Genomic DNA, 57,059 nt, shown 5'->3' on the forward strand with positions numbered 1-57,059 from the left:
GCTACGACAGATGTCCGAAGGCCTTCCTCTCAGCAATCGCCCTGGCGGCAACCGTCATCTACTGGCTTTGAAATTCAATGAGTCCAGAGCCTAGACCTAACCTGTAATCGGTGACTTTGATTTGATTGGCTGGTATTGAAAATCCCAGTTTGTATTAGTGCTTCCGTAAGAAAGTAGAGGGTGAACTTGTGGCTTCGAAAAGGGACTTGATCCAGAAACTTCTCAAAGGCATCGAAAGTGGCGATGCGGCAGCCGCGGATGTCGTAAACGAGGCAAAGTATATCCAACACAACCCCCAAACCCACGAAGGCAGCGAGGGGCTTGCGGCGCTGTTCGCGCGGCTATCGAAGACCAACCCGCGGGTCACTTTCGTACGAGTCTTCGAGGATGGTGACTACGCCTTTGCGCACAATGAATATGATTTCTCAAGCCTGAGGGTTGCCTTCGAGGTATTCAGGTTTGAAGACGACAAAGCCGTCGAACACTGGGATAACATCCAACCAGCAAAGGGTCCCAACCCATCGGGTCGCGGTATGTTGGACGGTGCTTCGGAGATTACCGATCTGGACAAAACCGCTGCCAATCGGGATTTGGTTCGCCATTTTGCAGAACGGGTTCTTGTCAAACGGCAATTTGGGCTTCTTGGTACTTATATCGATGTTGGGCTGGTTCAGCACAATCCAGACCTCGCCGACGGTATCGCCGCATATCGCTCATACCTCGAAGCAACAGAGAACGGTGCCTCTCGCATCCAATACCACAAGGTTCACCGGGTACTTGCCGAAGGCAATTTCGTGCTTTGTATGAGTGAAGGTTACAGGTGCGGTATTCATACCAGTTTCTACAATCTCTTCCGCGTCGCGGGCGGCAAGATCGTTGAGCATTGGGACACGATAGAAGCCATTGCACCACGCAGCGAATGGAAGAACGAAAACGGCAAGTTTTAAGTGTGAGATGCTGCAATCATCCTGCCACGAACGGACGTCCCGTTTTGATGTGATCCGACAGATCGGTGTTGTCATACTTTATCCCGTACAGTAGCGTCCTGAGCCATGGTCATCCGACGACATTCACTTGTGCTGCTGGTCGGCTTTCTGGTCATCCTGGCCGGGTTTGGTGGCGTTGCTCACGCGCTGTCAAATGGCTGCGTCGGCCTTCACTGCGAGGACCATATGCGATCGGCTGAACACGCTGCCGTGGCAATGAACAGCGACGATATGTCAACCTCAAGCAGCCGCCATGACCCGGATAATTCAGGAACCGGAGAGTGTAACCCCTCTCTCTGCCAAGCGGTTGTAATACTCTCCCAGAACAGTGAGGTCGCGCGGGATCAACGTGATGCTGACCCAAAGTTCCGGATAGGCACCCAAGCCAAACTGAGTGAACCAGATAGCCCCTACAGGCCCCCCGACCTTTGAAGCAGCGTAATTCTCAGCGCAGGTAAGCAGGCAGCACGTGCGGCTGTTCGCGATCTGCCGCTGCACTACCAGCTTTCACAAAGTCAGGATTAATCCATGAAAAAAAGTCAATTGCTGATCGGCGTAGGCGCTGTAGCTGCCATTGCCGCTTTCATAACTCTTCGCCCCAACTCAATCGAGGAAACCCAACCGCAAGAGGCACTTGAAGGCGACGCCATGGTCGCAATCCAGATGCCGCCTATCGAAGGCAATGCTGTAATCGGCCAGCGTATCTTTGATGTCTCCTGCGTGTCTTGCCACGGCGTCAATGCGGTCGGATCAGAGGGCGCAGGCCCCCCTCTGATCCACAAGATCTACGAACCCAGCCACCACGCAGACGAAGCCTTTCAGAGGGCGGTTTCCCAAGGGGTAAAAAGCCATCATTGGCAGTTCGGAGATATGCCCCCCGTCGAAGGCCTGACGCGAGGTGACGTAGCAATGGTGATCGCGTACATTCGTGAAATCCAGCGTGCCAACGGAATAAATTGAGAGTCGCCCCATGAAAAAGATCACAACGCTCGCACTTATGGCTGCGCTTCCCAGTGGTGTGCTGGCGCATTCAAAGGTCGAAGAAACGACACCTGCCAACGGGGAAACAGTGACCGCTGTACCTGCGGAAATTGGTCTCAACTTCTCCAAGGACATCCGGTTGACACGGATTGAGATGGCGCATGAAGAGCACTCGGCAATTCGCCTGGATCTGGGCGACCAGAAAAGCTTTGGTCAGGTGTTCAAGATCCCATTGCCGAGCAATGGAACCGGCACCTACGTCATTGAATGGCGTGGTTTAGGTGAGGACGGTCATGCGATGCAGGGCGAGTTTTCCTTTACCGTGGAATGAACATGCCGGATATCTGGGGAATTGCTGCAATCCTCGCAAAGCTGATGCTCTATATCGGCTTTGCGGGGTCCACCGGGCTTGTGGTTGTTATGTGCCTCTATTCCGGCCTGGTGGCCCCGATGTACCTTGCGATGAAACGCCAGGCTATGGCCTTGGCGTGGATCGCACTTGCCGCGACATTATTTGGTTTCATGCTTCGTGGCGCCGCCCTGACCGGCGGGGCGGACGGTCTGGTCGACCCCGAGATGCTTGGGTTACTTTGGCAGACATCCGTGGGTGACGTACTTGTTTTCCGACTCTTAGGCGCAGCTTTGGTCCTTGTCGGATTGCCTGTTCCCCGCGTTGGTCGCTTGATCGCGTTGGCAGGTGGCGCATTGGCTCTGTGGTCATTTGCGCAAATCGGACACGTGCCGCAACTGGAAAGTTCAGGTGTCCGACTCCTGCTTCTACTACATCTGCTCTGCGTTGCTTTCTGGGTGGGTGTTTTTAGCCCCCTACGGGCTATGGCTCTTATGCCTGAATACCTGAATAGTGCTGCCGTGTTAGGGCACAGGTTTGGGCGAGCCGCTGCACTGGCTGTACCAGCTTTGATCGTCGCAGGTCTCTGGATGGCCTGGTTGCTTGTCGGCAATTTCCAAGAGCTCTTCTTCACTGGCTATGGGCAGGCTCTCTTGTTCAAGGTGTTTCTTGTTGGGCTGCTGTTAATCCTTGCAGCAGCGAACAAGCTCCGATTTGTTCCGGCCATGCAAAACGGAGATGCTCAGGCAGCGCGGTATCTCGCCCGATCCATTGAAATTGAGGCAATGATCGTTCTGGTGGTGCTGGCAACGACAGCAACACTCACAACCGCCCTGGTGCTTCCGAGTTGAGGTGAATAGACGCCCAAATGCACTGGCGGGTTGTTGTGCCGCGTCAGGTCGGATTACGAGATCCGCCCGGCGTTCAAGACCCGTTCAGTTTGCTGAAACCGGCGAGCTTTCAACAGCATCACCCTGATCCTGTTGCTTCCCGCGTTGTGGATCAAACATCGGCATCCGCAACAGAGTTGTCTCTCGCTGAACCTGTGTGAAGAACGGCTCAGGTTTGACTTTGCAGCCAATTGGAAAACACCCGGGCGGGCTCGGTCGCGACGGCCCGATGCGACCGGAAAAGGAAATAGCCATACTGCGGGAGTTCAGCATCTGACAATCGGTACAGCTTGGAATCGTCCAGTTCGTCTTTAACAAGATCATCCATCAGGGCGATCCCCTGGCCATTGATCACGGCTTGCACCCGAACATTTGGGTCGGGAATGATCAACGCGTCTCGTCGTGTCTGCGGAGGGAGCGCTGCGGCGTTCAGCCATTCCGACCAGGCATTGCTGTCATCGCGGTCCCGAAGCAACGTGAAACCCGAAATCGCTTTTCTCATCCCCAGCGCTGCCACATGACGTGCTGCGTCCGCATTGCCGACCGGAAAGGATCGAAGGGGCATGAAAGGTGTTACGACACCGTCATCCCAATCCCCGTTACCCCAACGGATCGCTAAATCGATGTCCTGCATTTCATGGATGGAAAACTGGATCATCGGCTGGATGCGCAGTTGCACGCCTTGGTGTTGCTGCATGAACGTCATCAATCGTGGTGAAAGCCAGCGAGCGGCAAAATAAGTCGAAACCCCTACTGTCAGGGTTTGGGACGACATCTCCTTGAGTGCGTGAAGATCCGTCTCGATCTCTTCGTATCGTGTCTGACAGGCCGCCAGCACCTGTGCCCCTTCAGCGGTCAATGTGACGCCGCGTGTGGTGCGCCGGAATAAGGGCACACCCAGATCGGTTTCTAGCGTCTTTATCTGATAACTGATCGCGCCTTTGGTCATGTTCAGCGCATCAGCTGCCATCGAGAAGCTTGGATGGCGGGCGATCTCTGCAAAGAGCCTGAGCAGATCATGGTGGTGAAAACGGGTGCGCATATCTCAGATGTATAAATTTCTTGAACGCAAAGGAAAGAAAATTTCGATTTTTCAATCTGTGAGCCTGTGGTCACTGGTTCCTGAGTGTATGAAACGGAGGAATGACGTTGGTCAAATTGAACGCAGCACCGATTTCTGCCTCACCAGTTATGCACCGGGGCAGGGCACGCCGTGGCCGCTTTTCACGTCACAATGCGCCGCTTGAAACCATACCTTTTACGGGGCGCAGAATTCCGGCCTACGAGATATTGGATGATGCCGCGCTGACCCGGATCGAAGATCAGGCGGACTGGATACTGGACGAGATCGGCGTCGAGCTCCGCGGTGACCGAGAGGCGTTGGACCTGTTCGCCCAGACGGGTGCCAGGGTTGATGGGGAACGGGTGTGCTTTGAACCGGGACATGTGCGGGACCTTTGCGCCACAGCCCCCGAATCCTTCAAACTGCACGGGCGCGACCCGGTAAACACTGTGACGCTTGGCGGTGACAATGTGGTGCTGATGCCCGGTTACGGCTCGCCCTTCGTGAGCGACCTGGCGCGTGGTCGACGCTATGCCACGCTGGACGATTTCCGTAACTTCGTAAAGCTCACCTTCAACGCGCGCGCCTTGCATCATTCTGGTGGGACAATTGTTGAGCCGACAGATGTGCCCGTGAACAAACGGCATCTGGATATGATGTTGGCGCATCTGACACTGTCAACCAAACCCTTCATGGGATCTGTCACTGCGCCCGAGCGCGCCAAGGACAGTATCGAGATGGCAAGATTGGTGTTCGGACGTGACTTTATGGAAGACCATGCGGTGATGCAGGCCAATATCAACGTCAATTCTCCGCTGATTTATGATGACACGATGTCGGGTGCTCTGCGGATCTATGCCGAGGCGAACCAATGCGTCTGCGTCTCTCCGGCAATCTTCGCCGGGGCGATGGGGCCGCTTTCACCCGCCGCCGTGGCCGCCCAGACTTTGGCCGAGGCGATGGTCGGGATCGCTCTGGCGCAACTGGTCCGGCCCGGTTGCCCGGTAGTATTCGGAAGCTTTCACTCTACCATGAACTTGCGCAGTGGCGCTTTGACCTTCGGTTCACCCGAGGCAAACATGACCACGATGGCATTGACCCAACTGGGCCGCAGACTGGGCGTGCCCGTTCGCTCTGGAGGAGGGCAGATCACCGCCTCGAATGCGCCTGATGGTCAGGCCATGCAGGACAGCGCCGGTGCCATGTGGTCCACGCTTTTGTCCGGTGCACATCAAGTGTGGCATTCGGCAGGCTGGCTCGAAGGCGGGCTGGTCATGTCATACGAAAAGTTTGTGATGGACCTCGATCATTGCGGCGCGATGCTGAAGCTGTTGCAGGGTTTTGACACCGAAGACGAAGCCTTTGGTCGGGATGCTTATCTCGAGACCGGACCGGGAAGGAACTTTTTGTCGACCGGCCACACCTTGCGCCACTACACTTCCGCCAATTTTGAGCCCCAGATCCCCGACGCCGGGCCATACGAGACCTGGGTCGAGAGCGGATCACGTACAGCAGATCAACGTGCCTCGCAGAGGTGGCGGCAGATGCTGACCGACTATCAACAACCCGCAATCAATCCCGGTGCTCTGTCTGCGCTTACAGACTTCGTGTCTGAACGCAAAGCGGCGATGCCGGACGCATGGCATTAGAAAAGGACCTCAGATGACCGACGAACTCAGCCGCACTTCTGCGCTTGCCTCCCGTCACACCGTTTTGGGCTCAGGGCTCGAAGATTGGAATGGGATGGGCACGGCCTGGACCTATGACACCGATCCGAACGACGAACATGACGCCGTGCGCGAACGGGCGGGCATGTTCGACATGTCTCCGCTGAAGAAGGTGATGGTGCGCGGTCCGGATGCGCAGGCCGCTCTGGATCATCTGACAACACGCGATTTGTCCAGGGTCACTCCGGGCAAGGCGGCATATCTATGCGTGCTGACGGAGTCAGGAGGGATCGCAGACGATGCCATCGTATCGAACAACGGTGGCGATGAATGGATGATCGTGCACGGGTCGGGTAACACGATGGCACTGCTCGACGCATCGGCCGAAGGCCGTGATGTCGAGGTGCAGTTTACCGATGACCTGCACGACCTGTCGGTACAGGGACCGGCAGCACTGGATATCCTCAATGCCCATACGGAAATCGACCTTGGAGCGCTGGCCTATTTCGAACACGCACCCGGCACGATTTTTGGCCATGCCTGCCGCATCTCACGAACCGGCTATTCCGGTGAGCGCGGTTACGAGATCTTTGCCGATGGCAGCGTCATTACCGATATCTGGGACAAATTAGTTGATGCCAACGTAATGCCCTGTTCTTTCACCGCGCTCGACAAGGTGCGGATCGAGGCAGGCCTGCTGTTCTACGGATACGATATGACCGAGGACAATACCCCGTGGGAGGTCGGTCTGGGCTTTACCGTCAGCAAATCCAAGGGAGATTTCCGCGGTAAAGCAGCGGTCATGGCTGCGAAAGGTGGCGAAAAGGTCAACAACGTCTGCCTCGACATCGATCACCCGGACATGGTCGAAGGCGGTGAAACCCTTTCGGTAAATGGTGAAGAGGTCGGTGTAATCAACAGTCCTTGCTATTCGCACCGCATAGGCAAGTCGTTGGCTTTGGCTCATGTGCAATCGGGTCTGCCCTTGGGTACGTCTTTGTCGGTAACCGGTGACGGCCTGGACACGGCTGCGACGATCATTGCCAGCCCCGTTTATGACCCGCAGAAGTCACGACCGCATAGCTGAAGCAGTGGCGCTGGGCGCGAAGGGGCAACCATTTTGATCGCCTTTCGCGGCCCGGTGGCAACCTTCGATCAAAGGCTGCCTTATTCATTCACGAAATGCAGCCTGTCGAATTCGGCGCGCCAAGCCGAAACTTCGGGCAGAATGGGCTCACGATGCAGGCCCCGCTTGATCAGCGACGCCAACCGCTCGGCATCACCTGACGTCATGCCCCAACGGACCAGTTCGGGCGTTCCGAACCGAAGACCGTTCATATCACCGTTCAGGGGTTCTACAGGCAACCCGATACCGCAAGCGAGGAATCCACTTTTACGCAGCTGTTTGGAAGCCGACTGCCCGCCGCCGAAAGGAGCCGCCAAAACCGCGAATTGATGCGAATTGGTAAAGCCATTTGTGCCCGCAAACACAGGGACACCCTGCGCATCCAACGCTTCAGCCAGCGCTTTTGACATTGCAATCATCTCTTTCGCGTAGTCCGAGCCAAAGCTTTTCCAATCTAGCATCGTAACCGCCAGCGCAGCTGTTTTGGCAGCGTCGAAATTGGCTGTCATGCCGGGAAACGCAATTGCATCCAGCGCCTGGGCGATTTCCGCATCATTCGAAACAACCAGTCCTCCGGCCGGTCCGCCGAGGCTTTTGTAGGTGCTCATGGTCATGAAATGTGCACCTTCTTTCAATGGGTTGGACCACGCGCGCCCTGCAATGATGCCGCATTGATGGGCGGCGTCGAACATGACTTTGGCACCGACTTCATCCGCAATGGCGCGCACCTCGGCCACTGGGTGTTCAAAAAGGTTCAGACTGCCGCCAATCGTGATCAACTTGGGTCTCTCAGCTTTTACCAGATCACGCAGCCGGTCAAGATCGACGGTGTAGCCGTCCGGGTTAATGGGGGCTTCTATGGTTCGCAAACCGAAAAGCCCTGCGCATCCAGCCAAATGGTGGGTCACGTGTCCGCCAATCGATGCGGGCGGGGCAATGATAGTGTCGCCCGGCTTACAGGTCGCCATGAAGCCATAAAGGTTGGCGATCGCACCCGAGGGCACCCGAACCTCAGCAAATTTTGCGTCGAAGACGTCGGCACAAAGCTCGGCAGCGATGACTTCGATTTCTTCGATTGCCTCCAGCCCCATTTCGTATTTGTCGCCGGGATAACCCAACGAAGGCCGCGACCCGATTCCCGATGACAAAAGCGCTTCGGCCTTGGGATTCATCACGTTTGTTGCCGGATTGAGGTTAAAGCACTCCTCTTCGTGAATCCGGCGGTTCTCTTCCGCCAGATGTTTTATACGGGAGAGCAAATCCTTCGGCGATGTCGATGCGGTCTTTGTTGCGATGTCCTGAACCAGGGTTTCGCTGGTGGCGGGCACCCAATCTCTTTGTACAAGTGTCATCTGACATCCTCCTGTTTCTTGCACTCTGGCGACTGCCGCGTGACACCGCAAAGCAGAATTGCTGTTTCTTAGCGTAAAAAACTAAGGATAATGCAATGAGCGTCGCCCCGAGACGCCCCAAAAGGTCTTCCGTTGAATGCCATGCGCGCCTTTGAGGCTGCAGCCCGCCACATCAGCTTTGTGGCAACATCCTAAGAGTTGAACGTTGCACCGGGCGCAATCTCTCAACATGTACAGCCCCTGGAAGGTCGGGCTGGGTCACCGCTGTTTCGTCGCAACGCCCAAGGTATCGAACTCGCGCCCTAAGGGCAGTCTCTGGTGTCGGATTTCACTGCGGCTTTTGATCAATTGGCCGATGCCGTCCGTGCGCAACACAATCTCAGACCTAGGTTCAGGCCTCGTTCATTTTCAAAGCCAAAAATGACAGTTGCGGCGAGAGCGACGGCGGAGAGGAGGACTTTTGGGCATCTGTCATCTAATGATTTTGAATCCTGACCCCAGTCCGGCGGCGTGAAGAAATGTTGCGCCTATATTGCCCGTTTGGTGCGGACGTGAGACAAATGGCAGGTTTGTCCGCATTGGGTGTGCTCAAAGCGATCCACAGTTCGACCCAAGCCCTGCGTGGGCATGGCGTATGCACCCCGGTTAATACCGTTGGAGCTGTGGGCGCCTCAAAAATGAAGATGTCCTGCAACTGGTCGTCAGGAGGTCTTCGACCGCACATAGGCGGACGGAGACATGCCGACCTCCACGGCGAACATCCGCGTGAAATGCGGGGCATGTTCGTAACCGAGTTCATAGGCAATGCCGGTGATGGACAACCCGCCATCCCTCAAAAGTTCCTTGGCCCGTTCGATGCGCACCGATTTCACAATGTCCCGATAGCTTGCGCCATCTGTGTTCAATCGATGCTGAAGCGTGCGAACGGCCATATCGAGCGACCGCGCCGTCTCATCAATGCCTGTCAGCCCTTGGGAGAGGTTTCTTCGCAAAATCGAACGGATCTGCGTCGCCAAAGTGACCGGTCGGCTTTGGACCCTCTCACGAACAATATCCTCGAACGTGACCGTTGCGGGTGTTCTTTTTTTCTGCCGCACGTTTAGCAGATCTTCGTCAAAAGTGAGACGAATGGCGTTTCCGGACGTTCCGACCCGGCACCCGAACCAGTTCTCGAGCAGGCCAATGTCGCGTCCGGAGAGATCGGATAAATTCAAGTCGATTTTATCCGGTCTCCAGGCCGGGCCCAGATAGGCACGGCAGTAGCTGACCAGAGCTGCGGCGCCACCGATCGCCAACTCGCCATAACCGGGGGTGGCGGCCGCCGCGAACGTGTATGAGAACTCGGCCACTCCCTTGCGCGATTTGAGTGTGAGTTTGTCATGAGTTCCGTGCAGGTGAATAGATGTTCTGCCGCGCAACAACCCCTCTCTGAGGGTGGGTGCGGAAAGAACCCAGGTTCCCCAAAGCCCGTAGTCACCGATCTCGATGGCGTCGACCCACGGACCCAGCACCCAGCGCTCTCCGGCTTCTCTTGCAATCTCATTGAAGAAGCGAACCAAGGCGGGTTGGGGAATATAACCCTCTCTCGCATAAAGAAGATCACCGGTTAGACCAGATGCGTGGAAAATCCGTTTCAGGGCTTTGTCGCCCATTTCGCTTTGAACCAGCTCGGGCATCGGTCCCAGCGAGAGGGCGGAAATCATGGATATCGGGCGGCTGGGCGGCAAACCTTCTCCTTTACTGCAATGCGACGACACCTTTGCGTAAAATGGTAAGCATCCTGATCGGGATTGTGCAACGTTTCGATGCAGTGATGTCAACGGGGTCTACCCTCAACGGCAGCCAGACTACTGCGAGTGAAACGATGCAAAAATCCCGGTTCTTCCCAATTCTGACCGTCCTGTCGGTGGCTGTCGCCGGGAGAGCCTATGCGGGTTCCGTCCCAGTAACAGCTGAGAATTTCGCACAGGCTGAAACGGCGTGGAATTTTGCGAACTGGGCTCGGGGCGGCGCAGACAAGGGGATTTGGCACCTCAGAGAAGTGACCCCAGTCGGGCCGGACGCGCCGACCGTCCGCATGAACTGGGACACGCTTTATTCCGTTCAGATCGTGAATGTTACCGATGACGGCGCATTCACGATCGCGCTGCCGGAATCCGATCTCTATGTCTCGGCGCAGGTGATGGATGAGAATGGGTTTTCGCCCTATTATCTGGTCGATTCCGGGAACCATGAAGTGTCGGTCCAGACCGATTATGCTCTGATCATTTTCCGTACCGAACTGAAAGATCGCACCGACGCGGCATCACTTGATCATCTTCATGACGTTCAGAATCAAATCTCCGTATCGGGCAGCATGGAAGACAACACCTACGTGCCACCGGATTTCGATCAGGCGCAATTGGAAACGCTTCGCGCCGAATACAAGGTGGAATTCCTGAATGCCGGGATCGATTACACCTATGCCAAAGGCCCAGGAGAGGTCGATCAGCATGTGCTCGACCTGTCACATGCGGCGGGGTGGGGCGGTTATCCGCCTGAGCTTGGCGTGTCGAACGCCTACTCCAGTTCGGGCGCGCTTTCGGGCGATGAATGTCTGGCGGTCACATTTGACGACCCGAAGAACCGGTTTTTTACGTCATTCACGCTTTATGATGTCGACGGATATCTGATGGATGGAGCGACCCACATCAACTCGAACATGTGGGAGCCGAACGCCGATGGCACGATCACGCTGCATTTCAATTGCCGGGGTGACAAGATCAACGCGCTTTCGTCTGGCGGAGAGCCGTTCAACTACAGCATTCGCAACTATGGTGTCAGCCAGATGGTTCTGGACGGTGCGTTTCGCCCTGTCGAGCCGCAGCCGGTCGAAAACTGACGTTAATCCTGTGTCGTAACTTCGTAGTTTTCAGAGGTTCAAATGAAGTACTTGCTTTTTTCTTTTGTTTTTTGCGCTGCTGCCAGTACCGCCACTGCACAGACCACTTCTGAGTACAGCGCCAATGTCCCTGACAGCGTCACGGTGCCAGACAGTTTCGAAACACGTCTCGGGACATTGGAATATTTCGATGGGTTGCCAACGGAGGAAACGGCTGCGCTGGCCTATGACACGATGGATCTGGTGCGCGGGATCACGGCTTTTACGGACGGTATGCCGGCAGCGTCCACATATGCAATGTGCCGTGGGCTTGCCGAAGCCGGAGTGGATACGACCAGCTTTGGCATCTTTCAGGATCTCTACAATGCCCGGTCTCTGCTGCTGACCCCCAATACGACCACGATTTACGTTCTGGGCTGCACCGATCTGTCTGACGGTCCGCTCGTGCTCGACTTGCCTTCAGGCATTCTTGGCCTCGTCGACGATGCCTATATGCGCTATGTCGGCGATGTGGGGAATGCCGGGCCGGACAAGGGTAAGGGCGGAAAATACCTGATCGTTCCGACAGATTACGAAGGTGATCTGCCCGATGAGGGGTATTTCATCCTCAGAACCCCCAGTTACATGAACTGGCTCGCTCTTCGCGCCTTTCCCGGAGAGGGTGGACCCGAAGCCGAGGCAAAGCGTGTAGAAGAACAGTTGCGCATCTACCCCTGGGACGTACGCGACAACCCGCCAGAGACCGGTTTCGTCGATTTGACGGATATGCAACTCAACACGATACACGCGAACGACTTCTCCTTCTTCGAAGAAATGAAAGCCGTGGTGGATTTCGAGGCGGAAGGTGCCTTGCCCGAGGAGCTTCTGGGCGCCTTGTTCACATTGGGAATTCGCAAGGATGAGCCGTTCGAACCGGATGAGCGCCTCCGGCAGACACTGACCGAAGCGGTTGCCATCGGAACCGCCGCGGCACGCTCGTTGAACTTTGCGCCAAGATCACGCGCACCGTTCCTTTATGATACCGGATACTGGAAGACACCGTTTGTCGGCGGTAGCTATGAGTTCAGGGCAGGTGACGTGAAGCTCCTCGATCCGCGCACCTTGTTCCACTACTCTGCCACGGGAATCACACCAGCGATGGTGGCCAAGAATGTCGGTGTTGGGTCGCAATATGCGGTCATCAACCGCGATAGTATTGGCAACTATCTGGATGGATCTAGGACCTACTCGATCACGATCCCTCCGAACGTTCCGGTGAACAACTACTGGTCTTTTGTCGTCTATAGCACCCAAACTCGTTCGCTTCTTGAAACGGATCAGAAGCTGGCCGGCGTTGACAGCACGCTGTCAACGGTCGAAGCCAACGAAGATGGCAGCTACACAATCTGGTTCGCCCCGGAAGCGCCGGAGGGAAAGGAAGGCAATTGGATTCAGACCATGCCGGGATATGCGTGGTCGACCATGTTGCGGATGTATGGGCCACTTGATCCGTGGTTCGACGGAACCTGGCGCCCGGGAGAGATCGAATTGATCGAGTAAGCCGGTTCCTTCCGAGTCATGCTCGGGTGCGAGAGGTCTTTGGCACTACGGGTCTACAATTTCAGGCAATTTTTCTTGGTGGCAACAATTTCACAAAAGAAGCTTCGCTCGGCCGTTTGTCGGCGGATATCGGGTACGCCAAAGGTGTACCGATGAGAGGGGATTCCGCGCAACCTTGGGAGGGCCAATTGCCATCCTTTCTGGTGACTGCCCTGCGCAATCCCCTCTCGGGCAATCTGGACCGGATCCCAATCATGAAGAACTGAATCGACGCAGACATTAACTCCTCCGAGCATGCCTTCTTCTGTGTCCCGGGTAATCGAAGTTCCGATGCAGCGGGTCAGCGTCGCGTGATCAAGATCCGCGCCTCGTTCCGCCATGATTTCTTCCAGATCGCGATATGAAATACTGTAGCGTAGATAGAAGAAGACTGCATGTAAGATCACATCCTTTGCGAAGTGCGTACCTTTGAACGAAACCAAATTCACTGCACTCCCAAGTTGAAAATCGGGTGGCCGATGTCACATGGGTTTCAATTCAAACAGAGAGCTCAGGAAATTTGCTACAGAACCTTCATCAGGTCTCCGTTCCAGACAAGCGCTGATCAATTGGTCTAGGCGTTCAATTTATCCAGTAGTTCAGCGTGAAGTTCAGGCGTCGCGGCAGAAACGACGGCACCATCCGAGGCGAGCGTCAGGGTATTTCCCAACCAGTCGGTCATCACACCCCCGGCAGCTTCGATCAGCGGAGACAATGCGAGGTAGTCATAGGGCTGCAAGTCATAGTCCACCACAGCATCCACGTGACCCGCAGCCAGCAGCGCATGCGGATAGCAGTCATAACCAAACCGACGCGTCTTTCCGGTGTGTAACAGGCGATTCAACTGCTCTGGCCGTTCCGCAATCAGTTTCTCCCCCTCGTTGATGTAGATAATGCAGTCATCCAGATTGCGTTGTCCTGAAACGCGGATCGGTCTTCCGTTGCACGTGGCCGCTCTGCCTGCGCCACCCGAGTACACTTCGTTCAACATGGGCATGGAAATGGTCCCGGCAATTGCCTGGCCATTTGAGACGTAGGCAAGCAGCAGACCAAACAAGGGATTGCCGGATATGAAAGAGCGGGTGCCGTCGATCGGGTCTATGACCCAAAGGTTCTTGGTTGTGCCGCTGTCAACGCCGCTTTCTTCGCCAAAGATTCCGTCATCCGGGTATTTGGCTGCAATCGCCTTTTTCAGTTCGCTTTCGATCAGACGATCAGTGATGGTAACCGGGCTTTCGTCTGACTTGAAACTCACATGGTTCGGCTGACGGAAAGCCTCACGTGCTATACCAGCCGCGAACTTTGCGAAACTCTCGCTGTCGGAAACAATCTGATGAATGCGATCCACGAGCAGATTTTCAGTTATATCTTTGTTCATCTTCTTTCCTTGAAAACCCATCGCAAGGATTGTTGCATTTTATCGTTCAACCTGACCTCGGGTCGTCAGACCAAAACATTGGCCCCGGTTTGGTCGAATAGTGATGTCTGCCCGGGAAGCGCTTTGCTGTCCGTAACCAGCGTCCCGATTCGTGTTGCTTCGCAAATTCGTACCCGGCTGGTCTGACCAAGCTTTGTGCGATCGCACAAGAATACGTTATCTGCCGCTTGTTCCAGCATCGCATTGGCAACTTCGGCCTCCTTCAGAGCATAGGAGAAGGCACCTTCCTGCGCATGAATCGCAACCGGAGAGACGACTGCCAGATCGACATTGAAGCGCCGGATTTCTGACAGTGTCAGTTCGCCATACGTAGCAGGTACGTCAGATACGATTTGCCCGCCCAGCAAAATAACCTCGGCATTGGTTCCCGCGGCCTTGATGATCTGAGCTATCTCGACCGAGTTTGTGACCAGCATGAAGTTCGACAACTGCGCAATTGCATGTCCGAACGCTGTTGTCGTTGTGCCTGCATCCACCAGAATGGACATTCCCGGCTTGACCAGAGCGGCTGCCTTTCGGGCAATCTTTTGCTTGGCGCCCGCCTGGGCATCCCGGCGTTTTTCAAATGGCGCTTCTCTGCGCTGAGCGGGCAATACCGCGCCGCCGTGTACGCGCTCGATCAGGCCGGTTTCTTCCAGTTCGAGAAGATCGCGCCTCACGGTTTCGCGGGATACACCAAGAAGATCCGGTAGATCATTTGCGCTGACGCGCTGGCTGGATTCCAACAGCGCAAGTATTCGTTGATGTCGTTCCTTAGACCACATTTCCCTGAATTCCCTTTTAGGACTCGGGTTTGCGCGACAACAGCGCGACAGATGTTTTCATCAACCCAAGCGAAATGGCGACCACTGCCATAACACAGCTTGAAAAAGCGGCGGCCTGAGATGTCAGTCCGGCATCATCCAACCGCATGATTGTCACTGCCGCCACATCGAGTTTGGGTGTGGTCAGAAACACAACCGCTGACAAAGTGACCATTGATCGCATGAAGAGGAAAAAGAAGACGGATGCCAGCATAGGCGCCACAAATGGCACGACAATTGTCGCGGCCGTTCTTGCCATTCCGGCCCCCAGCGAGCAGGCTGCTTCCTCAAGTGCTGCCGGGAATTGACGGAACCCTGTCATCACCGTCAGAAATGCCTGAGTGTGATAGTGATAGAAGTTGACGACGGCGATCAGAGCTGCCGTGCCATATAGCAGATACAGTGGCGTTGACGTCGAGTTGAACGTCAGAATGTAGGACAGGCCAAGAACAATCCCGGGTACTGCCGCGGGCATTGCTGCAAGTACCTGTATCGCCTGTGCGGGCTGTGGCGGCAATTTCCGCAATCCAAGCGCCAGGACGAAAATCAGAAACGTACCGCCTGCCGCTGCACCCAGTGAGATGAGGATCGTGATCCACAGCGACGAATAACCACCGGCCAGCGTGATACCGAAATGCTTGAACGTCAGATCGAAATTATAGGGCCAAAGCTTCACGAAGCTCGCGTAAATCACAATACCGATGACTGAGACGATCATCGCCATAATGAGGAAGCAAACCAGCGCCATGGGAATGTCGCGGCGCGGGCTGAAAACCGGGACAAACCTTTGGATATTGGTGCTGTTCTGATTTCGTTGGCGCTTCATCGCCTGACGTTCGATGACATACGAAACCACTGTCGGCAGCAAAAGCATGATGCCAACAACAGCGCCGAGGTTGAAGTTGCGTAACCCGATCACCTGTTTATAGATTTCGGTTGCCAGAACCGAGTAATCCCCACCGATTACCGCGGCATTCCCGAAATCCGTGATGGTGATGATGAATACGACGAAGGCGCTGTTCAGCAGGGCAAATATGGTTGCCGGCAAGGTAAGGTCCCTGAATTGACGACCGGGTTTGGCGCCCATCACTTCGGCCGCTTCGTAGATTCTTGCATCCAGCAGAACCAGAGACGCACCAATGATCATGACCGCTTGCGGCAGCGCATAGAGGGTGTTCGAAATGAGAAGGCCCCAAAATCCATAAATATCCAGCTCAATACCCAGTGCACGGCTGACCAGCCCGTTGCGGCCCAGCAAGAAAATCAGCCCTAATGCCTGAACCAAAGAAGGCGCGAGAAGAGGCAGAACGATCACGACGCGGATCACCCATTTGCCTGGAAATGCACACCGGTGAAGGCCATGCGCTATGATGAAACCAAGAAACACGCTGACGACCGTTGTTGCCAATCCCATCGTCATGGAATGCCGCGTGGCGCGCCAGAAACCGCTGGATTGCAGAACTTCTGAATAATTTTGGAATCCATAGGTCCCGTCCGGCGTCGTGATCGAGCGCAGGAAAACGATGATCATCGGATAGAGGAAAAACAGAGCCAGCCCGAACAAAGGCACCGCTATGCAGACCGCTGCTACCAGTTTGTCACCGTCAAACTTCCGGTCGGGTTTTGCCGGGGTGGCAGGCATGTCAGCGCAAGTCATGCCGCATCACCCTGCACATCATTCGCAACCCAGGTCATTGCCGACGGGTCAATTTCGAGGTCCACGCTCTGCCCTTCGGCCAAAGTGACTTCGCCGTGGGTTTCCGCAACAAGCTCTCCCAAAGGGCTGTCCAGACTGAGCCGGGTAAGATTTCCGAGGAAAGACAACGACCTGACTGTAGCTTTCCCGGATGCACTTGCCTGAACCCCAATTTGCTCTGGGCGCAAGCTGGCGATGAACTGATCGTCTTTGCCTTTGGGTCGATCGACCAGAAGGTCGGGCATGGCCTGCCTGATCCGACCGGTGTCGATCAGATTGCTCGTTCCCATGAAGTCAGCAACAAACCGCGTTTTTGGTCTGTGGTACAGTTCATCCGGGCTGCCCGCCTGCACAACAACTCCGTGGTTCATGCAGATAATCTTGTCGGCCAGCGCCAGGGCTTCCTCCTGATCGTGGGTCACCATCAAGGTCGGAATGCCCAAAGCCCGCTGTACTTGCTTGATTTCATCTCGCAGCGTAGCACGCACTTTGGCGTCTAAAGCCGAAAGCGGTTCATCCAGCAATAAAACCCGAGGGTCGACGGCAATCGCTCGGGCCAGCGCAATCCGCTGCTGCTGTCCACCTGATAACTGCCCGGGGTACTTGCCGGCAACGTGCGGAAGTTTGATCATTTCGAGCAATTCCGTCACACGATCAGAAGTCTTCGAAGCATCCTGACCCCTGATTTTCAACCCATATCCGATGTTTTCGGCAACGGTCATATTCGGAAACAGAGAATAAGACTGAAACACGATGCCAAAATCACGCTGACGGGCAGGTAGCTTCGAAATGTCCTGACCCTGGAGAATGACCTGACCGTCATCGATATCCGTCAACCCGGCAATTATGCGAAGCAAGGTGGTTTTGCCGCAACCGCTCGGACCCAGCAGGCAAACAAACTCGCCCTTCTCAAGGGATACTGTGACATCATCCAGTGCGATGAATGACCCATATTTCTTGGTTGCGTTTTGGACAGTCAGATACATTGCGGCTCTTTCACAAAGGCTGCCTGAGGGCGGAACGGCCCCAATTGCATTCATTTGTTGTTTTTGGAAATTTTATTGGAGCTGGGGGTGGCGGCAAGGCCATCCCCAGCTTTCCTGTCAGTGATTACCGGCCGAAACGCTCTCTCCATTCGGCCTTAATTTCATTCTGTCTTCCAGCGGACTCGACGAAATCGACCGGTGCCAGAATTGTGCTGATATCTTCCGGCAAGCCGGCATCTTTGGCTAACCCGGACATTTCCACACCCGGAGCTGTGACAAGCGCCTTGTATTGCCCAAAGAGCGCGAGCGCATCTTCACTCATCGACCAATCGAGGAAACGTTTTGCCGCGTCCTTGTTTTCGCTGCTGCTCAAAACTCCAGAAGCTTCCAGTTCGTATCCCGTTCCGCCTTCAGGGAAAACCATCGCAAGCGGATAACCGTCTTCGATGGACTTCATCGCTGTGAAGGCCAGCGAGATGCCAACTGTGTATTCGCCGACCCGTGCCGCCTTGCATGGCTTAGAGCCCGAAGATGTATACTGGGCCATGTTCGGGTCCACTGCTGACAACTGTTTCCAGCCATCTTCTACGCCGAGGCTTTGCAAGACGGCGTTGACGTGCAGATAGCCGGTACCGGAAGAGTTCGGATCAGGCATCAGAACCTCGTCCTTGAACCCCGGAGCCTCCAGGTCGGTCCAGCTCTTGGGCATTTCCAGGCCCTTGTCCTTCAGGCGTTCCGTATTCACGCAAAATGCGCCCATATAGCCGATCTGGGCGAACCACCGGCCCTCAGGATCGCGAAACTCCGGGGCAAGTGTTTCAGTTCCGGCCACTTCCATCGGCTCGAGCAGTTCCAAAACCTGCGGGTCCATCATGGCCGTAACCGCCCATCCCCAGATCACATCAGCCTGTGGATTGTCCTTTTCGGCAAGTAGACGGGCACCCAGCTTGCCCGTGGACAGGCGCAGAATGTCAATCTCCAGATCCGGCATCGCCTCCTGAGCGGCTTCCAGATAAACCGCGATCTCTTCTTCCTCCAGAGCACTGTAGATCGTCAGTGACTCGGCCATCGCCGAGGTCGCTGCGCCAATTGCAAAAGCTGATGCGGCGATTTGTGATGTCGTCTTGTTCATTTTGCTGTCCCTGTTTGTTTGTCTGCGACCCCGGCGAATGTCTCAGCGTTTCTGGCGGAAACGTCTTCAACATGAAGGTGTGCATATTTGTGTAATTTTGTGTTTTAGTGGTTTTTTGTGGTTTTGACAACAAGAAACTCAGCACGGCCCAGCGGTCGTGTTGCAAACTATTTCATTGGCAGCATCAGTGGAGATGGTGGTTTGGTTAATCGGTCAGAGATCTGTTGCAGAGATTTGAATTAACTCGGGTCTGAAAACGGATCGGGAGGTGTATTCAGTCGAAGATGCCGCATGAAAGCCCGCGCGATTCTTGGAACCGGTTTTTGATCTGATACGACAAAGTGACCACGGTACCGCATTGGAGACTCGAAACGGACAAATGCCAAGTCGGGAGATCGGTAGTGGTAAACAGGAAAGGGATTGATAACAGCCAGTCCCAATCCTTCCCGTGCCATATCCGCGGCGGCGAAAGAAGTGGAAACTTCTGCAACTATCTTCGGTTCGGCGCGAACCTGATGAAGCAATCGGTCAAGTTGTCCGCGCCGCCCATGTCGATACGTTAGGGCGACCAACTCCTGTTCATGCAAGTCAGCTGGTGTAAGTACCGAACGTTCAGAAAGTGGATGCTCAGGACGCATGACACAAACTGCTGGTGACTCCCGAAATGGAATGAGTTTGATTCCAGCGCGGCTTTGTTCAATCCCGGTTACCGCCAGATCAAATCGGTTCTCAAGCACACCAAGCGTAACCATATCTGATGTTGTAACTTCCAGATTAACGAAAAACCCGGGGTTGCCACGAATGAAGCTTGCGATGAGGGAAACGATATATCTGTGCGCATAGCTTGGCGGTGCGACGAGACGTAGTGTTTCCCGCACAGATTCGCCCGGACCGTCGATCCTGTCCAATGCCTCGAATAAGGGATCCAGCCTCATATTGAGCCTCACAGCCTCCTGCGTGGGCCGCAGCCTGCCAGCGTCGCGTTCAAACAGCGTTCTGCCCAGTCGAGCCTCAAGGCTGCTGACGGACCGGCTTATGGCAGACTGGGACAAGCCAAGCTGACGTGCGGCTGACGCGGTTGTGCCAGACTGCATGAGTGCTCGGAGTGCCTGATATTCCGGCAGAGAATGCCAGTTGCGCGGTTTCTTCATTGCCAGATGCTTACATGATTTCGACTAGCTCTATGAATAAAACTCATCGATTTTTTTTACAATTATGATGATAGCGTCTGCTAGCGTATATCGAATTGATACTAGATCGGGTGACGCCAGGTTGACTACTTCCCCCCTAATCATTGATGGACATAACGACGTTTTATCGAAACTGTCGTCGTCAGGTGGCCTGTCTGAAGCTGGTCGTTTCGTTACTGGCCTTGATGGTGCAATTGATCTTGCCAAGTCCAAAGCGGGTGGATTTGGGGGAGGTTTCTTTGCGATCTGGGTCCCATCCCCCATGGACGTCGATGCCAAGATGGAAGAGATGGTTCAGCCCAGCTATGATCTGCCGCTTCCTGACCAGATCGATGCTGAAGACGCATTGCCTGCGGCTTTGAGCCAGATTGCCATATTGCTGGAACTGGAACGGTTGGGTGCATTGAAAGTGGTCCGTTCGGTTTCAGATATTCGGGCCTGTATGGCGCAGGGTCAGATGGCGGCCATATTCCATATCGAAGGCGCTGAAGCGATTGATGCCGATCTGCATTCACTCGATGTTTTCCATGCGGCTGGGTTACGTTCCCTCGGGCCGGTCTGGAGCAGGCCGAACATATTTGGCCACGGGGTGCCGTTCAGATACCCCTCCGAACCAGATACCGGCCAGGGCCTGACAGATCACGGTTTGCGACTTGTGCAGCGCTGCAATGCGCTTGGCATCATGTTGGATTTATCTCACCTCAATGAAAAAGGGTTTTGGGATGTGGCGCGATATTCAGATGCGCCGTTGGTTGCGACGCATTCAAATGCTCATGCAATCTGCCCACACGCGCGAAATCTGACCGATGACCAGCTTCGGACCATTGCGGAAAGCGATGGGATGGTTGGTCTGAACTTCGCAGCAGCGTTTCTGCGTGAGGACGGGCGGATGCTGTCCGACGTGCCTTTGACACAGGTCCTGAAACACCTTGATCACCTGATCGGGATATTGGGCGAAGATCGTGTCGGGCTTGGATCGGATTATGACGGGGCGGTGGTTCCGGACGACGTGACAGACGTCTCAATGCTGCCCCGATTGAGAGATGCCATGGTGAGCCATGGATACGGCGAAGAGCTCGTCAAGAAGCTCTGCCATGCAAACTGGTTACGGGTTCTGGAGAAAACCTGGGGATCGTGACCGTTGTTGAAAGACTAGATGACAGAGAGGACAAAATGAACGCATTTAATAGATTGCTTACCGGCGCGGCGCTGGGATTGGCGCTGGCCGTGACCTCGACTGCGGCAATGGCGGAAACACCGCCGAATATGCTGGTAATCGCGCACCGCATCGACGACATCACCACGCTGGATCCTGCGGAGAGCTTTGAATTCGCCGGATCGGATGTCAGCCGGAATGTTTATCAGAAGCTCGTCAACTTTGACCCGTTGGATCTGGAAGCGGGCTTTCAGCCGGATGTCGCCGAAAGTTGGGATGTCTCAGATGACGGCAAGTCCATCACGTTCAAGATTCGGGATGGGCTGACATTCCATTCCGGCAACCCTGTAACCGCTGAGGATGTTCAGTTCTCACTGCGCCGTGCGATCATTCTGAACAAAACACCGGCCTTTATCCTGGCTCAGTTCGGGTTCACCTCGGAAAACGTCGAACAGACGATTGTGGCGGATGGAAACACGCTGACCATCACCACGGATAAGCCGTACGCGACATCCTTCGTTCTGAACTGTCTGACAGCCACAATCGGTGGAATTGTCGACAAGAAAACAGTGATGGAGCATGACAAGGATGGCGATCTGGGCAACGAATGGCTCAAGACCAATACCGCCGGTTCGGGTGCGTACAGTTTGGTAAGCTGGAAACCCAATGAAAGCGTGACGCTGAAGTCGAACCCGGATTTCTATCTGGGTGCGCCGTCAATGGAGCGCGTGGTCGTCCGACATGTTCAGGAGAGCGCCAGTCAGCGCCTGTTGCTGGAGCGCGGCGACGTAGATGTTGCGCGAAACCTTAACCCGGAAGATGTGGCCGGTGCCTCATCGGTTGCAGGTGTAAAGATCGCTGATGAGCTTAAGGGTCGTCTGATGTATGTTTCGCTGAACCAGAAACATCCCGAGCTCAGCAAACCTCAGGTACGTCAGGCGTTCAAATACCTGATTGATTATGAAGGGATGCGCGACAGCTTCCTGAAAGGTCAGTACACAATTCATCAGAATTTCCTGCCACAAACTTATCTCGGCGCATCTGATGAGAACCCATTCAACTTTGATGTCGAAAAAGCAAAGGCACTGCTGGATGAAGCCGGTGTAAGCGGGCTTGAAATTGAAGTTGGCGTGCGTGAAGCGCAGGAACGGATTGAAATCGCCCAGTCGCTGCAAAATGCGCTTGGCCAGGTTGGCATAACGATGAACATCACCGTTGGTACCGCCAAACAAATTCTGGCGCGGTACCGTGCGCGAGAACTGGATGTTTATCTTGGCGCATGGGGGCCGGATTATCCTGATCCACAGACCAACGCGGGGACCTTTGCCTATAATCCGGATAACTCGGATGCAGCCAATGCAACTGGTCTGTTGGCATGGCGGAATTCGTGGGATACCGGTGGCTTGACCGAGAAAACGGCCGAGGCCGTGGTTGAGAATGACACCGTGAAACGTGCCGACATGTACAACGAGATCCAGGCTGAGTTTCGTGAGACGTCACCATTTGTCGTTATGTTCCAACAGATTGAGCAATCGGCGCTGCGTGATAACGTCACGAATTTCTCGACCGGTCAGGCGATCACATCGGCATCTTATTGGCAGGTGACGAAGTAAATGGCGCTGGCCGAAAGACCATCAGAGGGGCGCCGCTCGGCGCCTCTTATCCATTGGGTCAAGAGCATTCTGAAAACTCTTGGTACCATTGCAATTACTATGCTGGGTCTGCTTTTCGTGACCTTCATCATCGGTCGCGTCATGCCGATCGACCCTGTGCTGGCCATCGTTGGTGAGCGCGCCTCGCAATCTACTTATGACGCAGTCTATCAACAGCTTGGTCTGGACAAGCCGCTGCTGGTTCAATTTGGATACTATCTTTGGGACGTCCTGCACGGGGACTTCGGCGACTCTCTACTGAACGCGCGCCCGGTTTCCGAGGATATCGCACGTGTCTTCCCCGCCACGCTGGAACTGGCGACTTTGGGCGTCCTGATTGGCATCTTTCTGGGTGTTCCGCTGGGTGTGATTGCCGCTGTTAAGCGGGGGTCCTGGATCGACCAGATTGCGCGTGTGGTCGCGCTTGTTGGCTATTCAATGCCGATCTTCTGGCTGGGGCTTATGGGGCTGCTGGTCTTCTACGGGATACTTGGCTGGGTCGGCGGTCCGGGTCGCTTGGACATTTTCTACGAAGATATAGTTCCCACGCGAACAGGGCTGATTCTGATAGACAGTGCCATTGCCCAGGATTGGGATGTCTTCCGCAATGCGTTGTCCCACATCATACTGCCGGCCGCTTTGCTGGGGTACTACTCGCTTGCTTACATCAGTCGAATGACGCGATCCTTCATGCTGGAACAGCTGTCAGCGGAATATGTCATTACTGCCCGCGTCAAAGGCCTGTCAGAGCGGCAGGTGATCTGGCGTCACGCTTTCAAGAATATTCGAGTGCAACTGATCACAGTGATCGCGTTGAGTTATGCCAATCTGCTGGAAGGTTCAGTTCTGACCGAGATCATCTTTAGCTGGCCGGGGATCGGCAGCTATATCACAACCGCTTTGCTGAGTGCCGACATGAATGCCGTTCTAGGAGGAACAGTGGTGGTCGGGCTGATCTTTATCTGCCTGAACATATTCTCGGACCTTCTTTACCGTTTCTTTGATCCGAGGTCGAAATGAGCGACATGACTTTGCGTCAGTGGCTGCTGACCGACGAACCCACATCCCGCCGACATGCCAGATTGGCCAGTTTTTACAAAGGCTGGCTGACGCTGCGATCAAACTCGATGGCAATGGTTGGGTTAGCGATCCTGGTAATCCTCGTATTTACTGCTGTCTTTGCACCTATCCTCGCGCCATATGATCCGTTTGTTCAAAATCTGTCCAGCCGACTGCTGCCCATCGGAGCCGAAGGACACTTGCTTGGAACCGACAGCTTGGGGCGGGATATTCTGTCACGTCTGATCTATGGCGCGCGCATTACGCTGTACATCGTGGCGTTGGTGGCACTCATCGCTCCGGTCGCGGGGCTTCTGGTTGGAACTGTCGCGGGATATGCGGGGGGGTGGACGGATGTGATCCTCATGCGTATCACCGATATCTTCCTCGCGTTTCCACGGCTTGTTCTCGCGTTGGCCTTTGTAGCTGCGCTTGGGGCGGGGATCGAAAACGCGGTGCTGGCGATTTCGCTCACGGCATGGCCGCCTTATGCGCGGATGGCGCGGGCCGAAACACTTACGATCCGATCGACCGACTACATCAACGCGATCCGCCTTCAGGGTGCCGGGCCGATGCGGATCATCACCCGGCATATCTGGCCGCTGTGCATCTCATCGTTGATCGTGCGGGTCACACTTGACATGGCAGGGATCATTCTGGCTGCGGCCGGCCTTGGTTTTCTTGGGCTGGGGGCACAACCTCCAAGCCCGGAATGGGGCGCGATGATTTCGGAAGGCCGCAGGTTCATCCTTGATCACTGGTGGGTAGCCACAGTGCCGGGGCTTGCGATTTTTACCGTTTCACTCGCCTTCAACCTGTTGGGCGATGGGCTGAGGGATGCGCTCGACCCGAAGGATGGTGGACAATGACCCTGTTGGATATCGAAGACCTGTGGGTGCGGTTCCCGACCCGTCAGGGTGTGTTTGGTGCGGTGCGCGGCGTCTCTTTTTCGCTGGGGCGAGAACGTTTGGGTATCGTCGGCGAAAGCGGTTCCGGCAAATCAATGACAGGGCGGGCCATTCTGCGTCTGATCCGCAAACCGGGTATCGTTGAGGCCAATCACATCAATCTGGAAGGCCAAGACCTGCTGAAACTCACTGAACGCCAGATGCGCGAGGTGCGCGGTAAACAGATTTCCATGGTGATGCAGGACCCCAAATTCTCACTGAACCCGGTGGTTTCGGTTGGAGAGCAGTTAATGGAAGCTTACCTTCAGCACAATTCTGGCTCCAGGGCGCGTGCCAGAAAGATGGCGATCGAGATGTTGGATGATGTTTCGATCCGTGATCCCGAGCGAGTGATGCGGGCTTATCCGCATGAGGTATCAGGTGGGATGGGACAGCGTATCATGATTGCGATGATGCTCATTCCAAACCCCAAGATACTGATCGCTGATGAACCTACTTCGGCACTTGATGTCAGCGTTCAACGGCAAGTTCTGAACATTATGGACGGGCTGGTCAAGGAACGGGGAATGGGTTTGATTTTCATCAGCCACGACTTGAATCTGGTGTCCGAGTTCTGCGATCGCGTTCTCATCATGTATTCAGGTCGGATTGTCGAGGTTTGTGAAGCTGACAAGCTGCACAAGGCCCAACACCCCTATACCCAAGGGTTACTGAATTCACTCCCGCGGCTGGATGAAAAACGTACTCACCTGAGTGTCCTGACCCGCGATCCGGCCTGGTCCGACGCGCCGAGCGTGAGGGGTTGAAATGACTGCGTTGGAAATCAGGGACCTGAATGTTTGGTTCGGTCATGCGCACGACCGCGTTGATGCGGTGAAGGGTGCGAACCTTGAGGTTATGCAGGGCGAGAGCTTCGGTCTTGTGGGTGAAAGTGGTTCAGGGAAGTCGACTATTCTACGTGCAATAACGGGACTAGCGCCGTATTGGTCGGGCAGTATCAACGTTGAAGGTCAGCCACTTTCCGGGTCCAGACGGGACCGATCCTTCTTTCGCACTGTTCAGATGGTTTTTCAGGATCCATACGCTTCATTACATCCGCGGCACACGGTTGATCAGGTTCTCAGCGAAACAATTCATCTGCATGGGTTAGGTGATATCGACAAACGTGTAGCTGCGCTGTTGGACGATGTCGGACTTGGTCAGCGTTTCCGGTTCCGGTATCCGCACCAACTCTCTGGTGGCCAACGCCAACGCGTGGCGATCGCACGAGCCTTGGCCGGTGAACCAGACATATTGCTTTTGGACGAACCCACATCTGCTTTGGATGTCAGCGTTCAGGCCGAGGTCCTCAATCTGCTGACTGATCTGCGCAAACAGCGCGGACTGACTTATCTGATGGTATCCCATGATCTTCCGGTTATCGCACATATGTGTGAAAAACTGGCCGTTATGCGAAATGGTGAGATTGTCGAAGTAATGTCCTCGGAAACTCTGCGCATGGGGAAACCCAACCACGAGTACTCCAGGCAATTGCTTGCTGCGTCGGTTGTTCCGCACCAGTAGCGATTGTCGTTTCGGTTTGGAACGGGCGGGTCTCACTAAGACTTTTGGCGGCGCCATTTTTCTGGTTCTCACCACTTCTGAGGGGTCGCACGCAGCTAGGATGCCCATCCCCCCACGGCATCTTCGGGTCGTGTTTTCGTCCTCAAAGTGCACCATTCGCGCGTAATCGCGTTACAATGCGATCGGTTAATTCAGCGCACTGATTGCCGCCAAATGGGAAGATTGCTTCGAACCCGCCCCTGACCCGGTCTTCGATTGTGGTTCGCAACCGGCGGCGAGCGCGAAACAGGCGTGTTTTCACGGTTATCGGGTTGATCTGAAGTTCGCTAGCGATGGCAAGAACACTCATGCCTTCTGCCTCGCGCAGCAGGAACGGCAGTCGCAGATGGGGCGGCAGGTCAGATACGGCGGCTTCAAGCAAGTCTCTCAATTGCGCGCGCCCGAGTGTTGCATCGGGGAGTTCGGCGTTTTGACCTGGGAAAGAAATCACCCTTGATGAGCTGGTTTCAACCACGGTGTCATATTCTTCGGCAGGGCGCGTTCGCCTGCGCTGCATTCGCGCGGTATTGATCACGATCCGAGTGATCCAGGTTGAAAAGCTGGCATGCTCACGAAATCCGTCCAGTTTGCTGAACGCAGAGAGATAAGCCTCCTGCAGCGCTTCTTCTGCGTCGGTTTCGCTGTCGACGATACCCCGGGCAACGCGAAAGAGTCGGGGATTCAGGCGACGGATTAGTTCCCGGACCGCCAGTTCGCTGCCTTCACGCGCGGCACTTACAAGCTCTGTTTCGGACTTGGCCGCATCGGCTGAAGCTTGTTGCCTTAGGTTCGTTTGGACCTTCATGATCGATCCTCCCTGCGAACGATGTCTTCCGAAAGGATCCTCTGTACCAAAGGCAAAGCTGCGAGGACGTCTTCCGACACGTCGCTCCGGTCGTTTGAACTTCCCTCCCAGCCGAAATCTCCCGGGGCTCCTACCACTATACGGCCGACCATCGCAGCCATCTCGTGGGGTAGGCAATAATAGTCATATACTCCAGGCGCGGTCAGCGTGACTTCAAAATTCTCACCCGGAAGTAGAAAGTCGCTGTCCCAAGGGTCGGCTGCAGCGGGAATGCGCCGCCTTCGATCATAGCTCGCAGGATGATAAGCGGTTGCCGTATGACTGTTGGCGTGATCGCGATTGGTGAACCGGACGATTGTGCCCGGAGACACCGCAAGACCAACAGGATCAAACCAGACGCGCTCGCCGCGCGGGCTTCCGCGCATCTCAACCGTTGTGGCCGGCCGCGCAAGGGCGCTCCGCGAACCAGCGAAGGATGCAACTGCGCATCCTCCCAGCCATACAGCACGACGTCGTGTACAAATCATTCGGCCAGACGTTCTTTTGCCTTTTCGTCGTGAAACAGAACGACATGCGCGTGCGGTTTATCCACGCCGGGATGCCCGGCGTTGTAATAAATATCTGTCGAACTGACTGTGTGTGACCCGATGGTCAGGCCGTCGAATGACGTACCGCCTTGCAGATCGTCAAGTGGGGTCATGTAGACCGTGGCGGACAGCCGGCCGTCGCGATCATAGGCGAGGAACGGACCAGCGGGTAGGGTGGACGGGTCCACGAAAAGCGTTCCCAGACCTGGAATGAACTCGGGCAGGGGAAGAACATCGCTCACTTTTACATAAGGATCACCTGCGGGAGAACTCGCGAGGGCTAGCTCATCATGAGCTTTCGCAACTGGTGCGGTAGCGACGATAAATCCAACGGCAACTGCTGTCTTTCTGAGCATGGCTGGGTCCTTTCCAGGGTTTTGTTTGGGTGCGCATTCGTGCGCTCCTGGTTCCTTGGATGCAGGATGAGAGGAAAAGTTCCCGAATTTGGACGAATTTGCGCCAGCAGGCCGAGATTACGTCCAGTGAATTCTCTTTCGGCCCTTCAGGCGCCATGGATTTTCGATACCTCAGCTTTTCTGATCATCTGCGCAGATTTGGTGCGTAAAGTACCGGATGGGATGCGATCTACATCGACATTCGCGCGACGGCGTGTGGCTTCCATCCTTGGGTGGATTGCGGGCCTGCCATCCGCGACGCGGCTTATGCTTAGCGATGTATCGTCAATATCAAGGCCGCTCCGGATGGCAGGCCCAATCGTTCCAAAAACGCGTGAACATGATCTTTGACAGTCAAAAGCGATATACTGAACTGTTTTGCAATCACACGGGTCGGATGGACTTTTTTAATTAAATCAGCCACCCGTTTCGCCATATCCGGTTTGCCTTTGTTCGTATCCAAGGGCGTACCGATCAGGCTGCTGAATTCGAAATCCGGATACAAATGCAATCCAGGCCCGGCGGCTTTTGACGCCTGCCGGTCGGACGCGTTTGATGGCGCAGTGGTCAATCTCAATGCGTCGACAGGCAGGGCGAAATCTGTAGATCCGGCGTGAAATCCTCGTTCCGTCAGAAACTTCGCAACAGAACACTCGGCACTACCGTCCGAAGATCTGAGTGCGAAAGACGCCTCGGCAGAAGTCTACTTAGAAGCGAATTTCAGCAACAAAATTGACCGGGCCAGACAATATTCCAGTTTTTGCAGATTAGAATTGACCCAGATCAAATACGACCGTTCAAGCCGCTGATATGGGGCGAAAAACCTAAGAACAGATGGTTTCCAGAATTGCAAAGTACCTCTCCAAACAGCAAAAGTTTTCAACTCAGACTTGTGCATTGCTGCCTTGACCAAGGCCCTCGCGTTGTTGAAAAGATGATGGGTCGCGCCAAAACTGCAATCGACGGTTGCCGCAAATCGGCAAAGCTCGTTAACGCGGCCCTGATTGCGTTGGCGCTGACTGCTCCGACCGGGGTGCTGGCACAGTCGGCCTCATTGCCTGACGATCCTGCTGCACAAGCCGCAAACAGGATCAATATCGCCGGGCGTCAAAGGATGCTGTCTCAGCGCATGGCGAAAGCTGCCTGTTTGATGGCGCAGGATGTCGCCACCACCACAGCTTTCGATCAGCTGACCCAGGCACATAGTCTTTTTATTCGCGCGGATGATGCATTGCGTACGGGCGACCCCGAGTTGGGACTGGCTCCGGAGGAATTCGGCGCCGTTCTGGATGCTCTGAATGAGATCAATCCGCATTGGGAGGTGTACCGGGACATCATTGACACCGGGATCAGGAACTCGGCGATCGAGAACGCTGAGCTTGAAAAGCTCGATGACGCAAGCCTCAAGGTGCTCGAGTTCATGAATAAGGCGGTTTACACAACCGCACGGGCCTATGCCTCGACAACACCAGAAGTGCCGCTTGGTCTGGCGATTACGATCGACGTTGCCGGACGGCAACGCATGCTGACTCAGAAGGCTGTGAAAGAAGCCTGCCTGATGCGGGTCGCGACAGACCCAACGGTGCAGGCCGCACGGTTGGAAGAGACGGTCCGGCTGTTTGACCGTTCGTTAGTGGCGCTGCTGGAAGGCTATCCCGCTGCAGGCGTGATCCCACCTTCCAATTCCGAACTGTCCCGCAAACTGAGGGAAGTGTCGGATCTATGGGGGCCGGTGAAGGATATTCTTGATCGCGCAGCTGCCGATGGAGAGTTGTCGGAGCGAAACCTTGCGACCCTTGCCAGACAAACGGAATCGCTTCTGCGGACAATGAACGAAGCTGTCGTGATGTACCGGTAGCCGTATCTCCCCCGAAAGCAGAATTCCTCAGAATAAAAGGACTAATAATGATCAAAACGGCTCTGACCGCATCCCTCGTGGCGTGTGCTTCCATTGCTCCTCAAATCGTGAACGCACAGGACAGCGCAAAGGTCGACCAGGTCACGCATCGCGTGAATATCGCCGGGCGCCAGCGTATGCTGTCCCAGCGGATCACAAAAGCCGCCTGCCTGATGGCGCAGGACGTTGGATTTACCACGTCATTCGACCAGATGACTCAGGCGTATGGTCTGTTCCTGCAATCCGACAACGGTTTGCGTAACGGGGATGCAGATCTAAACCTGGACGCGGAAAACAATGAAAAGGTGTCTGCTGCTCTTGGTGCGATTGATACTCATTGGGCGGCGTACAAGGCAACCATCGAAACCGGCATCGAGAATGCCACAATTGCCAACGAAGAACTGGACGAGCTGGACGGCGCAAGCCTGCGAGTTCTGAAGTTCATGAATATCGCTGTCTACAAGATGGCGCGGGCCTATGCTTCAGAAACCGCGTCGGTTTCCCTGAACCTGGCCATCACCGTCGATATCGCTGGACGCCAGCGTATGCTGACCCAGAAAGCCGTGAAAGAGGCATGTCTGATGCGGGTTGCGGCGGACCCTTCGGAACAGGCAGCACGTCTGGCCGACACGGTCGAGCTTTTTGACACCTCCCTGTCAGCGCTGCAGGACGGATTTGCGGATATTGGCGTCATCGCACCGCCTACACCGGAAATTGCCCGGAAACTTCGCGAAGTCGAAGAGTTGTGGAACCCTGTCAAAGCCTTGCTGGCGCGCGCCGTAAGCGGAGAGATTCTGTCGGATCGCGATCTGTCGGTTCTGGCCCGCGACAGTGAACCGCTGCTGCAACGTATGAATGAGGCCGTCGGTCTGTATACGACGACACAACAGCCTTCGGAATAAAGACCCCCGTCCGGGGGATGATCAAGGTCGCCATCACCTCCGGTCCTTCAGCGCACCCACTTGGCGAGATGGAGTAAACCCAGATGTCTCATACTTCCTGGCTGTCAAAATCAGTCCTGGCATTCAACACCAGACGGTTTGCCGCAACCGCCGGTATGCTTGCATCGGCTTTTGCTTTTGAAGCGGGTGCGCAGTCTGCAAACGAAGTTGAACTGACCACGCATGACGGAAGAACGAGTGTCCGCGGTGTTATCCTGGAGTATGACGGGGTCACTTATGTTCTTCAGACCAAACTGGGGACACTCAGGCTGTACGCAATGATGTTGAGCTGCTCCGGTTCTGGCTGCCCCGGGGCGGACCAAGCCCCCGAAGAGCAGGAATTGGAAGAGGAGGCTGTGGACACGCGTGTTACACTGGTGTCCCGAAGCGACGATACCGAAGTGGTCGGCGAACTGGTAGACTACAGTAACAGCTATTACGTTGTCGAAACGCCTCTGGGCAGTTTCCAGCTATCCACGGACCGTGTCGACTGTCTTGGCGCGGCCTGTCCCGACCTGAACCTCTATGATCCGAAAGTCACTCTGCGTGCCGGAAAAATTGCTGTTGATTTCATGATGCCCGCGCTGCTGAGCGAATACGCGCGGGACCGGGGGCATCGTTACCACATTGAGGAACAGGCCGAAGGACATTCGGTTGTTACTCTGGTGAGCGGTGAGGATGGTTCTGTCGTCGCCGAGATCGACATGCAACCTGCTGGCGCAACCGAAACCGTCTTCGCCCCCGATATCACGATAACAGATCAGCAGACGGGCCCAACCGGCAACGAGCATGAATATCTGCTGGCAACCGGGGGGCAGGTTCTGATCGCTGCGGATAAAAACCCCGTTCGCGATCTGAGTTCCGAAGAAATCTCTGACATCTTGTCCGGTGATCTTCAGTCATGGGAAAACCTGGGTGGCGGCAATACACCGGTCACATTGCACCTGATGGAAGGGGATAATCCCGCGTTCCTGCTCCAAAGAATTTCGGGCAGGTCGGATGATCATCTGGCGGCAAATACGGTCTATCATGCTAACGCGGAAGACCTGATCTCTTCGGTACGCACAGACCGTACTGCCCTTGGTGTGCTGGACCGCGTGCAGGCAATGCGTGGAGGGGCAGATATGCTGTCTATTCGCAAAGTCTGCGGCCTTATGTCAGAACCGTCCGATTTTGACATGAAGATTGACAACTATCCGCTTGCACGTCCGGTTGTCGCCCAAGCAAAACCCGAGGGCCTGCACCCGGTTGCCGACGATTTCCTGCAATGGGCACAAACCGACGCCGCGCAGGCCGTGCTGGAGGATGCGGGTTTTGTAAGTGCCCGTCTTCAGCGCATGAAAATCCAGGACATGGGAATTGCCCTGATCCACGCTGCCGCCGTCGAGCCTGACTTTGACGGCAACGAGTTTTCGTCCATGATGCGTGAACTGCGTCGGGCCGACCGTCTGTCGATCACCTTCCGCTTCGAAAACGGCTCCAGCAAGCTGGACGAAGAGTCGATGCTGAATATCCGGGATCTGGCAAACCGGTTGCGCAAAAGCGAATTCGACGGGCTGGAACTTTTGCTTGTCGGATTTGCAGACAGTGTGGGTGATGCACAGCAGAATACGCGCCTGGCACAACAGCGTGCCGAAGCAGTGCAAAAAGTAATTGCTTCCGAATTCGCAGCTGAAGAATTGTCTCAAATCAACATTCAAGCGCTCAGCTTTGGCGAGCAGATGCCGCTCGACTGCAACGACACCGCCCAAGGTCGCGCCAGCAATCGGCGTGTGGAAGTCTGGGTCCGAGTGCCTGAAAATACGTGAGGTGCGTCGACAGGCAGGATTGCCAAGTTGTCCGGGCGTGATTGAGAGAGGCGAGACCTTTGGGCTATTGGTCGCGATGTCCGGCTGCACTCTCTTTCCAGAGGGCGAAGGCATCCGCTATGGCGTGACAGCACGAGACGGAGGAAAAGCGAAACAAAGCGGTCTTCCACGGTGACGACCGCAATGTCCGGTTGGCTTAGAGGCCTAACCGCCTTCCGCTTGTTTCGCATAGGACTTGGCGTCAAACCAACCCCGCGAAGACTGAACCTTCAAATCAGCGTTCAAGTCCCATTCCTCCCAACCATGGATCTTTAGTGGCCGGTCAGTAGCAGCGTCGTGCCCTGTAAACGTCCATAAAAAAAGAACATGATCTTCCGAGATGCGTACATCATCGCATATCAGTGACAAGTCAGGCACATCCCGGAAAAAGCCGGCCGCCATATCACGCACACGGGAATTTCCGGACCACGGTTCACCCCGGTTGATCACGATTTCACCGTCGTTTGCGTAGAATGACGCAACAGCTTCCGGCGATTTCGAGTTCCAGGCCTTTGTATAGCTCTGCGCAATCTGCATTATTGTCATCAGGTTCATCTTGTATACCTCTTGGTTTCTTCGCGTGACTCAATCATCGGAAATTCGGAGCAATTGCGCTTGAGGAGAGCTTGAGGAAACGCCTAGGATTTTATTGTGATTGACGCGGCTTCAATACGAGACTCTGGCCGAAGCGCTGAGAGGTACACGTTTGGTGATTTCACGCTAGACGTAAATCGGCACACGCTAACAAAGTCTCACGATGCAGTATCAATCGAGCCAAAGGTCTTCGATCTTCTCAGACTCCTTGTCGAAAATGCCGGAGAATTGATTACGCGCGACAGAATGATTGCCGAGGTTTGGAAGGGTCGCCTGGTTTCGGACTCCGCGATCAGCGCATGTGTCGCATCGGCGCGACGCGCGGTGGACGACAATGGGCGGAAACAGGCTGTTATCCGAACGGTCGCGCGGCGCGGTTTCACTTGTTGTGCAGTCGTTGAAGCTGAGGTCGTCGCTCCTCCGCAACCCCAGAGAACACTGTCGCCAAAGCTTCGGTTCACCAAGACCCGAGAGCAAAAGTCCCTTGCTTATGCGTTGGCTGGCGACGGCCCGCCGATCATCTACACAACCTTCGGCGGGACCAGTATAGAGGCGAATTGGTCTTCGCCGTTTTTCCGCCCGCTATTTGATGCAATCTGCGCGCAAAATACGCTGGTCTTCTTTGACGAAATTGGCAGCGGTCAATCCGAGTTGGACATGGCGTCAGCAGGAGTTGAGGCTGTGGCGCACGAAATACTAAGCGTGGCCGATGCCGCAGGGCTCGATCGTTTCGGGTTGTTTAGCCAGTCCGGTTCTGCACTGCCTGCAATATACCTTGCGGCACATTATCCTGAACGTGTTTCAGCAATGGTTCTGAATGGAGGATACGCCGAAGGACGTAATCTACGCCCGGAAGCAAGCGGTATTAAAGAAATGTTTGGTATGATCTCTGAGGCTTGGGACAACCCGGACAGCAACTTTCTTCTCGCGTACGCGTTACTTTATTTCCCGGAAGGCCCAATTGAGATGGCCAAAGACATTGTAGAGATCATGAACAAGTCTTGCCCTGCCGAGAACATTATAAGAATGCGGCAGGCCATGAACAACGCGTCAGTGGTTGATCTGCTTCCACGAGTGAAGTCCCCGACATTGGTCGTGCATGCGCGCAGAGACGCGATCCACCCTCTGGAACAAGCGCGAATGCTGGCGGCCGGGATTCCTGAATCCCAGCTTCTTATCCTTGATTCTGCAAATCATGTTCCAATGCCTTACAGCCCGGATTGGGACGCATTCTTGGAGACAACGATCAGCTTTTTGAATGCGTGAACCGATCCAACAGCCCGGTGCTTTGTTCGGAAAGACATAAGAGAGTGTTTTGGGAACCAGACATTCATGTATCGAGCAGCATTCGACAGTATGGGCTCAATCCTGTCATTCTCTGCGGGCCTTACAGACCGGTGGAGTATCAATGGCAGTGTCATAAACTTCTGACGAGGGCATGGCCGGCTTTAGGCAGGACACACTTATCCTGCCAGTTCGTTAAAATGCTAAAAGCCGGAATTTCTTGCGGTGGTGAATTGGCGTTTTCGCACCATGTTGGCAATCTCGATCCCGTCCAAGATAGATGCCACCGCACCACCAATACAGAGCTACAATCATTTTATGCCTGATGCATCGCAAGTTGGGCGAGAGCACTCCGACCAGAGGTGGACTTGCTTGGCGCCCCTGCAACGTAGACTTCCTCGATCGCGCGATCATCTCCCATCATCTGCAGTACAAACAGTTCTTCCGCAAGGTCGCCGACTCGATCCATGCGCAGGGCCATGGCTGGGGTGCTGCGTGCGTTCAGGACAACGATATCCGCCTCGGTTCCGGGGTCTAGATTTCCGATTTTGTCTTCCAGACCCAACACGCAGGCATTGCCGTGCGTCGCCCAATGGAACGCCTGCAGGGGATGCAATGCCGCTCCTTGCAATTGCAGGATCTTGTAGCCTTCGTTGAGAGTTTGGAGCATCGAGTAACTGGTGCCGGCACCAACGTCTGTCGCGATCCCGTTCTTGATACCACGTGCGCTCAGACCGTCATGATCAAAGAGGCCACTGCCAAGAAACAGGTTCGAGGTCGGACAGAACACAGGGTGTCCGCCGGTTTCGGCAAGTGCGTCGACTTCGCGCGGCTCAAGATGAATGGAGTGCCCCAGCAGTGTTTTTTGACCCAGCAGACCATAAGATTGATAGACGTCCAGATAATCGCGCGCTTGTGGGTAAAGCTGCTTGGTAAAGGCAATTTCATCCTTGTTTTCTGATAGGTGAGTCTGGATGTGGCAATCTGGATGTTCGTGCGCAAGTGCCTGTGCCATTGCCATCTGTTCCGGCGTTGACGTGATCGCAAACCGAGGCGTGATGACATAGCCGTTTCGCCCCTTGCCGTGCCAATCCGCAATCAGGGCTTTGGTGTCATCGTACCCGGTTTGCGGCGTGTCCTGCAGACCTTCGGGCGCATTGCGGTCCATCAGGACCTTACCGCCAAGCATGCGCATGTTTCGTCTGGTCGCCTCTGTGAAAAACGCATCCGCCGATGTTTTGTGGACCGAGCAGTATGCGACTGCGGTCGTGGTGCCGTGGGTGACAAGCTGATCAAAGAACGCCCGTGCCATGTTTGCGCTGTGCTCGTCCGAGGCGAAACGGGTTTCTTCCGGGAACGTATAATTGTTGAGCCAGTCCAAAAGCTGCGCCCCCCACGAGGCGATCACCTGTACCTGCGGAAAGTGAATATGCGTGTCGATAAAGCCAGCCATCATCAGATGCGGGCGATGGTCCGTCACCGGCACACCCCCGGCTTTTGCGCTGATCTCGGCGAAGGGGCCGGTATCCTGAATAATCCCGTCTTGGATCAATAGGGCGCCGTCTTCGAGATACGTATATGCGCCGGAATCCTCGCCGCTTTGGGGTTCATGATGAAAGGTCAGCAGACGACCGCGAAGCAATCTCTGTGTCATGGGAGTCTCGTACGTAAGGTAGGGAAAGGGTAGGGGGCAGCCACGTGACTGCCCCGCTATGGATCAGGCCTGTTGCGCAGGCGAGTCGTCGTCGATCAGATCAGGCTCATCGGGTACGATCACGCGATGCTCGAGATCCTCTTTAGGCGCGAACATCGGGTAGACGTAGAGGAACGCGCCAATAATCAGGTAGCCGATGGTGATCCCGTCGAACTGAGGCATTTGCAGTGTGTAGGAGTGGATGATCCCCACGGCCGACATCAGCCCGCCTGCAACAGCAAACGCTCCTGCCATTCGGAAGCGACCGTCGATTACGTCCGCTACGATGGCACCCCAGACCAGACCCGTAATAATTGCACCCTGGCTCAGGGCAAGGTGTCCCTCATAATGAGCTCCTTCCATGAGAAGAGCTGCGGTCAGACCTTCGTCACCCAGCGAGGGCAGACCCTCGACACCGGTGCTGCGCAGCGCGTTCATCAGTGACCCCCATTTGACCATCAGGAAGGCCGAAATATGAGGCAGGATCGCAAAGGATACCGCGGCCATGTGCATCGGCTTCACAGCCCAGGCCGTGTTGGTGATCAGGCTGACCGAGACAAAGACCAGTACCGGGGCTGCGGCAGCAATCGGGATCAAGCCCGCAAGGAAGGACAGGAAGCCGAGGAAGGCAGCCGCAGCGATAACAACAGCCACGCCAACAATGTATCCGGCATGTGCGTCAAGCCGTTTGTAAGCGGGATGGCCGATGTAAACTGTTGTCGGGAAGGGCGAGCCAAACAGCGCACCGAGCATCGTGCCCGCACCATCCGTCACCTGGCAAAGCCCGACTGGGTAGTGGTCTCCTGCTGCTTCGGCGGACTCTACATTATTCATCGTTTCGATGAAGTTGTAGATTTGCACCGGGATCAACACCAGAAACAGTTCGGGGTTGGCGAACAGATACTGCACACCGGCGATAAGGTCACCGATATAGGGGATTGGCGGGTAAAATCCGATGCCGCTGACGTCGACTTTGGATTCACCAAGGATGATGGCAATCACCGTACCGGCAGCAATCGCAACAAGACCGGCCGGGACGTTGCCCGGAAGACGAAAACGCCCGATCAAACCCCAAAGGATAAACAGCAGCGACGTGAATCCGATGATTGGGTTCTCGAATACTTCGGCCAGCGGCACGGAGCCGATGAAAACCAAAGCGATACCACAAAGCGTGCCCAGCATACCGGCGCGCGGTGTTATCCGCTTGAGATACGGTCCCACGATGGCGCCCAAGGCCGCAACGATGCCGCCCATGAACCCGGCGCCGATGCCTACTTGCCATGCGAGCATTGGATCATTGGTTGCCCAATAGATGGGTCCGATCACACCGAACAGGTAGACGAACATAACTGGCGTCGAAATGCCGTAAGGCAAGGCGGTTACATCTTTGCCTTGCTTGTTCGCCGCGTATTTAGCGAGATATGTGTAGACCGCAACACCTGCCAAAATCGCGATGGCGGCACCGGGAACGATGCGGCCAAAGACGATTTCGGCGGGCATTTGAAACACGAACTGGCAGACCCCGGACAGGATCAGCAGGTTCACGAGGTTGTCGGTAAACAGCGCCCAGAAAGCGCTGAAATCGCTGCGGGTAAACAGCTTGTATTCATAGGTCCTCCCGTCCATGACGGTCTCCTCCTCTGATATGACCGGAATTGCCCGACAGATGTCAGGCCGATCTCCCTCTCCGGTCGTGATGGTGGCCCACCTGGGGCGCCTGGTTTGCCCCGGTCGGGGCGGTCGCGGCAGTTTCAGAGGTCAATTCAGCCATCACCTCGGCCACCACGAAGGTGGCGATGACGCTGGGCCGCTTGTCGCGGCTACCGCTTGCCCCAATGGGGCATTTCAAGTGTTCGATAGACTGTCCGTCGCAGTGTTTGTGTGCCCAGTTCCTAAGCTTCACCCGCTTGGTGGCAGAACCGATCATCCCCACATAGGCGGCGTCCTGACGTTCCAGCGCTGCGGACGTCAGCAGGAAATCCAGACCATGGTCGTGGGTCAGCACGATGAAGGCGCTGCCAGCGGGAGCACCCCAGATTTCGGCTTCGGGAATTGCGCTTACCCGAGTTTCGACATTTGCGGTGCAAAGCTCGATTTCTTCAGCCCGAGTGTCGACAAGGATGCAGCGCACAGGCAGGTGCTGAAGCTGATTGGCCAGCGCACGTCCCACATGACCGGCACCCATCACGTAAACATGTGGCAATGCTTCGTCGCGCTGTGCCGCGCGTTCAGTTGCGGCCCATTTGTCGGACGCACGCATGCGGGTCAGTTTCAGTTCGACGCGGCCGCCGCAGCATTGCCCGATTTCCGGACCAAGCGGCACATCCATATCCTGATGCAGCATCCCGTCACGCAGCATGTCACGCGCGGCGTTGATGGCCATGAACTCCAATTGGCCGCCGCCAACGGTTCCCCACAGCGCCCCAGGTGCCACGAACATCTCTGTCCCCTCATTACGCGGTGAAGACCCGCGCACGCGGGTAAGCGCAACGCGGATCACGCAATGCTGCGCGGACAGAAATTCGCTGAGAGAACCCGGGGCAGCCATAGCTCAGGGGCCCTCCTGCAAACGTGTAACGGCCATCAACACACGTTCGGGGGTGGCCGGAGCGTCAAGGCGCGGGCATTCCCGGTAATCGGCGACGGAAGCCACGGCCATTGACAGGGCCTCGAACACCGAAATGCCCAACATGAAAGGTGGCTCACCAACAGCCTTGGAGCGTTTGATGGTCAACTCGCGGTTTTCCGACCAATCAGCAAGGTTCACATTGAAGATGCGTGGACGATCCGATGCGAGCGGGATCTTGTATGTCGACGGGGCATGGGTACGCAGGCGGCCAGCGTCATCCCACCAAAGCTCTTCGGTAGTCAGCCACCCCATACCCTGAATAAACGCGCCTTCGACCTGGCCCTTGTCGAGCACCGGGTTCAGCGAGCGGCCAACGTCGTGCAAAAGATCTGTACGCTCCACCCGATATTCACCCGTCAAGGTGTCAATCGTCACTTCTGAGCACGATGCGCCATAGGAGTAGTAGTAGAACGGTCGACCTTGACCCTTGGCTCGGTCCCAGTGGATTTTCGGGGTTTTGTAGAACCCGGCAGCCGAGAGTTGTACCCGAGCGAGGTAGGCTTGTTTGATGAAAGCATCGAACGCCAGAACTTCCTCGCCGATGTAAACTTGATTGGCATGGAAGGCCACTTCCTCAGGGGCCACATTCCAATTCTCGGCTGCGAATTTCACCAGGCGTTCTTTGATCTGTTCGACTGCGTTCAACGCAGCCATTCCGTTCAAATCGGTCCCGCTGGATGCAGCAGTTGCTGAGGTGTTGGGAACTTTCTCGGTGGTTGTCTTAGTAATCTTGATCCGGCTGAAATCGACCTGAAACGCCTCGGCCACAACCTGCGCAACCTTGGTGTTGAGGCCTTGCCCCATTTCGGTGCCGCCGTGGTTCAGGTGGATCGACCCGTCATTGTAGACATGCACCAGCGCGCCAGCCTGATTATACCAGGTCGCGGTAAAGGAAATACCGAACTTGACGGGCGTAAGGGCGATGCCTTTTTTCAGGATCGGTGAAGTCTTGTTGAATTCGATGATGTCCTGTCGGCGCTGGCGGTATTCCGAGGTCTCTTCCAGCTCTCCGACCAACCGGTCGAGAATGCTGTCTTCGACCTCTTGGTGGTACGGGGTAATGTTGCGGTCTTCTGTGCCATAGAAATTCACCTTGCGCACGTCCAGCGGGTCTTGGCCCGTGGCATAGGCAATCTCTTCGATCATTCGCTCTGCCGCGATCACGCCCTGCGGCCCGCCAAACCCACGGAACGCGGTATTCGACACCGTGTTGGTTTTCATCGGATGGCTGTTCAGGCGCACATTTGGATAGAAGTATGCGTTGTCCGCGTGGAAAAGTGCTCGGTCCGTTACAGGTCCGGACAGGTCCGCCGAAAATCCGCAGCGGGCGGCAAAGCTGCCTTCGACAGCCTGAATGCGGCCGTCGTCATCAAAGGCAACGTCATAGTCGATCACGAAGTCATGGCGTTTACCCGTTGCCGTCATGTCCTGATCCCGGTCAGGGCGGATTTTCACGGCGCGGTTCCACTTTTTGGCCGCCATGGCAGCAACAGCGCAGAACAGGTTCATCTGGCTTTCCTTGCCGCCAAATCCACCACCCATACGTCGTACATTGACCACAACGGCGTTGGACGGCACCCCAAGAACATGCGCCACCATATGCTGCGCCTCAGACGGGTGCTGGGTCGAGCAATGCACGATCACATCATCGTCTTCGCCCGGAATGGCAAAGGCGATGTGACCTTCGAGGTACATGTGATCCTGACCGCCAACACTCATCCGGCCTTTGACCCGGTTGGGGGCCGTGGCCTGTGCCGGTGCGACATCGCCGCGCTCCAGCTTGAGCGGCGCTGTGACATGCGGGTATCCTGCCTCCTGCGCAGCAATCGGGTCCAGCGCATGGGGCAGGGTTTCATAGTCGATCTTTGCCAGTTCGGCGGCCCGGCGAGCAATGTCGCGGGTTTCGGCAATCACCGCAAACAACGGCTGGCCATGGAACTGAATGGCGTCGGTCGGGAAAACCGGTTCGTCATTCAAATGCGTCGGGCTGATGTCATTGGCCCCAGGCACGTCGTCCGCGGTAAGGATGCCGACGACACCGGGTGTGGCCAGAACGTCGGTGAAATCGATGCCCAATAACTTGGCGTGTGTCACGTCAGAGACGCCGAGATAAGCGTGCAGCGTTCCTTCGGGCTGGGCGATGTCGTCAGTGTAGTCAGCCCGCCCGGTGACATGCTTGATAGCACTGTCATGCTTTACGTTGGTGTGGGCCGATCCAATGATGGAAACGTTATCTTTCATTCTTTCGTCTCCTGATTACGCGCAAGCCAGTTGGACGGGGGTGTCGGTTTGGGTGTCGTTTTCAAGGAAAAACCGACGCAGCAGGTTTTGAGCGCACAGCATTCGATAATCAGAGGATGCACGCCAATCGGTGAGAGGCGCGAAGTCCTGCGCCAGTGCCACTGCAGCGGCTTCAAAGCTCTTGCGCGACCAGAGTTGACCATTCAGCGCCGCCTCGGCAGCCGCAGCACGCTTGGGCGTAGCGGCCATACCACCGAATGCAATGCGCACATTACTGATTGTGCCATCTGTGATCGTCATATGGATGCCGGCAGCCACGGACGAGATGTCTTCGTCACGACGTTTGGAAATCTTATAAGCCGCGTCCAGATCGTTGGGCCCGGGCAGGGGCACTTGGATGCTTGCGACAAACTCATCAGGTTGGCGGTCCTGCTTGCCATAGTCGATGAAAAAATCAGCCAGAGGCAGCGTACGAGAGTCAGAACCGCGCCGCAGGGTGATCTCGGCACCAAGCGCGATGAGAACCGGCGGCGTGTCCCCAATTGGGGAGCCGTTGGCGATATTCCCGCCGACAGTCCCCATATTCCGCACCTGCCACCCTGCGATGCGATCCCAGTAGGAGGACAGGTGTGGCAAGTGCTTGGACAGGAGTTCCTGGCAATCGGTGTAGCTGGCGCCAGCACCGATCAGGAGGAGTGAACCCTGTCTTTCGACGGTTTTCAGGTCTTCGAGATGACCGGTGAAGATGGCAGGCCCGATGTTGCGCAGGAATTTGGTGACCCAAAGGCCCACATCTGTCGCACCGGCAACGATTGTCGCTTTGGGGTAGGTCTGCAGACATTCGGCAAGGTCATCCACACTGGACGGGATAATGCCCAGATTGTCTTCAGGCCCGGACACAACGCGACGCCCATCCTTTAACGCTGCCAGACGTGTGGTCATAGCCTCTCGTTCGGTATTCAGATGATCAGACGCCGGCGTGCCGTAGCGGCTGACAGCGACTGCGGCACGAATGATCGGCTCATATCCTGTGCAACGACACAGGTTGCCCTGCAGTGCAGTTTCGACCTGCGTCTCAGATGGCTCAGGCGTTTTCATCCACAGCGCATAAAGTGCCATGACGAAGCCCGGCGTGCAGAATCCGCACTGGCTGCCGTGATGATCGATCATGGCCTGCTGAACCGGATGCAGACGACCGTCCGGGCCGGACAGATGTTCAACTGTTACGACATGACAGCCATCGACAGAGGCCAGAAACCGGATACAGGCATTCACCGGAACGTAGGTCAGACCAGTGTCGCCAAGACGTCCGACAAGTACGGTGCACGCGCCGCAGTCCCCCTCGGCGCAGCCTTCTTTAGTGCCTGTCAGCCGACGTTCCAACCGCAGGAAATCCAGAAGCGTCTGGTTCGCGGATACGTTTGGAACGGACACATCCTTGCCATTGAGGACAAATTGGATGTCGGTGCGATGCGTCATGGTATTCTCCCTCTACACCTGCCGTCCGGTGGGTGGTTATTGAAACCATAAAAGCAAAGATTGAGTCGGAAAATCGTCGCAAACGGCAAATACTTTCAACAGAACGTTGAAAAAAACGTAAGTTTGGCGCAGGCTTGCCCTGTTGGGAGGACCGAATGTCTTACATCGAAAGTTTGCGGGTCTTTGTCAGGGTGATGGAACTGGGCAGCATCACGTCCGGCGGGCGTGACTTGCGATTGACGCCGGCCGTGGCCAGCAAACGTTTGAAAGAGCTGGAAAACCACTTGGGCGTGCGACTGTTTAACAGAACAACCCGATCGATGACGCCGACCGAAGTGGGGACGGTTTTTTACGATGAAGCCAAGGCTGTTCTGCAGGCACTCGATCATGCCGAGGCGCGTGTCGCTAGCTTTTCAGATGCCCCCCGAGGCGCGATACGCATCACCGCTCCGCTGGGTGTTGGGCGCAGAATCGTCGCACCTTTGGTTCCGGATTTCTCGGATCGCTACCCGGAGACGGAGGTTCGTATGCGATTGTCTGACCGCAAGGTAGACATTCTGGCCGACGGTTTGGACATAGCTTTTTTCATTGGGGATCTGGATGACTCCACGATGAAGCTGCGGAAGTTCGCGGACTGTGATCGCGTTCTATGCGCTTCGCCAGAGTACTTATCGCAATTTGGAGTGCCCAAGACACCTGATGACTTGTTGCATACGCCCCATAACTGCCTGTTACTGCGCTACCCCAGATCACCGGAATACTTCTGGACGCTCCGTACAGACATGGGCCCGCGAAAGCTTGAAGTTCGGGGCAAGTATGATGCGGATGACGGTGACGTACTGACCGACTGGGCCTTGGCGGGTAGGGGGATCGTTAACAAGCCGCGTTTCGATGTGCGCGAGTTTCTTGAAGATGGTCGCCTGGTCGAAGTCTTGCCTAACACGCCCCCGTTACCAACAATTTTCGGATGTCTCTATCCGCACAAAAAACTTCAGGACCCAAAGGTGCGCCTGTTCGTCGAACATATTGCGCAACACAGTAAACGATTTTTTGAATAGCACTCAGAGTTTGGTGAAACTGGGCGGATCTACCAAGTTTAACCGCCCTTGTTTCATAGATAGCTATCTACTGATCCCGGACTTCCCGCACCCACGCGATTATTGTTTGGCGTGCTTCGCTATCCATCTGAACCGCAGATGGCGGCGGCATCGCGTGGCTGATCCCGGCCTGCAGATAGATCTGGTCAGCCTGCCGGGCAACATCACCGGGTGTTTCAAGGTAAACTTTCTTGGGGGCCCATTTCATGGTGCCATACACTGGCTCGCGGGCATGGCACATGGAACAATTGCCCAGCACTGTGTCATAGGCTTCCTCGAATCCGGCAGCTGACGCATATTTCTGCTCATAAGGCGTCAGCTCGCGCGCTTCGGCTTCTTCCCAGGTTTCGCCGGATCTTACCGAAGAAAGCCACGCGATCACGATCATAAGCAGCACTGTTACAGCCCAGGTCCAGTGCGGGCCTTTTCCGGTGGCGTGCATCGTGTTGAAGTAGTGACGGATAGTGACGCCGGTCAGGAAGATCAGGCTGGCGATGACCCACGAATATTCGGTGCCGAAAGCCAGCGGATAGTGGTTCGACAGCATCAGGAACACGACCGGCAATGTCAGATAGTTGTTGTGCGTGGAACGTACCTTGGCGATTTTACCATACTTGGCATCAGGCGTGCGGCCGGCCTTTAGGTCTTCGACCACGATCCGCTGGTTTGGCATGATCTGGAAGAACACGTTGGCCGTCATGATCGTCGCGGTGAAGGCACCAAGATGCAATAGCGCGGCCCGACCGGTGAAGATCTGGTTATAGCCCCAGGACATGATCACAAGGATCACAAACAGCAGCAGCATCAGAACGGTCGGATGATCGCTCAGTTTTGATTTGCACATCTGATCGTAAAGCAGCCAGCCAATTGTCAGCGATCCGCCAGAGATCAATATTCCCTGCCACAGCGCCAAATCCACCTTTGTAGGATCAAGCAGAAACAATTCGCCGCCAACCCAGTAAATGATCATGAGCAACGCCGCACCCGACAGCCATGTCGTATAGCTCTGCCATTTGTGCCAGGTCAGGTGCTCGGGCATGCGTGCAGGCGCCACCAGATATTTGACGGTGTGATAGAACCCGCCACCATGTACCTCCCATTCTTCGCCGTAGGCTCCATCCGGCAGGGCAGGGTTCGGCTTAAGCATGAGGTCAAGCGCGATAAAGTAGAATGATGCCCCAATCCACGCCATCGCAGTGATCACATGCAGCCAGCGGACGGAAAAGGCGATCCACTCCCACATAACGGCCAGGTCATACATGGCATTGCTCCTAAGCTTCTTTAGTTCAGGGTACTCTATGCGAGACTGTTTTGTTCTGGTATTGCTGGTAAAGACCAAGCAGTATCAAAAAACACAAAATAATGTCCTATCTTGATAACATCAGAACCTTTGTCCGGGTTTACGAGCTGGGCAGTATGTCTGCCGCTGGTCGTGATCTGCGGGTTTCACCTGCTGTGACGTCGGCGCGAATTGCACAATTGGAAGAGCACCTTGGCGTGCGATTGTTCCAGCGCACGACACGCAGCCTGACGCCCACTGAGCAAGGGAAATCTTTCTATCGGGGAGCGGCAGAAATCCTTGAAGCGGTAGAAAGCGCCGAAGCTCAGATTGTCAACATAACAGAGAACCTGAAAGGGTCACTCTACGTCGCCGCGCCATTGGGCGTCGGCCGGCGTTTGATAGCACCGCAGGTGCCCAATTTCCTCGCTGAGTACCCTGAGGTGAGTGTCAGGTTGCGGTTGACTGACCGAAATGTGGATCTGACGACCGAAGGTCTGGATCTGGCCTTTTTTCTTGGTCAGCCTGAAGACAGCAATCTGCGTATTCGTAAGATCGCTGACGTTGAAAGAGTTCTCTGTGCTTCTCCGAAGTACATCAAGAAACGTGGGATGCCTGAAAGTGGCGACGACATTATCTCAGATGAGCATGAGTGCCTCAATTTGCGCTTTCCAGGTGCGATGGAATTTCAATGGCTTTTAAGAACCGATACGGGGCCCAAACGGTTCCGTGTGTCCGGACGCTACGAGTCAGATGACGGCGACGTCTTGACGGACTGGGCACTTGCCGGTCATGGCATTGCGTTGAAACCAATATTTGAGGTGGCTCAGCACCTTAAAGCCGGAAATCTGGTGCCGGTGGCAGAAAGAACGCCGCCGGAACCGATTCAGATGGCATGTCTGTTTACACACCGCCGTATGCAGGACCCGAAAACGCGTCTTTTCATGGAGTTCATAATAGAGCGCATTGGATCGTCGATTGCGGCGGCAAATACGTTTCAGTAGGTCGTTCAGCTCCCGCGATAGGTTGAATAACCGAATGGCGAAAGAAGGAGTGGAACATGGTAATGCGAATGCTCAGACATGCCAAAACGGATCGGGATCACGTTCAGAAAACGTGGGTCCTCGGGCGGGGTGCCAGAAGCATCGAGGTATTCCCCGGCGTAGAAGATCAGCTCGTATTCGCCCGTTGAAAACTCGGCCTCGGGCAGTATCTGTTCGTCGGTTCTGCCATCGTCATTGGTGACCAGAGTTTTCAGCAATGTGCGATCTGGGCCTTCGATCCGAAATAGTTCCACTTTCAATCCTTGGGCGGGGCGCCCCCGTGCCGTATCCAGGACATGTGTTGTAAGGTAACCGGTCATTTGCGTTACTCCTCAGGTTATACAGTTACTAATCTGTTTTCTTCCCAAGGGGCAAAGGCAGTCTGTCGGAAGCAGCTTTTCGCATTTTTTGAAAAACATCTTTGATTATCTGAGGTATTGATCAATTCAAGTAGAAGGAAACTGATGTGAAGCCTTATCCACGAGATATGACCGGCTATGGTGCGCAAGTGCCGAAAGCCAATTGGCCCAATGATGCCAGGATCGCGGTTCAGATAGTACTGAACTACGAAGAAGGCGGTGAAAACAACGTTCTGCACGGTGATGCGGCATCCGAGGCGTTTCTGTCCGAGATCACCGGCGCGGCCCCGTGGCCCGGTCAACGGCACTGGAACATGGAGTCGATCTACGAATATGGCAGCCGCGCGGGATTCTGGCGTGTGCATCACCTTCTACAAGATCTGCCTGTCACCGTTTATGGCGTTGCAACCGCTTTGGCCCGTGCGCCTGCACAGGTTGCGGCGATGAAGCATGCCGGATGGGAGATCGCCAGCCACGGTTTGAAATGGATTGAACACAAGGACATGGACGCAGAAGAAGAGCGCGCCCAGATTCGTGAGGCAATCCGGCTGCACACTGAGGTCACAGGTCAGCCCCCGCGCGGTTGGTACACGGGTCGCTGTTCGATGAATACGGTCGATCTGGCCGCTGGCGAAGGCGACTTCGCCTATATCGCCGACAGCTATGCCGACGATTTGCCTTATTGGACCAAGGCTGGTGGCAAGGATCAGTTGATCATGCCCTACACACTGGATTGCAACGATATGCGCTTTGCGATCCAGGCTGGGTACACCAATGGGGAGCAGTTCGAAAGCTATCTGAAGGACAGCTTTGACATGCTCTATGCCGAGGGTGAGGCTGGCGCGCCAAAAATGCTTTCGATTGGGTTGCATTGCCGGTTGATAGGCCGCCCGGGTCGCGCCATAGCGTTGAAACGTGCGCTTGACTACTTCAAGAAACAAGACGGCGTCTGGTTTGCCACACGGGAACAGATTGCTGATCACTGGGCAAAAGAGCACCCACCGGAGCGACGCCTGACGCCCTCGGAAATGGATCAGTCAGCCTTTGTCGCTGAATTCGGCGGTGTGTTTGAACACAGCCCGTGGATTGCCGAAGGTGCTTATGATCTGGAACTGGGACCAACACATGATAATGCGGCCGGTGTTCATAACGCGCTGGCGCGGGTGTTCCGTTCTGCCACGGCCGAGCAGCGCCTTGGTGTTCTGACGGCCCACCCGGATTTGGCGGGCAAGCTGGCCGCTGCTGGTCGCCTGACAAAAGAAAGCACTGCTGAACAAGCGGGCGCGGGTCTGGATATGCTGACCGATGAAGAGCGTGCAAACTTCACAGCGTTGAACGAAGCTTACACATCCAAATTCGGCTTTCCCTTCATCATTGCAGTTAAGGACAACACCAAAGCCAGTATTCTGGAAGCCTTTCAAAACCGCATCGGCTGCGACCGCGACATCGAATTTGCCGAAGCCTGTCGTCAGGTCGAGCGAATTGCCGAACTGCGGCTGATTGAGAAGTTCGCGGGATGACGGCTGACCTGAAACTCCGGCCTCTGACGTCAGAGGCCTTTGCGCCATTCGGTGATGTCATTGAAGTGGCCGGCCAAGTGGACAAGCTCATCAATCAGGGTAAGTGCGCGCGGTATCATGACCGCGCTGTGCTGGACTTCCATGACGGGCGCGCGGGGATCAGCGTGTTTCAGTCAGAAGCCTTCAGCCTGCCGATCAGGTTGGAGATGGTTGAACGCCACCCGGATGGCAGCCAGGCGTTTCTGCCGCTGTCGGACAAACCCTTTGTTGTGGTTGTGGCCCCGGATGAAAACGGCACGCCGGGACAGCCCATCGCATTCAAAACAATGCCCGGGCAGGGCGTGAATTATCACCGCAACACCTGGCATGGCGTGCTGACCCCACTTCATGCGCCCGGACTTTTTGCGGTGGTCGACCGAATTGGTGCCGGGCCCAACCTTGAAGAGCATTGGTTCAAGGAGGCTTTCGCAATCACGGAATGAGGTAAGTGGCCGGAAGAGGAGCCGGCTTGCGAACCTCGAGGGAGGAAAGACTAAATGTCAGATGCATCCATCGGAACGCCGGAACAGCTCCGCGATCCGAATTACACGCCGCCACTGGTAAAGGCGGTGCCACTGGGAATTCAGCATGTGCTGGCGATGTTCGTGTCCAACGTCACGCCAGCCATTATCGTTTGTGGCGCGGCCGGGTTTGGGTTCGGCTCAAACAGCCCCGATTTTCCGCAGATGATCTACATGATCCAGATGTCGATGTTCTTTGCGGGCGTCGCCACATTGTTTCAGTCCATTGGTATGGGCCCTGTGGGTGCCCGGCTGCCCATCGTGCAGGGGACTTCGTTTGCTTTCATCCCGATCATGATCCCGCTGGTGGTTGGAAAGGGCGTCGACGCAATTGCAGTTCTGATGGGCGGTATCGTCGTTGGTGGATTGTTCCACGCATTCCTCGGGTTGTTCATTGGACGTATTCGCTTTGCGCTTCCGCCTTTGGTTACTGGTCTTGTGGTAACCATGATCGGTTTGGCGCTGGTTAAGGTCGGCGTTCAATATGCTGCCGGTGGTGTACCTGCCATAGGTACCGAGGAATATGGCTCTGGCCTGAACTGGTTCATGGCCGGAATCGTGATCATTGTGACACTTGGGCTGAAATTCTTTGCGCGGGGCATGCTGTCGGTGTCGGCTGTTCTGATCGGCCTTCTTGTCGGTTACGCTGTGGCTTTTGCTCTTGGTCAGGTAAACTTGGGCAATGTTGGTCGAGCAGCCTCGTTCGCACTTCCGAACCCGTTGCATTTCGGCATTGAGTTCTCTGTCGCAGCTATCATTGGGTTCTGTGCGATGTCCTTTGTATCGGCGGTTGAAACCGTTGGGGACGTATCCGGTATCACCAAAGGGGGTGCGGGGCGTGAAGCAACCGACAAGGAAATTCAGGGGGCAACCTATGCCGATGGCATCGGGACCGCGATCTCGGGTCTTTTTGGGGCATTGCCGAACACATCGTTCAGTCAGAACGTTGGTTTGATTGCCATGACCGGGGTCATGAGCCGAATGGTCGTGACCATCGGCGCGCTTTTCCTGATCGTGTGTGGCCTTGTTCCGAAAATTGGTGCGATTATCTCATCGATCCCGATCGAGGTTCTTGGCGGGGGTGTCATCGTGATGTTCGGGATGGTGGTTGCAGCGGGTGTCTCGATGCTGTCGGATGTGAACTGGAACCGTCGCAATATGGTAATCTTTGCAATTTCCCTGAGCCTTGGTTTGGGATTGCAGCTGGAGCCTGGGGCGCTGCAGTATCTTCCAGGCACTCTGAAGGTTCTGGCCACATCGGGTATCCTTCCCGCCGCACTCATCGCTATTATCCTGAACCTGGTTCTTCCCGAAGAACTTTCTGACGAAGCGACAGAAGAAGTTTCTGGCGGTATGGCGGGTCACGGTCTTGGCTCCATTGGACATGACGATCACGTCTGATAGATTTGGAGCAAAGCGCTGAATTCCAGAGAAAAATGAAAAGCGGCGTGCCGGTGCGCGCCGCTTTTTTTGGGGTTCTCATTCGAGAAAGCCAGGCGATATCCTTAACCGCAAGTCGACACGCCCGATCCAGCCAGTGTTGCGATGTTGTGCAATCCGCGTGGCGTCACGCCCCGGGGTAACAATATAGGCGCGATTGCCCATGCCCATCAGGATCGGGCCAACTTCAAGACCCTCTGGCTGTGCTTTTCAAAAGGTTGCGGGCAGCGCCAGCCGCATCCGTGTTGGCATAGATCAGAACGTTTGCGCGACCGGTCAGACTATTTCCCGGCAAGAGCCCTTCGCGCAGCTCAGAATCGAGAGCGGCACTCGTATGCATTTCGCTTTCGTATTCGAAATCACGGGGTTCGTTACGGGTCTGAACACATGCGTAACTTGCCCATCGCGAAGGGCCATTGCAAAACGCTCGAGCAATGTCATTGCACCTGCCATGAAGGTTGGAAGCGACAGGGCGGTTTGCAACTTCAGATGTTCATCAGACAGGAAGTCGAACGATAGGTGCAACCTTCCAGCGTTGACTGGTCGATATCGCTTTCATCGGTCGCCTTGAGAGGCACGTTGGGAAGACGTTGGCTGACAAGTCGTCGAGGAACGTTGCCACCATTTGTCATCAGAAATCGACCTCGATAGCGACGCCTTTCTGAACGGCAAGGTCGACCACGGATGCTGCCACCGCAAGATCCTGAAGGCCAACTCCGGTGCCATCGAACAGCGTGATCTGATCGTCCGATATTCGGCCCGGGTTTGCACCGTTGATGACCGCGCCAAGCTGTGCCACATCACTTTCTTTGATCAGGCCCTGTGCGACGGCATGCTGTGCTTCGCCGATAGTGATGGATTGTGCGACTTCGTCCGTAAAGACCTTTGCCTTGACCAGCAGAGCGGCTTCCACCTCTTGCTTGCCTTTGGTGTCTGTCCCCATGCAGGCGACATGCGTTCCGGGGCTGACATGGTTCGCCATCAGCGATGGCGCAAATGCCGAGGTGATCGAGATGATGACATCCGCCTCTGTCAAGCCATCTAGTTCGACCGCTTCAAATGGAATACCGGCTTCGTTGGCGACTTTCTCGATGTTCGGCAGCATCTCGGGGTGGTAATTCCAGCCGATAACCTTCTCAAATTCCCGCTGCTCCAAAGCCGCGCGCAGTTGAAAGGCCGCCTGATGACCAGCGCCGATCATGCCGATGACCTTGGCATCGGCACGAGCGAGGTGTTTGATCGACACGGAAGACGCCGCCGCCGTACGCAGGGCCGTCAGAAGATTGCCGCCCACCATTGCCGATGGCTTGCCGGTGTCGGGGTCGAAAAGGAACACGGTAGACTGGTGATTGATCAGCCCGCGTTTATCCAGATTGTTCGGCCAATAACCACCCGCCTTCAGGCCAAGTGTGAGGCCAGCGCGGTCGAACCCACCTTTGAAACCGTAGAGCGCATCTTCATGGCCAATGGCTTCGCGCACGACAGGAAAGTTGTAGGCGTCGCCCGACGCCATGGCAGCAAAGACCTGTTCGACGGCGTCAAAGGCAGCTTGTCGGGTTATAAGGTCAGCGATTTCGCGTTCGGGTACGATCAGCATGTTGTTCTCCACTCAGAATTCGTGCGCCCGCGTGCACTTCCCGAAGGGAGGGAAGGCACACAGGCGACTATCAGGCTACATTCGAGCCAGATTTTCCTGCCTTGATTTCTCTCAGCTCAATAAGCGCGGCCGCGCGCGGACACCGGCCAGACGGTTTCGACTTTGCCATTGCGAACGCCAACATACCAATCGTGTACGTTTGCGGTCGGGTCGCAGTGCCCCGGCACCAGCTTGAGCTTGTCGTTGACCTTGAGAACCCCGCTGGGGTCCATGACGACGCCATGTTCGTCCGAACATTTAATGTACTCGACATCGTCGCGGCCAAAGACAACCGGTAGGCCGCTGTCGACCGATTGCGCCTTGAGGCCCGCATCGACGATAGCCTTGTCCGCCTTGGCATGGCTCATGACACTGGTCAGGATGAAGAAAGCGTTTTCCCATTCGCCCTGATCGATCCTGTTGCCGTCCTTGTCCAGAATGCGGCCATAATCGGCGTCCATGAACGCATACGACCCGCACTGCAGTTCGTTGTATACGCCCGAGTTGGATTCAAAGTAGTAGGAACCGGTGCCGCCACCCGAGACCAGCTCGCATTCGATGCCTTCGGCTTTGAGGCCCTCAACGGCGTCTTTCACCATCGCAATCGCGGTGTCGAGCTTCTCCTTACGCGCCTCGTAGCTGTCGAGGTGCTGCATCGCGCCCTGATAGGCCTGAATGCCGGTGAATTTCAGGTTATCGGCGGCTTCTACTGCCTTGGCGATCTCGATCACCGCCGGAGTCGTTGTCACACCACATCGTCCGGCACCGCAGTCGATTTCGATGAAGACCTCCAGTTGAGTTCCGTGATCGACGGCGGCGCCCGAAAGATCCGCGACGTTGTCCAGATCGTCAACACAAACGATGATGCGGCTGCCCAGCTTCGGCAGGCTGGCAAGACGGTCGATCTTGGCAGGGTCACGTACCTGGTTCGACACCAGAACGTCCTTGATGCCGCCGCGAACGAATACTTCAGCCTCGGATACTTTCTGACAGCAGACACCGACAGCACCGCCGAGTTTTTCCTGCAGCTTGGCCACGTCCACCGACTTGTGCATCTTTCCATGCACGCGGTGACGCATGCCATGCGCCTTGGCGTAGTCGCCCATCTTCTTGATGTTTCGCTCAAGCGCGTCGAGGTCCAGAACAAGACTAGGGGTCTGGATATCTGCTTCATCCATTCCGGGCTTGGCCGGAATGTCATAGCCTACTTCGAATTGGTCGAGATTGGTCATATCTTTCATTTCCGTCTTCCTATGTCGGGATTGATGTTTGTTGGGTTGCGGTCAGGCATTCAGCCAGGGCAGCTTATCCAGATCGACATTGCCCCCGGTGATGATCAGGCCGACCCGCTTGCCTTTGAAAGCGCCCGGGTTCTTCAGGATCGTGGCCAGCGGAACGGCCGAAGATGGTTCCATCACGATCCGCAGGTGTTTCCACGTCAGCTTCATCGCATCGATGATTTCCTGTTCCGAGGCCGTGTAGATTTCGGAGACATGGTTCGACACGAAGTGCCATGTGAGGTCCTTCAGCGGAACCAGCAGCCCGTCGGCGATCGTCTTTGGAGCATCGTCGGCGATGATGTGGCCGGCCTTGAAACTGCGATAGGCATCGTCGGCCTGCTCAGGTTCTGCAGCGATGATTGCGGTTTCCGGTGCCATATTGGACAGAGTCAGGCAGGTGCCGGACACCATGCCACCGCCACCGATTGGGGCAACAACAGCATCCAGACCATCGGTCTGTTCGATGAACTCGCGCGAGCAGGTGCCTTGCCCGGCGATTACCCGGGGATCGTTGTAAGGATGGACAAAGTCCCCACCCGTGGCGGCCTGAACCTCGGCAAAGGCCGCTTCGCGGGACGAGGTGGAGGGCTCACATTCAGTGATCTTACCGCCATAACGCCGAACCGTGTCTTTCTTTGCCTGCGGTGCTGTACGCGGCATGACCACGTTACACGGGATGCCCCGTTTCATAGCAGCGTAGGACAGACAGGAGGCATGGTTTCCCGAGGAATGCGTCGCAACGCCTTTCTGCGCCTGCTCGTCATCAAGCCCGAAAACCGCGTTGGTGGCACCGCGCACCTTGAACGCGCCCGGTTCCTGAAAGTTCTCACATTTGAAGAACAGCTGCGCCCCGGTCAACTCGTTCAGGTAGTCCGAGGTTCGAACAGGCGTGCGGCGGATAAAGGGCTCGATCCGATTGTGGGCTTCGAGCATGTCCTCATAGGTCGGGATGTACATATGACAATCCTTCATCATGCAGCGTCCTTCTGAACTGCCGCTGGATGACCGCGATAGTAGTCCTGTGCCGCAGCTACACCCGATCCGAGTTGGATGTTCAGGCCCAGGTCGGCCATGCACATTTCAGCGGTTGCGATCCCGGACAGAGCCATAACATCCGTCAGGCTGCCAAGGTGTCCGATCCGGAACACTTTGCCAGCGACTTCACCAAGGCCGACACCGAAAGCAACGCCGTATTTGTCGGCGGCATGGGTAACGATATCGGTCGCGTTGAAACCGTTGGGCGTGCGGATCGCGCTTACAGTGTCAGAATACACTGACGGGTTGGCTGCGCAAAGCTCCAGCCCCCAAGCACCTACAGCGGCGCGAACACCTTCGGCAATGCGATGATGCCGGGCAAAGACGTTTTCCAGCCCCTCGTTCAGCAGCATATCACAGGCCTGGTTGAGGCCATTCATCAAGCCAACTGCGGGTGTATAGGGATAGGCGTTGTTGGCATAGCCCTTCGCCATGTCGTGCACATCAAAGAACGTACGGGGCAGAGTGCCTGTCTTGGTTGCCTCCATCGCCTTCTGGCTGAAACCGACGATGGCCAGACCAGCGGTCAGCATGAACCCCTTTTGCGAACCTGTAACGGCAACGTCCACGCCCCATTCGTCAAAACGGAAATCCATGGACGCGATCGACGAAACGCCGTCAACAAACAGGAGCGCCGGGTGTTGGGCCGCATCCAGTGCTTTGCGCACGGCAGCAATATCCGACTTAACGCCAGTCGCCGTTTCGTTATGCGTGGCAAGAACAACCTTGATTTCGTGGTTTGTGTCGGCGGTCAGTATCTCCTCGTATCGGTTGGCTGGCAGCCCTTCGCCCCAAGGGGTTTCGACAATCTCGACATTCAGACCGTGCCGCTGGCACATGTCGATCCACCGGTGGCTGAACATGCCATTACGGGCAGCCAATACCTTGTCACCGGCAGATAGAGTGTTGGTCAACGCGGTTTCCCAACCGCCGGTCCCGGTCGAAGGAAAGATGAAAACCTCGGCGCTGTCGCTTTTCAGAATTTTCTGTACACCCGCGCGCGCAGGATGCAGGATCTGCCCGAACAGCGGCGAACGGTGGTCGATCGTGGGCATGTCGCAAGCCTTGCGCAGGCTTTCAGGGATATTGGTCGGGCCCGGGATGAAAACGGGATTTTGAAAGCTCATGGGTGGTCTCCTTCCGTCGTTGACCACACAATAATTTCCAGCCGCTCTGCCCGATATATTTTTGAAAAAGGCTTTCAAAACACATAGGTTTGGATTTAATTTATAGTTGTCAGCAGGTTATATTTTTCATATGATGAATTAGTCTTTCACGAATGATCAAAGGGTTTTTATGGATTCTCAAGAAAATACTTCCGAAGTCCGCCGAAAAGCCCGTGGAAGACCGCGGGGATGGGACGACAAGACCGCACAAAACACGATCAAATCACTCGACCGCGCGATGGAAGTTTTCGAGTATTTGAGCGAGGCGCAGGGCAAAACGTTAACCGCGTTGTCCGATGAAATGGGCCAGTCACCGGCCACGGTTTACCGTATACTCGTGACACTTGAGGGCAGGGGGCTCGTCGAATTCGATCACGATGAGCAAGTCTGGCACATCGGTCCGCGCGCGTTCGTCATTGGCTCACGCTTCCTGCGCCGCACCAGCCTCGTGGACCGGGCCAGACCAGTAATGCGAAAACTCATGGAAGCCACAGGTGAAACCGCGAATTTGGGGGTCGAGAAAGAAGGTTCTGTACTGTTCCTGAGCCAGGTGGAAACCCACGCCAGCATCCGCGCGTTCTTTCCACCCGGCACGCTGTCGCCAATGCATGCATCGGGAATTGGAAAAGCGCTGTTGGCTTTTATGGACGAGGAAAGGTTGAACCGGCTGTTGGCCAACGTAGAGCTTCAGGCATTTACAGGTAGGTCGATTACCAATCCGACAACGTTGAAAGAAGACCTTGCAGCGGTCAGGGCGCAGGGCTTCTCAGTCGACAATGAAGAAAAGAACGCTGGTATGAGATGTATTGCGGCGCCGGTCTTCGATATCAATCGGGAGGCGGTTGCAGGAATTTCAGTGTCCGGACCGACCAGCCGGGTCAGCGAAGCTGAAATTGAAAGGCTAAGCCGCCCCGTCATTGAGGCGGCTCATCAGTTGACGCTGGCCATCGGTGGAGAAGTTACTCCGCCGCTGTCCTGAGGCGGCGGTGCTGCAGGTGGGCGGCAGGACCTGGTCGCAGCGCCATATGCCGGTTTACATCCTTATAAAGCAAGTAACGGAACTTGCCTGGACCACCCGCATAACAAGCCTGGGGGCAAAACGCCCGTAGCCACATGTAATCACCGGCTTCGACTTCTACCCAGTCATTGTTCAGCCGGTAGACCGCCTTTCCCTCCAGAACATAGAGACCGTGCTCCATGACATGGGTTTCAAGGAAAGGGATGACTGCGCCGGGCTCAAACGTCACCACTGTGACATGCATGTCGTGGCGCAAATCGCCTGGGTCGACGAATCGTGTTGTGGCCCACTTTCCATCCGTCCCGGGCATAGGTGTTGGCGCGATCTCATTTTCGTTGAGGATAAGTATGTCAGGTCTATCAAGGCCTTCAACAGCCTCATAAGCCTTTCGAATCCAATGGAAACACAAAGTTTCGTCCCCTTGGTTTCGCAGAGTCCAATCGCATTCCGGGGGCAGGTAGGCATAGCCTCCCGGTGTCAGTTCATAGGTTGTGCCTTCGGCAATTAACGTGGCGGCGCCTTCCACCACAAACAATACGCCTTCGGCTTCGGGATCGGTCTCGGGCCGGTCAGAGCCGCCGCCGGGCTGAACTTCCATGATGTATTGCGAGAAGGTTTCGGCAAAACCGCTTAGTGGTCGTGAGATCACCCACAGGCGTGTGTCGTCCCAAAACGGCAGATAACTGGTCACAATATCCCGCATAGTGCCTTTCGGGATCACGGCATAAGCGTCAGTAAA

Annotated in this window: 52 protein-coding genes and 4 pseudogenes (1 of these 56 running past the window's edge); 27 read left to right on the top strand and 29 right to left on the bottom strand. The window is 55.6% G+C overall.

Annotated features, from left to right (window positions below):
* Positions 1-206 precede the first annotated feature (206 nt).
* The 4 genes from ACR0K5_RS22275 (at position 207) to ACR0K5_RS22290 (ending at position 3,167) form a co-directional block, all read left to right on the top strand.
* On the top strand, positions 207-947 hold the full coding sequence (locus ACR0K5_RS22275; protein ID WP_480631740.1) for a nuclear transport factor 2 family protein: 741 nt from the start codon (positions 207-209) through the stop codon (positions 945-947).
* A gap of 567 nt (positions 948-1,514) precedes the next feature.
* Positions 1,515-1,946: a c-type cytochrome gene (locus ACR0K5_RS22280; RefSeq protein ID WP_480631741.1), complete on the top strand. Its 432-nt coding sequence runs from the start codon at positions 1,515-1,517 to the stop codon at positions 1,944-1,946.
* Positions 1,947-1,956: 10 nt separating this feature from the next.
* The gene (locus ACR0K5_RS22285) at positions 1,957-2,298 is read left to right on the top strand and encodes a copper resistance CopC family protein (RefSeq protein ID WP_480631742.1); all 342 of its coding nucleotides are present in this window, start codon (positions 1,957-1,959) and stop codon (positions 2,296-2,298) included.
* Between the two features lie 2 nt (positions 2,299-2,300).
* The gene (locus tag ACR0K5_RS22290; RefSeq protein WP_480631743.1) at positions 2,301-3,167 is read left to right on the top strand and encodes a CopD family protein; all 867 of its coding nucleotides are present in this window, start codon (positions 2,301-2,303) and stop codon (positions 3,165-3,167) included.
* Between the two features lie 208 nt (positions 3,168-3,375).
* On the opposite strand, the gene ACR0K5_RS22295 is transcribed toward ACR0K5_RS22290, so the two are convergent.
* Positions 3,376-4,248: a LysR substrate-binding domain-containing protein gene (locus ACR0K5_RS22295; RefSeq protein WP_480631744.1), complete on the bottom strand. Its 873-nt coding sequence runs from the start codon at positions 4,246-4,248 to the stop codon at positions 3,376-3,378.
* Between the two features lie 101 nt (positions 4,249-4,349).
* Between ACR0K5_RS22295 and ACR0K5_RS22300 the strand changes: the two genes are divergently transcribed.
* On the top strand, positions 4,350-5,918 hold the full coding sequence (locus tag ACR0K5_RS22300) for a trimethylamine methyltransferase family protein (RefSeq protein WP_480631745.1): 1,569 nt from the start codon (positions 4,350-4,352) through the stop codon (positions 5,916-5,918).
* Positions 5,919-5,931: 13 nt separating this feature from the next.
* A complete protein-coding gene (locus ACR0K5_RS22305) occupies positions 5,932-7,023 on the top strand; it encodes an aminomethyl transferase family protein (RefSeq protein WP_480631746.1) in 1,092 nt (363 codons plus the stop codon).
* An 80-nt stretch (positions 7,024-7,103) separates the two neighbouring features.
* Here the strand turns inward: ACR0K5_RS22305 and ACR0K5_RS22310 are convergent, their stop codons facing one another.
* Positions 7,104-8,414 carry an aminotransferase class I/II-fold pyridoxal phosphate-dependent enzyme gene (locus tag ACR0K5_RS22310; protein WP_480631747.1) on the bottom strand — a complete coding sequence of 437 codons (1,311 nt, stop codon included), beginning with the start codon at positions 8,412-8,414 and terminating at the stop codon, positions 7,104-7,106.
* Positions 8,415-8,612: 198 nt separating this feature from the next.
* Between ACR0K5_RS22310 and ACR0K5_RS22315 the strand changes: the two genes are divergently transcribed.
* Positions 8,613-8,720: a helix-turn-helix domain-containing protein gene (locus ACR0K5_RS22315; protein ID WP_480631748.1), complete on the top strand. Its 108-nt coding sequence runs from the start codon at positions 8,613-8,615 to the stop codon at positions 8,718-8,720.
* 395 nt (positions 8,721-9,115) lie between these two features.
* Here ACR0K5_RS22315 and ACR0K5_RS22320 read toward each other — a convergent pair whose 3' ends face one another.
* Complete coding sequence (locus tag ACR0K5_RS22320) at positions 9,116-10,117, bottom strand: helix-turn-helix domain-containing protein (RefSeq protein WP_480631749.1); 1,002 nt, start codon at positions 10,115-10,117, stop codon at positions 9,116-9,118.
* 65 nt (positions 10,118-10,182) lie between these two features.
* On the opposite strand from ACR0K5_RS22320, the gene ACR0K5_RS22325 reads away from it, so the two are divergent.
* The 3 genes from ACR0K5_RS22325 to ACR0K5_RS22335 are packed head-to-tail and all read left to right on the top strand — an operon-like array spanning position 10,183 to position 13,100.
* Positions 10,183-11,295, top strand: coding sequence for a DUF1254 domain-containing protein (locus ACR0K5_RS22325; RefSeq protein ID WP_480631750.1), 1,113 nt, complete (start codon positions 10,183-10,185; stop codon positions 11,293-11,295).
* Between the two features lie 42 nt (positions 11,296-11,337).
* Positions 11,338-12,834: a DUF1254 domain-containing protein gene (locus tag ACR0K5_RS22330; protein ID WP_480631751.1), complete on the top strand. Its 1,497-nt coding sequence runs from the start codon at positions 11,338-11,340 to the stop codon at positions 12,832-12,834.
* 26 nt (positions 12,835-12,860) lie between these two features.
* Positions 12,861-13,100, top strand: coding sequence for a DUF3604 domain-containing protein (locus ACR0K5_RS22335; RefSeq protein ID WP_480631800.1), 240 nt, complete (start codon positions 12,861-12,863; stop codon positions 13,098-13,100).
* A gap of 63 nt (positions 13,101-13,163) precedes the next feature.
* On the opposite strand, the pseudogene ACR0K5_RS22340 reads toward ACR0K5_RS22335, so the two are convergent.
* From ACR0K5_RS22340 to ACR0K5_RS22375, 8 genes and pseudogenes are all read right to left on the bottom strand, one after another.
* Positions 13,164-13,316 (bottom strand): annotated as a pseudogene (locus tag ACR0K5_RS22340) (IS6 family transposase); the annotation flags it as partial.
* A gap of 131 nt (positions 13,317-13,447) precedes the next feature.
* Positions 13,448-14,251: an inositol monophosphatase family protein gene (locus ACR0K5_RS22345; protein WP_480631752.1), complete on the bottom strand. Its 804-nt coding sequence runs from the start codon at positions 14,249-14,251 to the stop codon at positions 13,448-13,450.
* A gap of 65 nt (positions 14,252-14,316) precedes the next feature.
* A complete protein-coding gene (locus ACR0K5_RS22350; protein WP_480631753.1) occupies positions 14,317-15,075 on the bottom strand; it encodes a DeoR/GlpR family DNA-binding transcription regulator in 759 nt (252 codons plus the stop codon).
* 16 nt (positions 15,076-15,091) lie between these two features.
* Entirely contained in the window at positions 15,092-16,771 is a 1,680-nt protein-coding gene (locus tag ACR0K5_RS22355; protein ID WP_480631754.1) for an ABC transporter permease subunit, read from the bottom strand.
* Positions 16,768-17,796, bottom strand: a complete 1,029-nt coding sequence (locus tag ACR0K5_RS22360; RefSeq protein WP_480631755.1) for an ABC transporter ATP-binding protein — start codon at positions 17,794-17,796, stop codon at positions 16,768-16,770. The genes ACR0K5_RS22355 and ACR0K5_RS22360 overlap by 4 nt, the downstream gene beginning before the upstream one ends.
* A 124-nt stretch (positions 17,797-17,920) precedes the next feature.
* On the bottom strand, positions 17,921-18,928 hold the full coding sequence (locus ACR0K5_RS22365; RefSeq protein ID WP_480631756.1) for an ABC transporter substrate-binding protein: 1,008 nt from the start codon (positions 18,926-18,928) through the stop codon (positions 17,921-17,923).
* Positions 18,929-19,167: 239 nt separating this feature from the next.
* On the bottom strand, positions 19,168-19,863 hold the full coding sequence (locus tag ACR0K5_RS22370) for a LysR substrate-binding domain-containing protein (protein WP_480631801.1): 696 nt from the start codon (positions 19,861-19,863) through the stop codon (positions 19,168-19,170).
* Between the two features lie 24 nt (positions 19,864-19,887).
* Positions 19,888-20,079 (bottom strand): annotated as a pseudogene (locus ACR0K5_RS22375) (helix-turn-helix domain-containing protein); the annotation flags it as partial.
* 121 nt (positions 20,080-20,200) lie between these two features.
* Between ACR0K5_RS22375 and ACR0K5_RS22380 the strand changes: the two are divergent.
* Genes ACR0K5_RS22380 through ACR0K5_RS22405 form a run of 6 tightly spaced genes read left to right on the top strand, consistent with a single transcriptional unit; the run spans position 20,201 to position 26,456 of the window.
* Positions 20,201-21,256 carry a dipeptidase gene (locus tag ACR0K5_RS22380; RefSeq protein ID WP_480631757.1) on the top strand — a complete coding sequence of 352 codons (1,056 nt, stop codon included), beginning with the start codon at positions 20,201-20,203 and terminating at the stop codon, positions 21,254-21,256.
* Positions 21,257-21,291: 35 nt separating this feature from the next.
* Entirely contained in the window at positions 21,292-22,887 is a 1,596-nt protein-coding gene (locus ACR0K5_RS22385; protein ID WP_480631758.1) for an ABC transporter substrate-binding protein, read from the top strand.
* Positions 22,888-23,946 carry an ABC transporter permease gene (locus tag ACR0K5_RS22390; RefSeq protein ID WP_480631759.1) on the top strand — a complete coding sequence of 353 codons (1,059 nt, stop codon included), beginning with the start codon at positions 22,888-22,890 and terminating at the stop codon, positions 23,944-23,946. It begins immediately after the preceding gene.
* Positions 23,943-24,854, top strand: coding sequence for an ABC transporter permease (locus ACR0K5_RS22395; protein WP_480631760.1), 912 nt, complete (start codon positions 23,943-23,945; stop codon positions 24,852-24,854). Before ACR0K5_RS22390 ends, ACR0K5_RS22395 begins: the two co-directional genes overlap by 4 nt.
* Positions 24,851-25,699, top strand: a complete 849-nt coding sequence (locus ACR0K5_RS22400) for an ABC transporter ATP-binding protein (protein ID WP_480631761.1) — start codon at positions 24,851-24,853, stop codon at positions 25,697-25,699. Before ACR0K5_RS22395 ends, ACR0K5_RS22400 begins: the two co-directional genes overlap by 4 nt.
* A 1-nt stretch (position 25,700) precedes the next feature.
* Positions 25,701-26,456, top strand: a complete 756-nt coding sequence (locus ACR0K5_RS22405) for an ABC transporter ATP-binding protein (protein WP_480631762.1) — start codon at positions 25,701-25,703, stop codon at positions 26,454-26,456.
* A 142-nt stretch (positions 26,457-26,598) separates the two neighbouring features.
* Here the strand turns inward: ACR0K5_RS22405 and ACR0K5_RS22410 are convergent, their stop codons facing one another.
* The 3 genes from ACR0K5_RS22410 to ACR0K5_RS22420 all read right to left on the bottom strand — a co-directional run bounded on the left by ACR0K5_RS22410 (position 26,599) and on the right by ACR0K5_RS22420 (position 28,243).
* Positions 26,599-27,300, bottom strand: a complete 702-nt coding sequence (locus ACR0K5_RS22410) for an RNA polymerase sigma factor (RefSeq protein ID WP_480631763.1) — start codon at positions 27,298-27,300, stop codon at positions 26,599-26,601.
* Positions 27,297-27,725 carry a plastocyanin/azurin family copper-binding protein gene (locus ACR0K5_RS22415; protein WP_480631764.1) on the bottom strand — a complete coding sequence of 143 codons (429 nt, stop codon included), beginning with the start codon at positions 27,723-27,725 and terminating at the stop codon, positions 27,297-27,299. Before ACR0K5_RS22415 ends, ACR0K5_RS22410 begins: the two co-directional genes overlap by 4 nt.
* 98 nt (positions 27,726-27,823) lie before the next feature.
* Complete coding sequence (locus tag ACR0K5_RS22420) at positions 27,824-28,243, bottom strand: hypothetical protein (RefSeq protein ID WP_480631765.1); 420 nt, start codon at positions 28,241-28,243, stop codon at positions 27,824-27,826.
* Positions 28,244-29,216: 973 nt separating this feature from the next.
* Between ACR0K5_RS22420 and ACR0K5_RS22425 the strand changes: the two genes are divergently transcribed.
* The 3 genes from ACR0K5_RS22425 (at position 29,217) to ACR0K5_RS22435 (ending at position 32,928) form a co-directional block, all read left to right on the top strand.
* Positions 29,217-30,140, top strand: coding sequence for a type IV pili methyl-accepting chemotaxis transducer N-terminal domain-containing protein (locus tag ACR0K5_RS22425; RefSeq protein ID WP_480631766.1), 924 nt, complete (start codon positions 29,217-29,219; stop codon positions 30,138-30,140).
* Positions 30,141-30,187: 47 nt separating this feature from the next.
* Positions 30,188-31,081 carry a type IV pili methyl-accepting chemotaxis transducer N-terminal domain-containing protein gene (locus ACR0K5_RS22430; protein ID WP_480631767.1) on the top strand — a complete coding sequence of 298 codons (894 nt, stop codon included), beginning with the start codon at positions 30,188-30,190 and terminating at the stop codon, positions 31,079-31,081.
* A gap of 83 nt (positions 31,082-31,164) precedes the next feature.
* Positions 31,165-32,928 carry an OmpA family protein gene (locus ACR0K5_RS22435; RefSeq protein ID WP_480631768.1) on the top strand — a complete coding sequence of 588 codons (1,764 nt, stop codon included), beginning with the start codon at positions 31,165-31,167 and terminating at the stop codon, positions 32,926-32,928.
* Positions 32,929-33,132: 204 nt separating this feature from the next.
* On the opposite strand, the gene ACR0K5_RS22440 is transcribed toward ACR0K5_RS22435, so the two are convergent.
* Complete coding sequence (locus ACR0K5_RS22440) at positions 33,133-33,522, bottom strand: nuclear transport factor 2 family protein (protein ID WP_480631769.1); 390 nt, start codon at positions 33,520-33,522, stop codon at positions 33,133-33,135.
* Between the two features lie 96 nt (positions 33,523-33,618).
* Here ACR0K5_RS22440 and ACR0K5_RS22445 point away from each other — a divergent pair.
* Positions 33,619-33,930 (top strand): annotated as a pseudogene (locus ACR0K5_RS22445) (winged helix-turn-helix domain-containing protein); the annotation flags it as partial.
* Positions 33,931-34,056: 126 nt separating this feature from the next.
* Positions 34,057-34,827, top strand: coding sequence for an alpha/beta fold hydrolase (locus ACR0K5_RS22450; RefSeq protein ID WP_480631802.1), 771 nt, complete (start codon positions 34,057-34,059; stop codon positions 34,825-34,827).
* A gap of 334 nt (positions 34,828-35,161) precedes the next feature.
* On the opposite strand, the gene guaD is transcribed toward ACR0K5_RS22450, so the two are convergent.
* The 5 genes from guaD to xdhA form a co-directional block, all read right to left on the bottom strand.
* Positions 35,162-36,499, bottom strand: a complete 1,338-nt coding sequence (gene guaD / locus ACR0K5_RS22455; RefSeq protein WP_480631770.1) for a guanine deaminase — start codon at positions 36,497-36,499, stop codon at positions 35,162-35,164.
* Between the two features lie 63 nt (positions 36,500-36,562).
* Entirely contained in the window at positions 36,563-38,164 is a 1,602-nt protein-coding gene (locus tag ACR0K5_RS22460; protein ID WP_480631771.1) for a xanthine/uracil/vitamin C permease, read from the bottom strand.
* A gap of 43 nt (positions 38,165-38,207) precedes the next feature.
* Positions 38,208-39,086, bottom strand: coding sequence for a xanthine dehydrogenase accessory protein XdhC (gene xdhC, locus ACR0K5_RS22465; RefSeq protein ID WP_480631772.1), 879 nt, complete (start codon positions 39,084-39,086; stop codon positions 38,208-38,210).
* Between the two features lie 3 nt (positions 39,087-39,089).
* Positions 39,090-41,408 carry a xanthine dehydrogenase molybdopterin binding subunit gene (gene xdhB, locus ACR0K5_RS22470; protein WP_480631773.1) on the bottom strand — a complete coding sequence of 773 codons (2,319 nt, stop codon included), beginning with the start codon at positions 41,406-41,408 and terminating at the stop codon, positions 39,090-39,092.
* Positions 41,409-41,423: 15 nt separating this feature from the next.
* Positions 41,424-42,887 (bottom strand): xanthine dehydrogenase small subunit, encoded by a 1,464-nt coding sequence (gene xdhA / locus ACR0K5_RS22475; protein WP_480631774.1) that lies wholly within the window; start codon positions 42,885-42,887, stop codon positions 41,424-41,426.
* 155 nt (positions 42,888-43,042) lie between these two features.
* Between xdhA and ACR0K5_RS22480 the strand changes: the two genes are divergently transcribed.
* Positions 43,043-43,945 (top strand): LysR family transcriptional regulator, encoded by a 903-nt coding sequence (locus ACR0K5_RS22480; protein WP_480631775.1) that lies wholly within the window; start codon positions 43,043-43,045, stop codon positions 43,943-43,945.
* A 67-nt stretch (positions 43,946-44,012) separates the two neighbouring features.
* Here ACR0K5_RS22480 and ACR0K5_RS22485 read toward each other — a convergent pair whose 3' ends face one another.
* A complete protein-coding gene (locus ACR0K5_RS22485) occupies positions 44,013-45,245 on the bottom strand; it encodes a urate hydroxylase PuuD (protein ID WP_480631776.1) in 1,233 nt (410 codons plus the stop codon).
* 101 nt (positions 45,246-45,346) lie between these two features.
* On the opposite strand from ACR0K5_RS22485, the gene ACR0K5_RS22490 reads away from it, so the two are divergent.
* Positions 45,347-46,267, top strand: a complete 921-nt coding sequence (locus tag ACR0K5_RS22490; protein ID WP_480631777.1) for a LysR family transcriptional regulator — start codon at positions 45,347-45,349, stop codon at positions 46,265-46,267.
* 5 nt (positions 46,268-46,272) lie between these two features.
* Here the strand turns inward: ACR0K5_RS22490 and uraH are convergent, their stop codons facing one another.
* Complete coding sequence (uraH, locus tag ACR0K5_RS22495) at positions 46,273-46,626, bottom strand: hydroxyisourate hydrolase (protein WP_480631778.1); 354 nt, start codon at positions 46,624-46,626, stop codon at positions 46,273-46,275.
* Between the two features lie 146 nt (positions 46,627-46,772).
* On the opposite strand from uraH, the gene puuE reads away from it, so the two are divergent.
* From puuE to ACR0K5_RS22510, 3 genes are read left to right on the top strand one after another with little or no spacing between them, the layout of a single operon-like run.
* The gene (puuE, locus tag ACR0K5_RS22500; protein WP_480631779.1) at positions 46,773-48,185 is read left to right on the top strand and encodes an allantoinase PuuE; all 1,413 of its coding nucleotides are present in this window, start codon (positions 46,773-46,775) and stop codon (positions 48,183-48,185) included.
* Positions 48,182-48,667: an ureidoglycolate lyase gene (locus tag ACR0K5_RS22505; RefSeq protein ID WP_480631780.1), complete on the top strand. Its 486-nt coding sequence runs from the start codon at positions 48,182-48,184 to the stop codon at positions 48,665-48,667. The genes puuE and ACR0K5_RS22505 overlap by 4 nt, the downstream gene beginning before the upstream one ends.
* Positions 48,668-48,721: 54 nt before the next feature.
* The gene (locus ACR0K5_RS22510) at positions 48,722-50,146 is read left to right on the top strand and encodes a uracil-xanthine permease family protein (protein ID WP_480631781.1); all 1,425 of its coding nucleotides are present in this window, start codon (positions 48,722-48,724) and stop codon (positions 50,144-50,146) included.
* A gap of 104 nt (positions 50,147-50,250) precedes the next feature.
* On the opposite strand, the pseudogene ACR0K5_RS22515 reads toward ACR0K5_RS22510, so the two are convergent.
* From ACR0K5_RS22515 to bhcA, 6 genes and pseudogenes are all read right to left on the bottom strand, one after another.
* Positions 50,251-50,546: pseudogene (locus ACR0K5_RS22515) on the bottom strand (phosphate acyltransferase); the annotation flags it as partial.
* 124 nt (positions 50,547-50,670) lie between these two features.
* Positions 50,671-50,817 carry a hypothetical protein gene (locus ACR0K5_RS22520; protein ID WP_480631782.1) on the bottom strand — a complete coding sequence of 49 codons (147 nt, stop codon included), beginning with the start codon at positions 50,815-50,817 and terminating at the stop codon, positions 50,671-50,673.
* The gene (bhcD, locus tag ACR0K5_RS22525) at positions 50,817-51,782 is read right to left on the bottom strand and encodes an iminosuccinate reductase BhcD (protein ID WP_480631783.1); all 966 of its coding nucleotides are present in this window, start codon (positions 51,780-51,782) and stop codon (positions 50,817-50,819) included. The genes ACR0K5_RS22520 and bhcD overlap by 1 nt, the downstream gene beginning before the upstream one ends.
* A gap of 116 nt (positions 51,783-51,898) precedes the next feature.
* Entirely contained in the window at positions 51,899-53,062 is a 1,164-nt protein-coding gene (gene bhcC, locus ACR0K5_RS22530; protein WP_480631784.1) for a 3-hydroxy-D-aspartate aldolase BhcC, read from the bottom strand.
* Between the two features lie 42 nt (positions 53,063-53,104).
* On the bottom strand, positions 53,105-54,073 hold the full coding sequence (bhcB, locus tag ACR0K5_RS22535) for a beta-hydroxyaspartate dehydratase BhcB (RefSeq protein ID WP_480631803.1): 969 nt from the start codon (positions 54,071-54,073) through the stop codon (positions 53,105-53,107).
* A complete protein-coding gene (gene bhcA / locus ACR0K5_RS22540) occupies positions 54,073-55,263 on the bottom strand; it encodes an L-aspartate--glyoxylate aminotransferase BhcA (RefSeq protein WP_480631785.1) in 1,191 nt (396 codons plus the stop codon). Before bhcA ends, bhcB begins: the two co-directional genes overlap by 1 nt.
* A gap of 169 nt (positions 55,264-55,432) precedes the next feature.
* Here bhcA and bhcR point away from each other — a divergent pair, with 169 nt between their 5' ends.
* Complete coding sequence (bhcR, locus tag ACR0K5_RS22545) at positions 55,433-56,281, top strand: HTH-type transcriptional regulator BhcR (protein WP_480631786.1); 849 nt, start codon at positions 55,433-55,435, stop codon at positions 56,279-56,281.
* On the opposite strand, the gene ACR0K5_RS22550 is transcribed toward bhcR, so the two are convergent.
* Positions 56,262-57,059: the 3' portion of a bifunctional allantoicase/(S)-ureidoglycine aminohydrolase gene (locus ACR0K5_RS22550; protein WP_480631787.1), read on the bottom strand. It continues 72 nt past the right edge of the window; 798 of the gene's 870 nt are visible here — the last part of the coding sequence; the start codon falls outside the window, past its right edge; it ends in the stop codon at positions 56,262-56,264. The two genes, bhcR and ACR0K5_RS22550, sit on opposite strands and share 20 nt — an antisense overlap.

It is taken from the genome of Ruegeria sp. AB9, assembly GCF_056542585.1.

What these genes read in the sequence shown, in the direction of transcription:
- bhcA (WP_480631785.1), bottom strand. Translation starts at nt 55,263, where the DNA reads ATGAGCTTTCAAAATCCCGTTTTCATCCCGGGCCCGACCAATATCCCT.
- ACR0K5_RS22325 (WP_480631750.1), top strand. Translation starts at nt 10,183, where the DNA reads ATGGTAAGCATCCTGATCGGGATTGTGCAACGTTTCGATGCAGTGATG.
- ACR0K5_RS22505 (WP_480631780.1), top strand. Translation starts at nt 48,182, where the DNA reads ATGACGGCTGACCTGAAACTCCGGCCTCTGACGTCAGAGGCCTTTGCG.
- ACR0K5_RS22400 (WP_480631761.1), top strand. Translation starts at nt 24,851, where the DNA reads ATGACCCTGTTGGATATCGAAGACCTGTGGGTGCGGTTCCCGACCCGT.
- ACR0K5_RS22390 (WP_480631759.1), top strand. Translation starts at nt 22,888, where the DNA reads ATGGCGCTGGCCGAAAGACCATCAGAGGGGCGCCGCTCGGCGCCTCTT.
- ACR0K5_RS22425 (WP_480631766.1), top strand. Translation starts at nt 29,217, where the DNA reads ATGATGGGTCGCGCCAAAACTGCAATCGACGGTTGCCGCAAATCGGCA.
- ACR0K5_RS22520 (WP_480631782.1), bottom strand. Translation starts at nt 50,817, where the DNA reads ATGACAAATGGTGGCAACGTTCCTCGACGACTTGTCAGCCAACGTCTT.
- ACR0K5_RS22485 (WP_480631776.1), bottom strand. Translation starts at nt 45,245, where the DNA reads ATGTATGACCTGGCCGTTATGTGGGAGTGGATCGCCTTTTCCGTCCGC.
- xdhC (WP_480631772.1), bottom strand. Translation starts at nt 39,086, where the DNA reads ATGGCTGCCCCGGGTTCTCTCAGCGAATTTCTGTCCGCGCAGCATTGC.
- ACR0K5_RS22435 (WP_480631768.1), top strand. Translation starts at nt 31,165, where the DNA reads ATGTCTCATACTTCCTGGCTGTCAAAATCAGTCCTGGCATTCAACACC.
- ACR0K5_RS22320 (WP_480631749.1), bottom strand. Translation starts at nt 10,117, where the DNA reads ATGATTTCCGCCCTCTCGCTGGGACCGATGCCCGAGCTGGTTCAAAGC.
- ACR0K5_RS22410 (WP_480631763.1), bottom strand. Translation starts at nt 27,300, where the DNA reads ATGAAGGTCCAAACGAACCTAAGGCAACAAGCTTCAGCCGATGCGGCC.
- bhcD (WP_480631783.1), bottom strand. Translation starts at nt 51,782, where the DNA reads ATGCTGATCGTACCCGAACGCGAAATCGCTGACCTTATAACCCGACAA.
- ACR0K5_RS22490 (WP_480631777.1), top strand. Translation starts at nt 45,347, where the DNA reads ATGTCCTATCTTGATAACATCAGAACCTTTGTCCGGGTTTACGAGCTG.
- guaD (WP_480631770.1), bottom strand. Translation starts at nt 36,499, where the DNA reads ATGACACAGAGATTGCTTCGCGGTCGTCTGCTGACCTTTCATCATGAA.
- ACR0K5_RS22290 (WP_480631743.1), top strand. Translation starts at nt 2,301, where the DNA reads ATGCCGGATATCTGGGGAATTGCTGCAATCCTCGCAAAGCTGATGCTC.
- bhcB (WP_480631803.1), bottom strand. Translation starts at nt 54,073, where the DNA reads ATGAAGGATTGTCATATGTACATCCCGACCTATGAGGACATGCTCGAA.
- ACR0K5_RS22310 (WP_480631747.1), bottom strand. Translation starts at nt 8,414, where the DNA reads ATGACACTTGTACAAAGAGATTGGGTGCCCGCCACCAGCGAAACCCTG.
- ACR0K5_RS22360 (WP_480631755.1), bottom strand. Translation starts at nt 17,796, where the DNA reads ATGTATCTGACTGTCCAAAACGCAACCAAGAAATATGGGTCATTCATC.
- xdhA (WP_480631774.1), bottom strand. Translation starts at nt 42,887, where the DNA reads ATGACGCATCGCACCGACATCCAATTTGTCCTCAATGGCAAGGATGTG.
- ACR0K5_RS22295 (WP_480631744.1), bottom strand. Translation starts at nt 4,248, where the DNA reads ATGCGCACCCGTTTTCACCACCATGATCTGCTCAGGCTCTTTGCAGAG.
- ACR0K5_RS22385 (WP_480631758.1), top strand. Translation starts at nt 21,292, where the DNA reads ATGAACGCATTTAATAGATTGCTTACCGGCGCGGCGCTGGGATTGGCG.
- ACR0K5_RS22330 (WP_480631751.1), top strand. Translation starts at nt 11,338, where the DNA reads ATGAAGTACTTGCTTTTTTCTTTTGTTTTTTGCGCTGCTGCCAGTACC.
- ACR0K5_RS22305 (WP_480631746.1), top strand. Translation starts at nt 5,932, where the DNA reads ATGACCGACGAACTCAGCCGCACTTCTGCGCTTGCCTCCCGTCACACC.
- ACR0K5_RS22285 (WP_480631742.1), top strand. Translation starts at nt 1,957, where the DNA reads ATGAAAAAGATCACAACGCTCGCACTTATGGCTGCGCTTCCCAGTGGT.
- ACR0K5_RS22460 (WP_480631771.1), bottom strand. Translation starts at nt 38,164, where the DNA reads ATGGACGGGAGGACCTATGAATACAAGCTGTTTACCCGCAGCGATTTC.
- ACR0K5_RS22280 (WP_480631741.1), top strand. Translation starts at nt 1,515, where the DNA reads ATGAAAAAAAGTCAATTGCTGATCGGCGTAGGCGCTGTAGCTGCCATT.
- ACR0K5_RS22430 (WP_480631767.1), top strand. Translation starts at nt 30,188, where the DNA reads ATGATCAAAACGGCTCTGACCGCATCCCTCGTGGCGTGTGCTTCCATT.
- xdhB (WP_480631773.1), bottom strand. Translation starts at nt 41,408, where the DNA reads ATGAAAGATAACGTTTCCATCATTGGATCGGCCCACACCAACGTAAAG.
- ACR0K5_RS22405 (WP_480631762.1), top strand. Translation starts at nt 25,701, where the DNA reads ATGACTGCGTTGGAAATCAGGGACCTGAATGTTTGGTTCGGTCATGCG.
- ACR0K5_RS22395 (WP_480631760.1), top strand. Translation starts at nt 23,943, where the DNA reads ATGAGCGACATGACTTTGCGTCAGTGGCTGCTGACCGACGAACCCACA.
- bhcR (WP_480631786.1), top strand. Translation starts at nt 55,433, where the DNA reads ATGGATTCTCAAGAAAATACTTCCGAAGTCCGCCGAAAAGCCCGTGGA.
- ACR0K5_RS22365 (WP_480631756.1), bottom strand. Translation starts at nt 18,928, where the DNA reads ATGAACAAGACGACATCACAAATCGCCGCATCAGCTTTTGCAATTGGC.
- ACR0K5_RS22370 (WP_480631801.1), bottom strand. Translation starts at nt 19,863, where the DNA reads ATGAGGCTGGATCCCTTATTCGAGGCATTGGACAGGATCGACGGTCCG.
- ACR0K5_RS22420 (WP_480631765.1), bottom strand. Translation starts at nt 28,243, where the DNA reads ATGCTCAGAAAGACAGCAGTTGCCGTTGGATTTATCGTCGCTACCGCA.
- ACR0K5_RS22355 (WP_480631754.1), bottom strand. Translation starts at nt 16,771, where the DNA reads ATGACTTGCGCTGACATGCCTGCCACCCCGGCAAAACCCGACCGGAAG.
- uraH (WP_480631778.1), bottom strand. Translation starts at nt 46,626, where the DNA reads ATGACCGGTTACCTTACAACACATGTCCTGGATACGGCACGGGGGCGC.
- ACR0K5_RS22510 (WP_480631781.1), top strand. Translation starts at nt 48,722, where the DNA reads ATGTCAGATGCATCCATCGGAACGCCGGAACAGCTCCGCGATCCGAAT.
- ACR0K5_RS22440 (WP_480631769.1), bottom strand. Translation starts at nt 33,522, where the DNA reads ATGAACCTGATGACAATAATGCAGATTGCGCAGAGCTATACAAAGGCC.
- ACR0K5_RS22415 (WP_480631764.1), bottom strand. Translation starts at nt 27,725, where the DNA reads ATGCGCGGAAGCCCGCGCGGCGAGCGCGTCTGGTTTGATCCTGTTGGT.
- ACR0K5_RS22350 (WP_480631753.1), bottom strand. Translation starts at nt 15,075, where the DNA reads ATGTGGTCTAAGGAACGACATCAACGAATACTTGCGCTGTTGGAATCC.
- ACR0K5_RS22480 (WP_480631775.1), top strand. Translation starts at nt 43,043, where the DNA reads ATGTCTTACATCGAAAGTTTGCGGGTCTTTGTCAGGGTGATGGAACTG.
- ACR0K5_RS22300 (WP_480631745.1), top strand. Translation starts at nt 4,350, where the DNA reads ATGACGTTGGTCAAATTGAACGCAGCACCGATTTCTGCCTCACCAGTT.
- ACR0K5_RS22345 (WP_480631752.1), bottom strand. Translation starts at nt 14,251, where the DNA reads ATGAACAAAGATATAACTGAAAATCTGCTCGTGGATCGCATTCATCAG.
- bhcC (WP_480631784.1), bottom strand. Translation starts at nt 53,062, where the DNA reads ATGAAAGATATGACCAATCTCGACCAATTCGAAGTAGGCTATGACATT.